This is a genomic window from Streptomyces sp. NPDC050549 (genome assembly GCF_040655035.1).
GTDB lineage: Bacteria > Actinomycetota > Actinomycetes > Streptomycetales > Streptomycetaceae > Streptomyces.
In genome coordinates this window covers 285,532-337,746 of the sequence record NZ_JBFAJD010000005.1, presented here as the reverse complement: position 1 = coordinate 337,746, position 52,215 = coordinate 285,532, and the positions used below count along the sequence as shown (strand labels likewise).

General features: G+C 69.9%; 48 protein-coding genes and 1 pseudogene (1 of these 49 only partly in view). 37 read left to right on the top strand and 12 right to left on the bottom strand.

The window, feature by feature from the left end; all coding sequences use genetic code 11:
* Positions 1-84: pseudogene (locus tag AB0I51_RS11245) on the top strand (transposase); the annotation flags it as partial.
* Between the two features lie 186 nt (positions 85-270).
* Complete coding sequence (locus AB0I51_RS11240) at positions 271-1,062, top strand: enhanced serine sensitivity protein SseB C-terminal domain-containing protein (protein ID WP_019068616.1); 792 nt, start codon at positions 271-273, stop codon at positions 1,060-1,062.
* A 98-nt stretch (positions 1,063-1,160) separates the two neighbouring features.
* Here the strand turns inward: AB0I51_RS11240 and AB0I51_RS11235 are convergent, their stop codons facing one another.
* On the bottom strand, positions 1,161-1,346 hold the full coding sequence (locus tag AB0I51_RS11235) for a hypothetical protein (protein ID WP_362973644.1): 186 nt from the start codon (positions 1,344-1,346) through the stop codon (positions 1,161-1,163).
* A 1,681-nt stretch (positions 1,347-3,027) separates the two neighbouring features.
* On the opposite strand from AB0I51_RS11235, the gene AB0I51_RS11230 reads away from it, so the two are divergent.
* The 5 genes from AB0I51_RS11230 (at position 3,028) to AB0I51_RS11210 (ending at position 9,415) form a co-directional block, all read left to right on the top strand.
* Entirely contained in the window at positions 3,028-4,035 is a 1,008-nt protein-coding gene (locus AB0I51_RS11230; RefSeq protein ID WP_362973642.1) for an ABC transporter permease, read from the top strand.
* A 69-nt stretch (positions 4,036-4,104) separates the two neighbouring features.
* Positions 4,105-5,901: an ABC transporter substrate-binding protein gene (locus AB0I51_RS11225; RefSeq protein WP_362973640.1), complete on the top strand. Its 1,797-nt coding sequence runs from the start codon at positions 4,105-4,107 to the stop codon at positions 5,899-5,901.
* Positions 5,902-6,012: 111 nt separating this feature from the next.
* Positions 6,013-7,011, top strand: a complete 999-nt coding sequence (locus AB0I51_RS11220) for an ABC transporter permease (RefSeq protein ID WP_362973638.1) — start codon at positions 6,013-6,015, stop codon at positions 7,009-7,011.
* The gene (locus tag AB0I51_RS11215; RefSeq protein WP_362973636.1) at positions 7,008-8,105 is read left to right on the top strand and encodes an ABC transporter ATP-binding protein; all 1,098 of its coding nucleotides are present in this window, start codon (positions 7,008-7,010) and stop codon (positions 8,103-8,105) included. Before AB0I51_RS11220 ends, AB0I51_RS11215 begins: the two co-directional genes overlap by 4 nt.
* Positions 8,102-9,415: a dipeptide ABC transporter ATP-binding protein gene (locus AB0I51_RS11210; protein WP_362973634.1), complete on the top strand. Its 1,314-nt coding sequence runs from the start codon at positions 8,102-8,104 to the stop codon at positions 9,413-9,415. Before AB0I51_RS11215 ends, AB0I51_RS11210 begins: the two co-directional genes overlap by 4 nt.
* A 91-nt stretch (positions 9,416-9,506) precedes the next feature.
* On the opposite strand, the gene AB0I51_RS11205 is transcribed toward AB0I51_RS11210, so the two are convergent.
* Entirely contained in the window at positions 9,507-10,028 is a 522-nt protein-coding gene (locus AB0I51_RS11205) for a hypothetical protein (RefSeq protein ID WP_362973632.1), read from the bottom strand.
* A 279-nt stretch (positions 10,029-10,307) separates the two neighbouring features.
* On the opposite strand from AB0I51_RS11205, the gene AB0I51_RS11200 reads away from it, so the two are divergent.
* The gene (locus tag AB0I51_RS11200; protein WP_362973630.1) at positions 10,308-11,699 is read left to right on the top strand and encodes a M1 family metallopeptidase; all 1,392 of its coding nucleotides are present in this window, start codon (positions 10,308-10,310) and stop codon (positions 11,697-11,699) included.
* Positions 11,700-11,722: 23 nt separating this feature from the next.
* On the top strand, positions 11,723-12,391 hold the full coding sequence (locus AB0I51_RS11195) for a trimeric intracellular cation channel family protein (RefSeq protein WP_362973628.1): 669 nt from the start codon (positions 11,723-11,725) through the stop codon (positions 12,389-12,391).
* Here the strand turns inward: AB0I51_RS11195 and AB0I51_RS11190 are convergent.
* Entirely contained in the window at positions 12,288-13,523 is a 1,236-nt protein-coding gene (locus tag AB0I51_RS11190; RefSeq protein ID WP_362973626.1) for an alpha/beta hydrolase-fold protein, read from the bottom strand. The two genes, AB0I51_RS11195 and AB0I51_RS11190, sit on opposite strands and share 104 nt — an antisense overlap.
* A gap of 152 nt (positions 13,524-13,675) precedes the next feature.
* Here AB0I51_RS11190 and AB0I51_RS11185 point away from each other — a divergent pair, with 152 nt between their 5' ends.
* Positions 13,676-14,539 (top strand): thioesterase family protein, encoded by an 864-nt coding sequence (locus AB0I51_RS11185; protein ID WP_362973624.1) that lies wholly within the window; start codon positions 13,676-13,678, stop codon positions 14,537-14,539.
* A gap of 27 nt (positions 14,540-14,566) precedes the next feature.
* Here AB0I51_RS11185 and AB0I51_RS11180 read toward each other — a convergent pair whose 3' ends face one another.
* Complete coding sequence (locus AB0I51_RS11180; protein WP_362973622.1) at positions 14,567-15,154, bottom strand: TIGR03086 family metal-binding protein; 588 nt, start codon at positions 15,152-15,154, stop codon at positions 14,567-14,569.
* Between the two features lie 78 nt (positions 15,155-15,232).
* On the opposite strand from AB0I51_RS11180, the gene AB0I51_RS11175 reads away from it, so the two are divergent.
* Together AB0I51_RS11175 and AB0I51_RS11170 are read left to right on the top strand one after the other, a co-directional pair.
* On the top strand, positions 15,233-16,210 hold the full coding sequence (locus tag AB0I51_RS11175; RefSeq protein ID WP_362973620.1) for a YafY family protein: 978 nt from the start codon (positions 15,233-15,235) through the stop codon (positions 16,208-16,210).
* Positions 16,211-16,350: 140 nt separating this feature from the next.
* The gene (locus tag AB0I51_RS11170) at positions 16,351-16,701 is read left to right on the top strand and encodes a hypothetical protein (RefSeq protein WP_362973618.1); all 351 of its coding nucleotides are present in this window, start codon (positions 16,351-16,353) and stop codon (positions 16,699-16,701) included.
* A gap of 79 nt (positions 16,702-16,780) precedes the next feature.
* Here the strand turns inward: AB0I51_RS11170 and AB0I51_RS11165 are convergent, their stop codons facing one another.
* Positions 16,781-17,407, bottom strand: coding sequence for a TetR family transcriptional regulator (locus tag AB0I51_RS11165; protein WP_362973616.1), 627 nt, complete (start codon positions 17,405-17,407; stop codon positions 16,781-16,783).
* A gap of 142 nt (positions 17,408-17,549) precedes the next feature.
* On the opposite strand from AB0I51_RS11165, the gene AB0I51_RS11160 reads away from it, so the two are divergent.
* Genes AB0I51_RS11160 through AB0I51_RS11150 form a run of 3 tightly spaced genes read left to right on the top strand, consistent with a single transcriptional unit; the run spans position 17,550 to position 19,259 of the window.
* Positions 17,550-17,717, top strand: coding sequence for a hypothetical protein (locus tag AB0I51_RS11160; protein WP_359609402.1), 168 nt, complete (start codon positions 17,550-17,552; stop codon positions 17,715-17,717).
* A gap of 44 nt (positions 17,718-17,761) precedes the next feature.
* Positions 17,762-18,043, top strand: a complete 282-nt coding sequence (locus AB0I51_RS11155) for a DUF4190 domain-containing protein (protein WP_362973614.1) — start codon at positions 17,762-17,764, stop codon at positions 18,041-18,043.
* Between the two features lie 52 nt (positions 18,044-18,095).
* Positions 18,096-19,259 (top strand): cysteine desulfurase family protein, encoded by a 1,164-nt coding sequence (locus AB0I51_RS11150; RefSeq protein ID WP_362973612.1) that lies wholly within the window; start codon positions 18,096-18,098, stop codon positions 19,257-19,259.
* Positions 19,260-19,406: 147 nt separating this feature from the next.
* Here AB0I51_RS11150 and AB0I51_RS11145 read toward each other — a convergent pair whose 3' ends face one another.
* Together AB0I51_RS11145 and AB0I51_RS11140 are read right to left on the bottom strand one after the other, a co-directional pair.
* Positions 19,407-20,972 carry a multicopper oxidase domain-containing protein gene (locus AB0I51_RS11145; RefSeq protein ID WP_362973610.1) on the bottom strand — a complete coding sequence of 522 codons (1,566 nt, stop codon included), beginning with the start codon at positions 20,970-20,972 and terminating at the stop codon, positions 19,407-19,409.
* Positions 20,973-21,186: 214 nt separating this feature from the next.
* Entirely contained in the window at positions 21,187-21,858 is a 672-nt protein-coding gene (locus AB0I51_RS11140; protein ID WP_362973608.1) for an N-acetylmuramoyl-L-alanine amidase, read from the bottom strand.
* Positions 21,859-21,918: 60 nt separating this feature from the next.
* Between AB0I51_RS11140 and mnmA the strand changes: the two genes are divergently transcribed.
* Complete coding sequence (gene mnmA / locus AB0I51_RS11135) at positions 21,919-23,049, top strand: tRNA 2-thiouridine(34) synthase MnmA (protein ID WP_362973606.1); 1,131 nt, start codon at positions 21,919-21,921, stop codon at positions 23,047-23,049.
* A 9-nt stretch (positions 23,050-23,058) separates the two neighbouring features.
* On the opposite strand, the gene AB0I51_RS11130 is transcribed toward mnmA, so the two are convergent.
* Together AB0I51_RS11130 and AB0I51_RS11125 are read right to left on the bottom strand one after the other, a co-directional pair.
* Positions 23,059-23,838: an alpha/beta hydrolase gene (locus AB0I51_RS11130; RefSeq protein WP_362973604.1), complete on the bottom strand. Its 780-nt coding sequence runs from the start codon at positions 23,836-23,838 to the stop codon at positions 23,059-23,061.
* A 51-nt stretch (positions 23,839-23,889) separates the two neighbouring features.
* Entirely contained in the window at positions 23,890-24,213 is a 324-nt protein-coding gene (locus AB0I51_RS11125; RefSeq protein ID WP_362973602.1) for a DUF427 domain-containing protein, read from the bottom strand.
* A 51-nt stretch (positions 24,214-24,264) separates the two neighbouring features.
* Here AB0I51_RS11125 and AB0I51_RS11120 point away from each other — a divergent pair, with 51 nt between their 5' ends.
* The 6 genes from AB0I51_RS11120 (at position 24,265) to AB0I51_RS11095 (ending at position 31,701) form a co-directional block, all read left to right on the top strand.
* Positions 24,265-24,804, top strand: coding sequence for a TIGR00730 family Rossman fold protein (locus tag AB0I51_RS11120; protein ID WP_362973600.1), 540 nt, complete (start codon positions 24,265-24,267; stop codon positions 24,802-24,804).
* 7 nt (positions 24,805-24,811) lie between these two features.
* A complete protein-coding gene (locus tag AB0I51_RS11115; protein WP_362973598.1) occupies positions 24,812-25,510 on the top strand; it encodes an SDR family oxidoreductase in 699 nt (232 codons plus the stop codon).
* A gap of 133 nt (positions 25,511-25,643) precedes the next feature.
* Complete coding sequence (locus AB0I51_RS11110; protein ID WP_362973596.1) at positions 25,644-25,907, top strand: hypothetical protein; 264 nt, start codon at positions 25,644-25,646, stop codon at positions 25,905-25,907.
* 46 nt (positions 25,908-25,953) lie between these two features.
* Positions 25,954-26,961: a methionine synthase gene (locus AB0I51_RS11105; RefSeq protein WP_362973594.1), complete on the top strand. Its 1,008-nt coding sequence runs from the start codon at positions 25,954-25,956 to the stop codon at positions 26,959-26,961.
* A 15-nt stretch (positions 26,962-26,976) separates the two neighbouring features.
* Positions 26,977-29,169: an NAD-dependent DNA ligase LigA gene (gene ligA, locus AB0I51_RS11100; RefSeq protein WP_362973592.1), complete on the top strand. Its 2,193-nt coding sequence runs from the start codon at positions 26,977-26,979 to the stop codon at positions 29,167-29,169.
* A gap of 270 nt (positions 29,170-29,439) precedes the next feature.
* A complete protein-coding gene (locus tag AB0I51_RS11095; RefSeq protein ID WP_362973590.1) occupies positions 29,440-31,701 on the top strand; it encodes a bifunctional diguanylate cyclase/phosphodiesterase in 2,262 nt (753 codons plus the stop codon).
* A gap of 119 nt (positions 31,702-31,820) precedes the next feature.
* Here AB0I51_RS11095 and AB0I51_RS11090 read toward each other — a convergent pair whose 3' ends face one another.
* Positions 31,821-32,405 carry a TetR/AcrR family transcriptional regulator gene (locus AB0I51_RS11090; protein ID WP_362973588.1) on the bottom strand — a complete coding sequence of 195 codons (585 nt, stop codon included), beginning with the start codon at positions 32,403-32,405 and terminating at the stop codon, positions 31,821-31,823.
* A gap of 96 nt (positions 32,406-32,501) precedes the next feature.
* Here AB0I51_RS11090 and AB0I51_RS11085 point away from each other — a divergent pair, with 96 nt between their 5' ends.
* The 12 genes from AB0I51_RS11085 (at position 32,502) to AB0I51_RS11030 (ending at position 44,571) form a co-directional block, all read left to right on the top strand.
* Positions 32,502-32,873, top strand: a complete 372-nt coding sequence (locus tag AB0I51_RS11085) for a DUF4267 domain-containing protein (protein ID WP_362973586.1) — start codon at positions 32,502-32,504, stop codon at positions 32,871-32,873.
* Between the two features lie 107 nt (positions 32,874-32,980).
* The gene (gene gatC, locus AB0I51_RS11080; protein ID WP_007384860.1) at positions 32,981-33,277 is read left to right on the top strand and encodes an Asp-tRNA(Asn)/Glu-tRNA(Gln) amidotransferase subunit GatC; all 297 of its coding nucleotides are present in this window, start codon (positions 32,981-32,983) and stop codon (positions 33,275-33,277) included.
* 5 nt (positions 33,278-33,282) lie between these two features.
* The gene (gene gatA, locus AB0I51_RS11075; protein WP_362973584.1) at positions 33,283-34,785 is read left to right on the top strand and encodes an Asp-tRNA(Asn)/Glu-tRNA(Gln) amidotransferase subunit GatA; all 1,503 of its coding nucleotides are present in this window, start codon (positions 33,283-33,285) and stop codon (positions 34,783-34,785) included.
* Positions 34,782-35,024: a hypothetical protein gene (locus AB0I51_RS11070; RefSeq protein ID WP_019058562.1), complete on the top strand. Its 243-nt coding sequence runs from the start codon at positions 34,782-34,784 to the stop codon at positions 35,022-35,024. The genes gatA and AB0I51_RS11070 overlap by 4 nt, the downstream gene beginning before the upstream one ends.
* Positions 35,025-35,039: 15 nt before the next feature.
* Entirely contained in the window at positions 35,040-36,554 is a 1,515-nt protein-coding gene (gene gatB / locus AB0I51_RS11065) for an Asp-tRNA(Asn)/Glu-tRNA(Gln) amidotransferase subunit GatB (RefSeq protein ID WP_362973582.1), read from the top strand.
* A gap of 179 nt (positions 36,555-36,733) precedes the next feature.
* On the top strand, positions 36,734-37,027 hold the full coding sequence (locus AB0I51_RS11060; protein WP_362973581.1) for a hypothetical protein: 294 nt from the start codon (positions 36,734-36,736) through the stop codon (positions 37,025-37,027).
* 206 nt (positions 37,028-37,233) lie between these two features.
* Complete coding sequence (locus tag AB0I51_RS11055; RefSeq protein ID WP_362973580.1) at positions 37,234-39,477, top strand: MMPL family transporter; 2,244 nt, start codon at positions 37,234-37,236, stop codon at positions 39,475-39,477.
* Positions 39,455-40,030 carry a GNAT family protein gene (locus AB0I51_RS11050; RefSeq protein WP_362973578.1) on the top strand — a complete coding sequence of 192 codons (576 nt, stop codon included), beginning with the start codon at positions 39,455-39,457 and terminating at the stop codon, positions 40,028-40,030. The genes AB0I51_RS11055 and AB0I51_RS11050 overlap by 23 nt, the downstream gene beginning before the upstream one ends.
* Before the next feature lie 35 nt (positions 40,031-40,065).
* Positions 40,066-40,701, top strand: coding sequence for a hypothetical protein (locus tag AB0I51_RS11045; protein ID WP_362973576.1), 636 nt, complete (start codon positions 40,066-40,068; stop codon positions 40,699-40,701).
* A gap of 198 nt (positions 40,702-40,899) precedes the next feature.
* Positions 40,900-41,085, top strand: a complete 186-nt coding sequence (locus AB0I51_RS11040) for a hypothetical protein (protein ID WP_359609375.1) — start codon at positions 40,900-40,902, stop codon at positions 41,083-41,085.
* A 113-nt stretch (positions 41,086-41,198) separates the two neighbouring features.
* The gene (locus AB0I51_RS11035) at positions 41,199-44,288 is read left to right on the top strand and encodes an AAA family ATPase (protein WP_362973675.1); all 3,090 of its coding nucleotides are present in this window, start codon (positions 41,199-41,201) and stop codon (positions 44,286-44,288) included.
* A 37-nt stretch (positions 44,289-44,325) separates the two neighbouring features.
* Positions 44,326-44,571 (top strand): DUF6191 domain-containing protein, encoded by a 246-nt coding sequence (locus AB0I51_RS11030; RefSeq protein WP_362973574.1) that lies wholly within the window; start codon positions 44,326-44,328, stop codon positions 44,569-44,571.
* Here the strand turns inward: AB0I51_RS11030 and AB0I51_RS11025 are convergent.
* Together AB0I51_RS11025 and AB0I51_RS11020 are read right to left on the bottom strand one after the other, a co-directional pair.
* On the bottom strand, positions 44,528-45,676 hold the full coding sequence (locus AB0I51_RS11025) for a PQQ-dependent sugar dehydrogenase (RefSeq protein WP_362973673.1): 1,149 nt from the start codon (positions 45,674-45,676) through the stop codon (positions 44,528-44,530). The genes AB0I51_RS11030 and AB0I51_RS11025 overlap by 44 nt on opposite strands.
* Before the next feature lie 126 nt (positions 45,677-45,802).
* Positions 45,803-46,801 (bottom strand): aldo/keto reductase, encoded by a 999-nt coding sequence (locus AB0I51_RS11020; RefSeq protein ID WP_362973671.1) that lies wholly within the window; start codon positions 46,799-46,801, stop codon positions 45,803-45,805.
* Between the two features lie 76 nt (positions 46,802-46,877).
* Between AB0I51_RS11020 and AB0I51_RS11015 the strand changes: the two genes are divergently transcribed.
* From AB0I51_RS11015 to AB0I51_RS11005, 3 genes are all read left to right on the top strand, one after another.
* Complete coding sequence (locus tag AB0I51_RS11015) at positions 46,878-47,837, top strand: 2-hydroxyacid dehydrogenase (protein ID WP_362973572.1); 960 nt, start codon at positions 46,878-46,880, stop codon at positions 47,835-47,837.
* A 443-nt stretch (positions 47,838-48,280) separates the two neighbouring features.
* Positions 48,281-51,256 carry an EAL domain-containing protein gene (locus AB0I51_RS11010; RefSeq protein WP_362973570.1) on the top strand — a complete coding sequence of 992 codons (2,976 nt, stop codon included), beginning with the start codon at positions 48,281-48,283 and terminating at the stop codon, positions 51,254-51,256.
* A 237-nt stretch (positions 51,257-51,493) separates the two neighbouring features.
* Positions 51,494-52,215, top strand: partial view of an acetolactate synthase large subunit gene (locus AB0I51_RS11005; protein WP_362973568.1) — the 5' portion only. It continues 1,132 nt past the right edge of the window; only the first 722 of its 1,854 coding nucleotides appear in the window; its start codon is at positions 51,494-51,496; the stop codon falls past the right edge of the window.

Genomic DNA, 52,215 nt, shown 5'->3' with positions numbered 1-52,215 from the left:
ATCCGCCGCTACATCATCTGGCGAAACCGCCATGCCGACGACCGGCGCCTACGCGCGGTCGTCGACAGGGCCAACGTTGCTTGATGCGGCACTAGAAACTCCGCCAGGGGCAGCCAACCCAGGGGCGCGGGGCTGTGTCGATCTGCGGCTCCGCCGCGGGGCGCGCCCAGCCACACACGTCCTGCACTCGCCGACAGACAATGAGCCCCCACCCATTGGGCGCTTAAGCTGTTTCCGAACGCAGGCCAACCACCAGAAGGGGCGGTACACGTGAGCGCCAGCGGCACCGCGACCGGCCAGGTCGAGCACATGCTGCGCCAGGTGACGCCCGGGCGCTACGACGCCTACGAGGCGCTCCTGCGCGCCCTCGCGACCCCCCACTCCGGCCAGATCTGGATGCTCCTGTGGCACGGCCAGTCCGGCTCCCCGGACGCCCAGTACGGAAACATGCACGTCGAGGGCTACGGCTACGCCCCCTGCGTCACCTCCGCCCAGGAGCTCTCGGCCAGCGGCTGGAACCGCTCCTACGAGGTGGTCGACGGCCTGGACGTGGCCCGCACCCTCTACCCCGACCACTTCGGTCTCTGGCTCAACCCGCACGCCCCTGGCGGCGGCGTCGGCATCCCCTGGCTGGACCTGCGCAGGATCGCCACCGGCCTGGAGCGCCAGCCCGCAGGGCCCCTGCGCCTGACGGAACCGGCGATCGAGGTCCCGCAGTTCTACGGCCTGCTCACGCAGAACGCCCACCGTACCCCGGCGGTCCGCACCCTCCGCCGCGCCTGGGTGCAGCCCGCGCTCGGTGCGCCGTATCTCGCGATCGGCCTGGATGTGTACGACACCAGTCCGCCCGCCGTGGACTCGGTGCGCGCGATGATGCAGCAGTCCATCGGCGCGGTCCCGGACGGGCTGCCGGTGTCGACCGTCGCGATGTCGGACGACTACGACCCGGTGGCACTGTGGCTGCGGGCGAACGCCCGCCCGTTCTACGACCGTGAGGCCCACGCGGCGCCGGCGCAGGTGTCGACGCCGGGTGGATACGGCTATCCGCCTCCGCGGTACTGATTCATCGGCCGACGCTTCCGTTGTGACCGTGAAAACGATGGGGCCCGCTCTTTGGAGCAGAGCGGGCCCCATCGTTTTTCTGCCGTGCGCTCAGACCGTCAAGAATTTCTTACTTCGGTTTCGGTGTGCAGGCCTCGTTCTTTCTCTGGCACGAGGCGAAAATCGGGTATGCGGTGACGGCGTGCACGGTGTTCGACTTCACCTTCACCACGCTGCAGTTCGACTTCTCCAGCCACCGGCAGGGAGAAGGAGACGCTGTTGCCCTTCTTGGTCGACTCGGTCACGTTGTACGCGTAGCTGCCGTCATTCGAGGCTCACGCCCACCGAGAAGGTGTGGGAGGTCTGGCGTACCGTGCTGAAGGCCAGGGTGTAGTTGAGCGTGGCCTTGGACGAACTGCTGTTGTGCGCGCCGACGTGGTTGCCGAGGGTCGAGTAGTACGGCTTGGGCGGGGGCCATGGCGACCGCGCCCATCATGACGGCAGCCAGAGCCATTGCCGAATGGGTGGTTCTTTTCATGCAATTCCTGGGCAGCGAGCAGATTACTCTCCGCCGATGGGGAGGAAGGTATCGGGCGAAAACAAAAGGTGCCAAGCGGATTTGAATCCTTCCCCGCGCTCACTCTCAAGCGACGCTCAAGTTCTGCTTTCCCTTGACATGGCATGGTTCGGGGATAGTGCCGAATGTCCGTCCTGCGTGTCACGCTATTTGGCTCTCGCTCCTGGGTGGTGCCCCCCTATGGCTTTGGCCAAGGGGTAGTCGGGGTTCGTGGTCGGTGGGAGGTGTCGTCGCGGCCCGTCGCGAAGAGCGCGTCGGCTCGGAGTCGGGCGAGACGGAGCCGGACCCGGAGCGGCGGGCGGCCGGCGCGAGGCCGGCGTGGGCGGCGGACGGGAAGGCGTCGGCGTCGCCGGTGAGGACGCGGGCTCCGGTCCTGACGCCGGTGCGGGGCATGCGCATCAGGATCTGAGAAAGGGGAGGCGGCAGATCCTTGATCCGGTGGGTCGGTGGTGCGCTCGTTGGGCATCGCCTGGAGCGAGTCGGCGAGGCTCGGGACGGGCGGCGCGTCGGCGTCTGTGACCGGAACGACGACGGCCTGCTCGTCCGGTGCGGTGAAGGCGTCACCGATCGGACGCTCGGCAGTGCGGGGTGCCTTCGGACGGATCGCGGTGACCGGTCATGGGTGTCCGGTCCTACGAATCGGTGCCGGTGAGCCGAACCGGTCGAGTGGACGGGCCGCGTGGTCGGCAGGAGAGGTGATTCGCCTCGGCGGTGAGGTGGTCGTCGTGGCCGCCTGACATGTGGGGCTGGGCGGTCCGCCGCATCGTCGGTCCCGGCGGGTGGGCGGCGAGGCGTCCTGGGTGAGGTGCGACGGTCGGCGGCCGGGCCCCGGTTGATGCCCCGGCCGGCCGACGGCGATGGCGGTGTCGTGCTCGGCCTGCGGCTCGGCGAAGACCTCGTGGGGCTTTGGTTCCCTGTGGGGCGGTCTGCGGTCGAAGGAGCCCGCCGGTGTCGGTCACGCCGTGGTTCGCCGTCGGCGGCTCCTGACTCGACCCGCGCCGGATCGAGACCGGGCGAACGCCCGCAGGGGCGGGCGGGTACGGCTGCTCACCCGTCCGTGGTGGATACTGACCGGGCGAGTCCTCTTCCCCGCTTCTCCGCAGGATTTACGTCGATGACACATTTCTTCGCGCGTAGATCGCGGTTCAGTGCCCCAAAATGGCGCCGAATCGGTGTTCTGTACCAACTGCCAGGCGTTCGGGGGGCGTTACCCGTTGTCCGTATAACGGAACCCTCCAGCCCGCATCACGTTTACGCATCCATTCACCGTCAAGTCTGGCAGCAGATCACCAAAGCGTTGAAGACTCCCGCACCAGGGGCCGTTCGCCCCGATGTACGACGGACTGATCATGGCCGCCACAGCGGCAAGTGTGGGCCGGCTACCGCCGGTTGAGAGGGGTCCCTGCCAGATGACGGCACCATTGCACGAGCCGACCGCGGAAGCGGCCCCGAGCGCGGTCGAGGAAGCGGCGATCGCCAACGCCGGTGACAAGGCCGTGCAGGGACGTTCCCTGGGCCGGATCGCCTGGGAGCGCCTCAAGCGCGACAAACTCGCCCTCACGGGCGGCATTGTCGTGCTTGTCCTCATTCTGGTTGCGGTTTTCGCCCCGATGATCGCCAGCCTGATCGGGCAGGATCCGGACACCTTCCACGAGAGCCTGATCGACCCGCTGTTCGGCACCCCCAAGGGGTCGCTGGGCGGCATCAGCGGCGACCACCTGCTGGGCGTCGAGCCCGTCAACGGCCGCGACATCTTCGCGCGGATCCTCTACGGTTCCAGGATCTCGCTCCTCGTCGGCTTCCTGTCCGCGATCGTCGCCGTCGTCCTCGGCACCGTCCTCGGTATCCTGGCCGGTTTCTTCGGCGGCTGGGTCGACTCGGTGATCAGCCGCGTCATGGACGGTCTGCTGGCCTTCCCACAGCTGCTCTTCATCATCGCGCTGGTCTCCGTGATGCCGAACGAGATGCTGGGCCTGAGCGGTTCCAGCGTCCGTGTGTTCGTGATGATCCTGGTGATCGGCTTCTTCGGCTGGCCGTACATCGGACGCGTGGTGCGCGGACAGACCCTCTCGATGCGTGAGCGCGAGTACGTCGAGGCCGCCCGCTCGCTGGGCGCCGGACGCTTCTACATCCTGTTCAAGGAACTGCTGCCCAACCTGGTCGCTCCGATCATCGTGTACACGACGATGATGATCCCCACCAACATCCTCACCGAGGCGGCGCTCAGCTTCCTGGGCGTGGGCGTCAAGCCGCCCACGTCCTCCTGGGGACAGATGCTCTCCACCGCGATCGATTACTACGACTCGGACCCCATGTACATGGTCATTCCCGGCGTGGCGATCTTCATCACCGTTCTGGCATTCAACCTCTTCGGCGACGGCGTGCGGGACGCGCTGGACCCGAAGGCTTCCCGCTGAACCGCCTTACCCCAAGCTTCCCGTGCCATCTACACGGGGTCTCTCATCAAATCCGGAGGATCCGAGATCGTGACTACCCAACGCACCTCAGGGCGGCGTAAGCAGGCGTTTGCCGCTGCTGCCGCGGTCGCCGGCATGCTGGCCTTGGCAGCGTGCGGCGGCGGCAACAGCAGCGACGGCGGCGGTTCGAAGACCGGCGCCGCCGGCTTCGACGCGGCGAACAACAAGGTCGCCCAGGCCTCGCTGGTCAAGAAGGGCGGCGAGCTGAAGTTCGTCTCCGCCCAGGACGCCGACTTCTGGGACACCACGCGCGGTTACTACGGCTTCATGTGGGACTTCTCGCGGTACTACAGCCGTCAGCTGCTCACCTTCAAGACCGAGCCGGGTGCCGCGGGCGCCGAGCTCACGCCCGACCTGGCCACCGACATGGGTCAGGTCTCGGCCGACGGCAAGACCTACACCTTCCACCTGCGTGACGGGATCACGTGGGAGGACGGCAAGGCCATAACCGCCCAGGACATCAAGTACGGCATCGAGCGGGTCTGGGCGCAGGACGTGCTGTCCGGCGGTCCGATCTACCTCCAGCAGATGCTCGACCCCAAGAACACCTACAAGGGTCCGTACAAGGACACCTCGGCGGACAAGCTCGGCCTGAAGGCGATCTCCACGCCCGACGCCAAGACGATCGTCTTCCACCTGCCCACGGCGAACTCGGACTTCAAGCAGGTCCTCGCCATGGTCACGGCGTCCCCGGTCCGCCAGGACAAGGACACCAAGGCGAAGTACACGCTGCACCCCTTCTCCTCCGGCCCGTACAAGTTCCAGTCGTACAGCCCGGGCAAGAAGCTGGTCCTGGTGCGCAACACCAACTGGAAGGCGTCGTCCGACCCGGTGCGCAAGGCGTACCCGGACAAGATCTCGCTGACCATCTCCTCGAACCAGTCCGACATGGACCAGCGTCTGATCAACGGCGACTACGACATCGACGCCGGCCAGACGGGTCTGGGTCCGCAGGGCCGCACCATCGCCCTGAAGCAGCACAAGGCCAACCTGGACAACCCGATCTCCGGCTTCATCCGCTACGCGGCCTTCCCGCAGAGCGTCAAGCCGTTCGACAACATCGAGTGCCGCAAGGCCGTCATCTACGCGGCCGACCACGTGTCGCTGCAGACCGCGCGCGGTGGCCCGATCGCCGGTGGTGACATCGGAACCAACATGCTCCCGCCCGCCATCGCCGGTGGCGAGGGCCAGAAGTACGACCCGTACGGGATCTCCGGTGCCAACAAGACCGGCAACGACGACCTGGCCAAGAAGGCGCTGAAGGCCTGCGGCCAGCCGAACGGCTTCAAGACCACCATCGCCGTCCGCAACAACAAGCAGCAGGAGGTGGCCACGGCCACGTCCCTGCAGGCGGCCCTGAAGAAGGTCGGCATCCAGGCCGACATCTACCAGTACGACGGTTCGCAGAGCTCCGGCATCATCGGCTCCCCCTCGAACGTCGCGAAGAAGAAGCTCGGCATCATCATCATGGGCTGGGGTGCGGACTTCCCGACCGTCCAGGGCTACGGTGCCCCGCTGTGGGACAGCAGCTACATCCTGCAGAGCGGTAACAACAACTTCGCCCTGATCAAGGACAAGACGATCGACGGGCTGTTCGACCAGTACAACACCGCGCTGGACGAGTCGAAGAAGACGCAGATCGCCACGGAGATCAACCACAAGGTCACCGAGGGCGCGTACTACCTGCCCTTCACCTTCGAGCGACTCCTGAACTGGCGCTCCTCGCGTATCGCCAACGTGTACACGACGAACGCGTACAGCGGCTACTACGACTTCGTCAACATCGGTCTGAAGTCCACGAAGTAATCCCGGCACACCCGCCGTACGGCACGAAAGGCAGGTGAAGGCCGGCGCGGCGGGACCGCGGGCCACCGGAAGACCTCCGGTGGCCCGCGGTCCCGCGGCGGGCCGTTAGCTGTGCTCGCTTACCTCATCAGGCGGCTGTTCGCCGCCGCAGTGATGCTGGTGGTCATCATTCTGGTGGTCTTCAGCATCTTCTTCCTCGTCCCCAAGTGGGCGGGCGTGGACATCGCCACGAGTTTCGTGGGCAAGCAGGCCGACCCGCACGCCGTCGCGGCGGTGCGGGAGAAGCTGGGTCTGAGCGACCCGATCTTCGTGCAGGTCTGGCACTTCTTCAAGGGGATCTTCGTCGGCCGCACCTACTCGGCCGGCGGCGACGTCACCCACTGTGCCGCGCCCTGCTTCGGCTACTCCTTCCGTAGCGAGCAGTCCGTATGGCCGGTGCTGACCGACCGCTTCCCGGTGACCCTGGGTCTCGCGCTCGGTGCCGCCGTGCTGTGGCTGGTCTTCGGTGTCGCCGCGGGTGTGCTCTCCGCGCTCAAGCGGGGCAGCGTCTGGGACCGGACCGCCATGGTGGTCGCACTCGGTGGTGTGTCCCTCCCCATCTACTTCACGGGCCTGCTCTCGCTGGCGGTCTTCAGTTACGGGCTGAACTGGATCAACGGCCAGTACGTGCCACTGGACCAGAGCTTCTCCGGCTGGCTGGGCGGCATGATCCTGCCCTGGATCACCCTCGCCTTCCTCTACGCCGCCATGTACGCCCGCATCACCCGCGCCACCATGCTGGAGATCCTCGGTGAGGACTACATCCGCACGGCACGCGCCAAGGGCCTCAAGGAACAGGTCGTCATCGGCAAGCACGCCATGCGCTCCACGATGACGCCGATCCTGACCATGCTCGGCATGGACCTCGGTGCCCTCATCGGCGGCGCGATCCTGACCGAGACGACGTTCAGCCTGCCCGGCCTCGGCCAGGCCGTGCTCACCGCCATCAAGAACCAGGACCTGCCCATTATTCTGGGCGTCACCCTGATCACTTCTCTCGCGGTGCTGCTTGCCAACCTCGTGGTGGACATCCTGTACGCCGTGATCGACCCCCGAGTGAGGCTCTCATGACGGAACTGAGCAAGACCGGAGCGGCCTTGGGCGAGCCCACGAGCGCATCGCCCGCTCCGACGGCCTTCCTCGAAGTACGCGACCTCAAGGTGCACTTCCCCACCGACGACGGCCTGGTCAAGTCCGTCGACGGGCTCTCCTTCCAGCTGGAGAAGGGCAAGACCCTCGGCATCGTGGGCGAGTCGGGCTCCGGCAAGTCGGTGACCTCGCTCGGCATCATGGGCCTGCACACCGCCGGCCAGTACGGCAAGCGCAAGGCGCAGATCTCCGGCGAGATCTGGCTGGACGGCACCGAGCTGCTGTCCGCCGACCCCGACCACGTGCGCAAGCTGCGGGGCCGGCAGATGTCGATGATCTTCCAGGACCCGCTCTCCGCGCTGCACCCGTACTACACGATCGGCGCGCAGATCGTGGAGGCGTACCGGATCCACCACGACGTCGACAAGAAGACCGCCAAGCGCCGCGCGGTCGAGATGCTCGACCGGGTTGGCATCCCGCAGCCGGACAAGCGGGTGGACAGCTACCCGCACGAGTTCTCCGGCGGTATGCGCCAGCGCGCGATGATCGCGATGTCGCTGGTCAACAACCCCGAGCTGCTGATCGCGGACGAGCCGACGACCGCCCTGGACGTGACCGTCCAGGCGCAGATCCTCGACCTCATCCGGGACCTGCAGAAGGAGTTCGGCTCCGCGGTCATCGTCATCACCCACGACCTGGGCGTCGTCGCCGAACTGGCCGACGACATCCTGGTGATGTACGGCGGCCGCTGCGTCGAGCGGGGACCGGCCGAGGACGTGTTCTACGAGCCCCGACACCCCTACACCTGGGGCCTGCTCGGCTCGATGCCGCGGCTCGACCGTGAGCAGCAGGACCGCCTGATCCCGGTCAAGGGCTCCCCGCCCTCGCTGATCAACATCCCGTCCGGCTGCGCCTTCAACCCGCGCTGCCCGTACGCGGACCTCCCGAAGGACAACGTCACCCGCACCGTCCGCCCCGAGCTGGCCGAGGTCGGCACCCGGCACTGGGCCGCCTGCCACCTGGGCAAGGAACAGCGGGAGCGTATCTGGACCGAAGAGATTGCGCCGAAGCTGTGAGTGACGACGAGAAAGCGGTGACGATTCCCGCGCAGGCCGACGAGCCGCAGTTGCAGGGCGGGACCCTCACCAAGAAGCCCGCCTCCGGCGAGGTCCTGCTGAAGGTGACCGGGCTGCAGAAGCACTTCCCGATCAAGAAGGGTCTGCTGCAGCGGCAGGTCGGCGCCGTGCACGCGGTCGACGGCCTCGACTTCGAGGTCAGGTCCGGCGAGACGCTGGGCGTCGTCGGCGAGTCGGGCTGCGGCAAGTCGACGATGGGCCGGCTGATCACCCGGCTGCTGGAGCCGACCGGCGGAAAGATCGAGTTCGAGGGCAGGGACATCACGCACCTCGGGGTGGGCGGCATGCGCCCGCTGCGCCGCAATGTGCAGATGATCTTCCAGGACCCGTACTCGTCGCTGAACCCGCGTCACACCATCGGCACGATCGTCGGCGCTCCCTTCAAGCTCCAGGGTGTCGAGCCCGAGGGCGGGATCAAGAAGGAAGTGCAGCGGCTGCTGGAGGTGGTCGGACTCAACCCCGAGCACTACAACCGCTATCCGCACGAGTTCTCCGGCGGTCAGCGCCAGCGCATCGGCATCGCCCGCGCGCTCGCCCTGAACCCGAAGCTGGTCGTGGCGGACGAGCCGGTCTCCGCGCTCGACGTGTCGATCCAGGCGCAGGTGGTGAACCTGCTGGACGACCTTCAGCAGGAGCTCGGCCTCACGTACGTGATCATCGCGCACGACCTCTCGGTGGTCCGGCACGTCTCGGACCGGATCGCGGTCATGTACCTCGGCAAGATCGTCGAGCTGGCCGACCGTGAGCTGCTGTACAAGGCGCCGATGCACCCGTACACCAAGGCGCTGATGTCGGCGGTGCCGATCCCGGACCCGCGGCGGAAGAACGCGAAGAGCGACCGCATCCTGCTCCAGGGCGATGTGCCCTCGCCGATCTCGCCGCCGAGCGGCTGCCGGTTCCACACCCGGTGCTGGAAGGCGACGCAGATCTGTACGACGACCGAGCCGCCGCTCCTTCAGCTGAAGCCCGGCCAGCAGGTGGCCTGCCACCACCCGGAGAACTTCGCGGACCAGGCTCCGCAGGACACGGTCCTGCTGACGGTCGCGAAGGAGGCCGAGAAGCTGCTCGGCGAGACGGCGCTGCAGGAGTCGGCGGAGACGTCGGCGGCGGTGGCGGCGACGCTTTCGGAAGTGGCCGCCGAGTCTGTCGCGGGCGCCGCGGAGCCGGTGTCGGACGCTGCTGAACCGGTCGCGGAATCCGCCGAGCCCGCTGCGGAATCCGCCGATCCGGAGACCGACGGAGCGAAGTAAAGGGAATTCGAGCACGGGGAATGCCCCGGCGACCGAAAAGGTCGCCGGGGCATTTCCATGTTCTGGCGGGGTTTTACCGCGTTCCGCTAATTCACGACTTGGTTTCCCAGTAGTACCAGCCGACGGAGTTCACCGGAAGCTTCGCGGTCCCCGTGGCCAGCACCGTGGTGCTGCAGTTCGGGTTCGTCTTGTTCGACTCCCAGCCGACCTTGAAGCCGTAGGAGCCGTACTGCATGTTGCCGAACTTGTGGGCGCTGATGTTGTGCGTGTACGTGTGCCCGGTGGTGACCGCCACGGACTTGGTCACGGACCCGCCCACGGTCGCCTTGGCCGAGGCGAACAGGTAACTCGCGCTCACCTCGAGGGAGGTGGAGAGGCTGTAGGAGATGGTGGAGGCCTTGGTGACGTGGACCGACATGGTTCCGCCCGGCCCGTCGTGGTAGTACTGGCCCTTCGCCGGCAGCCGGTAGTGCGAGTGGGAGGTGATGAGGACCCCGTAGGTGATGGGGCAGGACCTCTTCGGCGTGACGGTCGCGGAGGCCGGCGCAGCGCCGGCGATGACCGGCAGGGTGCCGGCCAGAACAAGTGTGGCGAGCTTTGTTCCGGTGCGCATGAATTCCCCCTGTGAGTTTTTCCGAAAACCTCAAGCGCGGCTGAGCCTAGGGAAGTTGACGGAGGCAGGTCAATCGATAAAGGGAGCGTTGAGGAAGAATTGAGGTTGCCGTTTTGTGCAGTGAAATCTCTGGCAAAGATGTCGAAAAAAGCCGTCGGCCGTGATGGTCAACCACCCTGTCGCGCATGACGAGTTGGTAAAGCCATGTACATGACGTATAGGGCTGGGGCAGAGTCGAGCGTGTCCGACTGATCGGAAACGCACCCGAAGGGACGGCTCATGGCACTCTCCCGTTCGGCACGTTTAGGAGCCCTCGCGACCGCGGCGGCCTCTCTTCTCGTCATCTCCGCCTCCTCCGCCCCCACCCCGGGCGCCGACGGCATCGGTGACAGCTACTTCCCGCAACTCGGCAACGGCGGCTTCGACGCCCGGCACTACGCCCTCGACGTGGCCTACAACCCCGACACCGACCGCCTCGACGGCCGTACGACCCTCACCGCCCGTGCCACCCAGAACCTCTCCTCCTTGGACCTGGACCTGCAGAAGTTGGAGGTCACCAAGGTCGAAGTGAACGGCAGACGGGCCGAGTTCACCCGCACCGGCGACGAACTGCGCATCACGCCGAGGGACTTCCTCCGCAAGGGCAAGGACTTCACGGTCGCCGTCACCTACGGCGGTGTGCCCGAACCCCTCAACGGTCCCATCGTGTTCGGCTCCGACTACGGCTGGATGAAGACCGCCGACGGAGTCTTCGTCGCCTGCGAACCCAACGCCGCCTCGACCTGGTTCCCGTCCAGCGACCACCCGTCCGACAAGGCCACCTACGACGTCCGTATCAAGGCCCCCAAGGGCCTCACCGGAGTCTCCAACGGCCGCCTCGTCTCGACGTACGACAAGGGCGGCTCGACGTACACCCACTGGCGCGAGAGCAAGCCGATGGCGACCTACCTCGCCACCGCCACCATCGGGAAGTTCGACGTGAAGACGGGGACGACCCCCGGCGGCACCCCGATCTACGTCGCCATCGACCCGGTCCTCGCCAACAGCAACAGCGTCGACGTGTACGCCGTGACGGCCGCCGCGACCGACTACTGGTCGCAGGTCTTCGGGCCGTACCCCTTCGAGGAGACGGGCGCGATCGTCGACGACATGCCGGAGGCGGGGTTCTCGCTGGAGGTGCAGTCCAAGCCCGCCTACTCGGCCGTGCGCAGCGAGTCGACGATCGTGCACGAGCTGGCCCACCAGTGGTTCGGCGACTCCGTGTCGGTCGCGCACTGGAAGGACATCTGGCTCAACGAGGGCTTCGCGACCTACGCCCAGTGGCTGTGGGCCGAGCACCGGGGCACCCGCACCGCCCACGACTCGTTCCTGGCCGGCTACAACTCCCGCCCCGCGGACAGCGCCTTCTGGCAGACCGTCGTGGCGGACCCGCAGCGCGACACGATGTTTGCCTCCGCCGTCTACCAGCGCGGCGCGATGACCCTCCAGATGCTCCGCGAACGCATCGGCGACACCGCGTTCTTCAAGCTCCTCCCGACCTGGGCGAAGCTGCACCGCTACGGCAACGCGAGCACCGGGCAGTTCATCGCGCTCGCCGAGAAGATCTCCGGGCAGAACCTCGACGACCTGTTCCAGACCTGGCTCCACACGACGGGCAAGCCCGCGCTGTGACGACCCACGAGTAACAATGTGGGGTGCTTCAGCAACTGTTCAGCCCCTCCGTCCAGCACACGCTCGACCTCGTCGGCATCTTCGTGTTCGCCATCTCAGGCGCGCTGCTGGCCGTCCGCAAGAACTTCGACGTGTTCGGCATCGCCGTGCTCGCCGAGGTCACCGCGCTGGGCGGAGGGCTGTTCCGGGACCTCATGATCGGGGCGGTGCCCCCGGCCGCCTTCACGGACCTGGGGTACTTCATCACCCCGCTCTTCGCCGCGCTCCTCGTCTTCTTCCTCCATCCGCACGTGGAGCGCATCCAGGCCGGCGTCAACGTCTTCGACGCGGCAGGACTCGGCCTGTTCTGCGTCTCGGGCACGGTGAAGGCGTACGACTACGGGCTCAGCCTCACCTCCTCCGCCGCCCTCGGTCTCGCCACCGCCGTCGGCGGCGGTGTGCTGCGCGACGTCCTCGCCAACGAGACCCCGTCCCTGCTCCGCTGGGACCGCGACCTGTACGCGGTCCCGGCGATCGTCGGCGCCACCATCTCCGTGCTCTGCATCCACTACGACGCGCTGAGCCCGCTCACCAGTGGGCTCGCGATCGTCACCGCTTTCGTGTTGCGCCTGCTCGCGATGCGGTTCCACTGGCGAGCTCCGCGTGCGTGGAACCGCCGGTCGAATGCCCGAGAGGATCCGACCCCTTCGTGATCCTGGGGTGGTTCTGGCCCAGCTCCAGGGTCAGCCAGCGGAACACCGTCTTCACCTGGGGCCGCCACAGCGCCATGGTGTGCCCGCCGTCGCTGCGCGGCAGGAACACCACGTGCACGCTCGTCGGCGCCTTCGCGATCTGTTCGAGGGCCACGCCCGCCTGGTAGCCGTCGCCGGACTCGCCGGACAGGTACAGCGCGATCGGCGGCGGCGTGGCCGCCTTCCTGAGCAGCAGGTAGGGGTTGTTCGCCTCCCGCAGGGCCACGCTCTGCGCGGCCAGCGAGTTGCGTTCGCCGATCGGGTCGTTGTAGCCGGACATGCTCACCGCGGCCTGATAGCGGTCGGGGTGGGCGACGGCGAGCTTGACCGCGCAGTGCGCGCCGGCCGAGTAACCGGCGACCCCCCAGCCCTTGGGCGCGGGCTGGGCGCGGAAGTTGTCCGTGACCATCTTCGGCACGTCGACGCTGAGCCAGGTGTCGGCGTTGACCGTGCCTGGGATGTTGGCGCACCCGGTGTCCACACCGGCCAGCAGGTTGTAGCGCGGCGCGACCAGGATGAAGGGCGCGATCCGTCCGCTCTTCATCAGCGGCTCCAGCTGCTGGGTCACGTGCATCGACCCGAACCAGGCCTTGGCGGAGCCGGGCCAGCCCGGCAGCAGTTCCACGACGGGGAACTTCTTGTGGCGGTAGGCCGCTTCTTTGTACTGGGGCGGGGTCCAGACGTAGACCTCGGCGTTCACGCCCGACACCCGGCCCTTGAGCTGGGTGACCTCCACCTGGCCGGCGGAACGCATGCCGGGACCGTTGGCGGGGGAGAAGGCCTGTTTGACCTTGGGCAACCGGTTCAGCGAGATGTTGCCGGTGCCGTTCTTGCCGAGGTCGGCGGCCTGCTGGACGTGGTTGCCGGTGCCGAGGAGGTCGGCCCAGTTGTCGTAGAGGTTGTTCTGGTTGTTGACCATGACGAAGACCAGGGTGACGGCCGTGGCCTGCGCGAACAGCAGCATCAGGGCCCGGCCCGCCACGCGTACGGCCCTGGGGCCGCGGATCCGCGACCACAGCACGAGCGGCAGTATGAGGGCGACGATCGTCAGCGCGACGGCGGTGTAGAGGAACGGAGTCCCGGTGAGGCTCATGTCCCCAAAGAGGGGGATCGCGGGCCGTGGGTCACGGACGAGTGCGGACACTTACCAAGAAATTGCCGGGCACTCACCCGAGTGGCCGGTGTTTTCATATGCCCGCAACAACAAAGCTACCGCTTAGTAATCGACTGTTGTACGGTTCATCCATGCGAGAAGCAGCATCCGCACCGACGGCCACGCGGGCCACGATCGGTGACAGCGAATTCGACCGCGACACGGCGGTCACCCGTCGCGCCCCGGGCGTCTACGACATCGACCTCTCGGCCGGCTGGACCATCATCAACGCCGTCAACGGCGGCTATCTCCTCGCCGTCCTCGGCCGCGCCCTCGCGGACGCCCTGCCGCACAGCGACCCGTTCACCATCTCCGCGCACTACCTGACCGCGTCCCAGCCGGGCCCGGCGGTCGTCCGCACGGACGTGGTCCGCACCGGCCGCACCCTCTCCACCGGCCAGGCCTCCCTCTTCCAGTACGACGACCAGGGCCGCGAGGTGGAACGCATCCGCGTCCTCGCCTCCTACGGCGACCTGGACGCGCTCCCCGGCGACGTCCGCACCACGGCGAAGCCGCCCGCGTTCCCGCCCATGGACCAGTGCTTCGGCCCCGAGGACGGACCGGCCCCCGTCGACGGCAGCTCGGCCATCACCGACCGCCTGATGCTCAAGCTGGACCCGTCCACCCTCGGCTGGGCCCTGGGCGCCCCCTCCGGCAAGGGTGAGATGCGCTCCTGGTTCGGCCTCGCCGACGGCCGCGACGCGGACCCCCTCTCCCTCCTCCTCGCGGTGGACGCGCTGCCCCCGACCGCCTTCGAGATCGGCCTCAAGGGCTGGGTCCCCACGGTCGAGCTCACCGTCCACGTCCGCTCCCGCCCGGCCCCGGGCCCCCTCCGCGTCTCGATCACCACCCGCAACCTGGCCGGCGGCTTCCTGGAGGAGGACGCCGAGGTCTGGGACAGCGCTGACCGACTGGTCGCCCAGTCGCGGCAGTTGGCGCGGGCGAGGCTGAGCTGAGCCGAGGGGCTCGCGTCCGCGCCGGACTCAGCCGACCGGCTTTCGGCCCAGCCAGGCCGCCAACTGCCCGTAGGCGTCCGCCTCTTCGGGTACCGGCTGTGCCGACTCGAAGGGGGTGTCCGCGTCCCGCTGCTCGTCCGGCAGGACCCGGCGGGCGACGGCCAGTGCGAACTCGGCCAGTTCCGGGTCGAGTCGGAGAGGATGGCCCAGGGCCTCGGAGAGGTCCCAGGTGTGGGTGACGTTCTCCATGAGGTAGCCGGAGAGGGCCGCGCGGCCCGGTGCCTCGCCCCACGGGACGCGCACCGGCGCGTCCAGCCGGGCGTCGTCCGCCCAGGCGTTGAGGACGCGGACGCGGGCCTCGTCGTACGCGGCCGGCCAGCCCTCGTCGGCAACTCCGTCCACGAAGGGGTGCACGGCCATGCCGTCGCCGCCCTCGCCGACCGTCGCGATCCGCAGTGTGCCGCCGACGAGATGACTCAGCAGGGTCCGTACGTCGAACTCCGCGCACGGGGTCGGACCTGCCAGCTGCTCCGGTCGTACCGTCCTGATCAGCGCGGCGGCCTGTTCGGTGGCGCGGGTGTAGAAGGGGCGCGGGTCTGTGGTGTTCGTGTTCATGGCGCCGATGCTGGACCCATAACCTGACAGATTCCGTCAACATTTGCGCGGGCTTTCCGGGCAGCGGATCCTGGGGGAGTGAAGGCCGACCGACTCCTCTCGATCCTGTTGCTCCTGCAGACCCGGGGCCGGGTCCCCGCGCACGAACTCGCCGACCGGCTGGAGGTGTCGGTGCGCACCATCTACCGGGACGTCGAGGCGCTGTCCGCCTCCGGGGTGCCGGTGTACGCGGAGCGCGGCCGGCACGGCGGCATCGAGCTGCTCGCCGGGTTCCGTACGGATGTCACGGGACTGACCGCCGACGAGTCACGCGCCCTGTTCATCCTGGCCGCGCAGGGTGCCCACGCGGCGCTCGGCCTCGACGCCGCGCTCGGTTCCGCGCTGCGCAAGGTGATGGCCGCGCTGCCGGCGCCGTACCGCCCGGCCGCAGAGGTGACCTCCCGGCGCATCCTTGTCGACGCCACCCGCTGGAAGGGCGGGCCCCAACCCGCCGTGGATCTGGACGTGTTGCAGGACGCGGTCTTCGCCGACCGGCGGCTGCGGCTGCGCTACCGGCACAGCGGCGCGAAGGAACCGAGCAACTACACCGTCGACCCCTACGGCCTGGTCTCCAAGGCGGGCGTCTGGTACCTGGTCGCCGACCGCCGTGCGCGACCCCGCCTCTTCCGCGCCGACCGCGTGCACTCGGCCACCCTGCTGCCCGACCCGGTGAAGCGCCGCCCGGGCGTCGAACTCGCCGACGCCTGGAAGGAGTTGCGCCGCCAGGTGGAGGAACGCCCCGGCGGACTCGACGTCACCGTCCGGGTCCGCCGCTCCCGCCTCGACATGTTCCTGCGCCTCAACGCCTCCTCGCTGGCCGAACTCCCCGACGACGAGGGGGAGAACGAGTGGGTGACGGTCCGGCTGTCCTACGGGTTCGTCCGCGAGGCGCGCCAACTGCTCCAGTTCGCCGACGCGTTGGAGGTCGTATCGCCCCCCGAGGCACGCGCGGAAGTGGCCGCGGCGGCTGCTTCTGTCACGGAGCTGTACCAGCGAGTAGGCGAGGGCCGATCGTGAAGTCGCAGGTCGGGGCGTCTACTTGAGCTGCCCTTTACCTCGCGCACAGGGTGAGGACAGGGTGCCGACAAGGAAGCCCTAAGCGGCGTTGATTGAGTTCCCGCGACAAGGCATCCTCATCGTTTTTGGAGCTGTTTCTCATGAAGCGTGCGCGTCTCATCCCCGCAGTGGCCCTGCTGGCGCTCTCGCCCCTGGCCCTGGCGGCCTGCGGCTCGAGCGACTCCTCGTCGTCCTCCGGCAGCGGCAACTCCGGCTCCACACAGTCCTGTTCGGCACCGACCGGCAACGCCACGGCGCGGCCCAGCGGCGCTCCCTCCGGCGCGCCCACGGGCGCCGCGGCCTCCGGCCGGCCGACGGGCATGCCGACCGGCAACGCCTCCGGGATGCCGTCCGGCGGTCCCGGTGGCGGCGGCCAGGGCGGTGGCCCCGGCGGCGGGTGCGGTGGCGGCCCGGGCGGTGGCCAGATGAGCGGGGCCCCGCAGCAGGGCTGACCGCGGTCCGCACGACAGGGGCGGCGCACCCGTGCACCGGGAGCGCCGCCCCTGTCGTATGTCCGCGGCCGGTACCGGCTCAGCCGAGCCAGTGCCGGCGGCCGACGCTGATCAACCGCATCTGGCGGGTGGCGAGTCGGGCCACGCGCTCGCGCTCCTCGTCCGAGGTCTCCCGAGCCTCCATGAAGAGCGAGGCCGTGATGAGCATCTGGTCGACGTAGAGGTGGGCCAGCATCAGCAGGTCGGAGTCGTTCCAGCCGCTGGACTCCGGGTCCTTGGCGAGTTCGGCCTTCACCTCCTCGGCGAACCGGGCGAGTTGCTCCCGGATGGCCTCGCGCACCGGCTGGACCCCGCCGTGGCGTTCGCGCGCGAGGAAGCGGACGTGGGCCGGGTAGGTGTCCACATGGTCGGCGATCAATTGGACGGCGCGCACGATGCGTTGGTCGCTGTCCTCCGCCGTCGCCACCGTCTGCCGGATCATCGGATGCAGACTGCCGAGCGCCTCCTCGACGAGTGCCACCCCGAGGTCGGCCGTGGAACGGAAGTGCCGGTAGAAGGCGGTCGGGGCGACGCCCACGGCGCGGGTGACCTCGCGCAGGCCCAGGCTGCTCAGGCTCTGCTCCTCCAGCAGCCCCAACGCGGCGTCCAGCAACGCCTGTCGGGTCTTCTGCTTCTGAACCTGCCGGATGCCGAGGGTGTGACTCATGTCATCCAGTTAACAACTGTTCTCCGGAATTGAAAAGCCGTCGGAGACGCTAGACTCAAAGTCAGTGAACAACTGTTACTACAACCGTTCACCGAAACGTAACGAGAGTCTTCGCAAGTCGTCTCGGAGGGGGATTCATCCCATGCTGGTCCTCGTCGCAGCGCTCCTGCTGTTCGGCGTCGTGATGGGCACCGTGGCCCACGCGTCGTTCGCCTTCACCGCCGTCGCCGCCACCGTCATCGCCGTATGGCTGGGCATCTTCGCGCTCCGCGAGCGGCACGGCCGCCGGAGCCGTACGTCCGCCAACTGACCGCCCGACCATCCGCCCACCCGATCCTCGGGAGCCGAACCACCATGCAACTCACCGCACCGGCAACCAGCAGCTCCGACTTCAAGGCCACCGGCCGCCGCGACGCCGACGGCATGGCCGTCGCGTCCTTCATCCTCGGCCTCGTCGGCCTGCTCGTCCTCAACGTCTTCCTCGGACCGATCGCCATCGCCCTGGCCGGCGCGGCCCTGTGGCGCGGCACCGCCCGCCGCGGCCGGGCCCTCCTCGGCCTCGGACTCGGCATCGCCGATCTGCTGGTCCTCGTCGCCTTCATGCAGCTCGACAGCACGGTCTCCTGGAACTTCTAGCCCTGCCCGCCCCTTCGGGGTGCCCGCCGGGGACCGTAGAATCGGCGGCACCATGGCATACCTCGACCACGCCGCGACCACCCCGATGCTTCCCGAGGCAGTCGAGGCGATGACGGCCCACCTGAGCATCACGGGCAACGCCTCCTCCCTCCACGCTTCCGGCCGCCGGGCCCGCCGTACGGTCGAAGAGTCTCGGGAGACCCTCGCCGAAGCGCTCGGCGCCCGCCCCAGCGAGGTGGTCATCACCTCCGGCGGCACCGAGGCCGACAACCTCGCGGTGAAGGGCCTGTACTGGTCCCGCCGCGACGCCGACCCGGCCCGCACCCGGGTACTGGCCAGCCCCGTCGAGCACCACGCCGTCCTGGACGCCGTCCACTGGCTGGGCGAGCACGAGGGCGCCACCGTCGAGTACCTCCCGGTCGACTCCTACGGCCGTGTCCACCCCGAGGTGCTGCGCGAGGCCATCGCCCGCAACCCCGACGACGTCGCCCTGGCCACCGTGATGTGGGCCAACAACGAGATCGGTACGGTCCTGCCGGTCCGCGAACTCGCGGACGTGGCCCAGGAGTTCGGCGTACCGCTGCACGCCGACGCGGTGCAGGCCTTCGGTCAGGTCCCGGTCGACTTCGCCGCCTCCGGCCTCGCCGCGATGACGGTCTCCGGCCACAAGATCGGCGGCCCCTACGGCATCGGCGCGCTACTGCTGGGCCGCGAGTACACCCCCGTACCGGTGCTGCACGGCGGCGGCCAGGAACGCCATGTCCGCTCCGGCACCCTCGACGTCCCCGCGATCGCCTCCTTCGCGGTCGCCGGCCGCCTCGCCGCCGAACAGCGCGAGTGGTTCGCCCGCGAGATCGGCGCCCTCCGCGACAACCTCGTCACTTCCGTCCGTACGGCGGTCCCGGACGCGATCCTCGGCGGGGACCCGGTGAACCGGCTGCCGGCCAACGCCCACTTCACGTTCCCCGGCTGCGAGGGCGACTCGCTGCTGTTGCTGCTGGACGCCCAGGGCATCGAGTGCTCCACCGGCTCGGCCTGCACGGCGGGCGTCGCCCAGCCCAGCCATGTCCTGCTCGCCACCGGCACCGACCCGGACCTGGCCCGCGGCACCCTGCGCTTCTCCCTCGGCCACACCTCCACGGAGGCCGACGTGGAGGCCGTCGCGAAGGCGATCGCTCCGGCGGTGGAACGGGCCCGGGCCGCCGGGCTGACCTGACCTGGACCGATCTGACCGGACACGCGGAGAACCGGGGAGAGTCCGCCGACTCTCCCCGGTCCGAAGTGCCTGGCGTCCACGGGGGAGGCTGACGCCGGGCACCGGGGGATCGTGCTCCCCGGAACCAATCTCCCTGACGGCCGCCGTCTAACTGTCCGTCACCATGAGGCCGGCCATCATGCCTTCGTCCTCGTGTTGGAGGAGATGGCAGTGGAGCATGTACATGTACGTGTCGTCGCTGAAGTCGGTGAACTCCATGGCGATCTGGATCGAGCCACCACCGACCACTTCGTATGTGTCGTACCAGCCCAGTTCGACACCGGTCGGGGTGTCACCGTTGATGGCTATGAGCTGATACGGAACATCGTGCAGATGGAACGAGTGTTCCAACTGAGTGCTGTTCTTGATCGTCCAGATCTCCTTGGACCCCAGCGTGGTGCTGATCATCGCCATGGACGACATGCTGGTGCCGGCCGAGCCGTTGATCAGCATCGTCGTGCCGCTCTGGCCGAGCGTGATGGTGCGGGCGGTGAAGTCGCTGGTGTCGTACCGCTCGATGGTGTTGAGCGTGGACGGCAGGTCGTCCGGGGTGTCGGAGCCGCTGGCGGTGATCGCGAGGACGTCGTAGGTGCCGCTGCCGCCGCGGACCCAGCCGGTGGTGACGACGGCCTGGAGCGTGGCGTCCGCGGACAGGTCCATCACGAACTCGGCGCGGGCGCCCGCCACCAGCCGGATGGACGTCACGTCGGCCGCCTCGGCGAGGTAGCCCTGATCGGTGGCGATCTGGGTCAGCGTGCCGCCGTCGCTGCGCTGGATGGTGATGATGTCCGACGGTGAGGCGTTGAGCGCCCGGAACCGGGTGCGGGTCTTGGTGGCGGTGAAGCCGAGCGTCGTGGAGTCGACGTTCGTGCCGTTCAGCAGGACCGGGTAGCTGAGTCCGCTGCTCAGGTAGCCGGTCAGGTCGTACTTGATGTCGCCGGCGCTGTCGACGGCCAGGCACTGGAAGATCAGCGGGATGTCGTCGACGCCGTAGTCGCTGGGCAGGTCGGACGAGGTGGTCGAGTCGTCCTCGACGATGATCATGCCGGCCAGCCCGTGCACCGCCTGCTCGGCCGTGGTGCCCAGCGCGTGCGGGTGGTACCAGAGGGTCTTCGCGTCGTCCTTGACCGTGAAGGTGGGGGACCAGGTCGTGCCGTCGGAGAAGGCGACCTGGGGACCGCCGTCCATCTTGGCCGGGACGTGTGCGCCGTGGAAGTGGACGGTGGTGTCCGCGCCGAGGCTGTTGGTGATGTTCAGCAGGACCGTGTCGCCGTTGGTCCACTTCATGGTGGGGCCGAGGAACGACTGGTTGTAGCCCATGGTCGAGCTGGTGACACCGCTGAGCACCTCGCTGGTGCCGGTCTTGGCCTCCAGCGTGAAGGTGGTGGTGCTGTCGGAGGTGGTGCCCTCCAGCAGGTCGGGGATGGTGAGGGTGCTGTCCGCCGCGGACGCCTTGTTCTTCGCCGCGTCGTTCAGCAGGGAGAAGGCACCACCCGCGGCGGCCACCGCCGCGATGCCGGCCCCGGCCATCCCGCCGAGGAACTTGCGCCGGTGCAGACCCTTGCCCCGGGCCGCACTGCCCTTGCTGTGTTCGCGCTTCTCGGCCGTGGACTTGCGGTGATTGCCCTTGTCGTCCCTGTTCGCTTCGGACGAGGGCTCGCTGGTGTGTGTCATGGCGCCAGAGATTTGACCTAAGGGCTGTGTAAAAACTGGGGGGTAGTTAGCAGTGGGCAGAGCAATCTGTGAAAGGTGGGCGCGCTTGCTCCCTTCGCAACTCCCCTGAAGCAGAAGGCGAGTTGGTGTACCCCAGGTCACATCCCGAGCAGGGGACGCATCGGACACGGCCGTAACTGAAACGACTCATAGCCAAAGCCGCATGTGACCCGAGTCACACCTGTGTCCGGTGTGCCCGCCTTACGAGCGCCATGTACCGGTCCCAGTCCCAGTACCGCCCGGGGTCCGTGTGATCGGTCCCCGGCACCTCCACGTGCCCGATGACGTGTTCCCGGTCGACCGGGATTCCGTAACGCCCGCATATCCCTGCCGTCAGCCGCGCGGAGGCCGCGTACATTGCGTCGGTGAACGACGAGGCCTGCTCCACGAAGCCCTCGTGCTCGATGCCGACACTGTGTTCGTTGTACTCCCGGTTGCCCGCGTGGAAGGCCACGTCCAGCTCGCGGATCATCTGCGTGATGTGCCCGTCCTTGCGCACGACGTAGTGCGCCGCCGCCCCGTGCGCGGGGTCCTGGAAGACCTTCACCGCGCTGCGGAAGCCGCCCTGGGTGACATGGACGACCACCCGGTCTATCGCGTAGTCGTCCGGCCGGTCCGCCCGCCGGTAGTTCGCCGAGGACGCCGACACCCACTGCGCGCCCCGGAAGTCCACCGCGCCCGCCACCCGCGGCTTCTCCACTCCGGGCAGCCGCCACCACAGCCGCGCCAGCTCGTCCCGCGCCAGCGCCACCGTCCCCACGGCGGCCGCGGCACCGCCGATCAGCAGCGCCCGCCGGCCCGTGGACCCTCGCGGCGTCTCCTTGTCCCCGCCCTGTGTCTCCCCCATGCGATCTTCAACGGATACTCGCGGGTCCCGGTTCCCGGCGACCCGTACCCTGGAAGGGTTATGACTGAGACCTCGCAGCGCCCCCGCCCCCTTCGCGTACTCGCCGCCATGTCCGGCGGCGTGGACTCCGCCGTCGCCGCCGCCCGCGCCGCCGAAGCCGGCCACGACGTGACCGGCGTCCACCTCGCGCTCTCCGCGAACCCGCAATCGTTCCGCACGGGCGCGCGTGGCTGTTGCACCATCGAGGACTCACGGGACGCCCGCCGCGCCGCCGACGTCATCGGCATCCCGTTCTATGTCTGGGACCTCGCCGACCGCTTCCGCGAGGACGTCGTCGAGGACTTCGTCGCCGAGTACGAGGCCGGCCGCACCCCGAACCCCTGCCTGCGCTGCAACGAGAAGATCAAGTTCGCCGCGCTCCTCGACAAGGCGCTCGCCCTCGGCTTCGACGCCGTCTGCACCGGCCACTACGCCCAGGTGATAGTGGGCGAGGACGGCACCCGCGAACTGCACCGCGCCTCCGACATGGCCAAGGACCAGTCCTACGTCCTCGGCGTCCTGGACGAGCGGCAGCTCGCGCACGCCCTGTTCCCGCTCGGCGACACCGTCACGACGAAGGACGAGATCCGCGCGGAGGCCGAGCGCCGCGGCCTCGCCGTCGCCAAGAAGCCCGACTCGCACGACATCTGCTTCATCGCCGACGGCGACACCCAGGGTTTCCTCGCAGGCCGCCTGGGCAAGGCCGAGGGCGACATCGTCGACGAGTCCGGCACGGTGGTCGGCTCGCACGAGGGCGCGTACGGCTTCACCATCGGCCAGCGCAAGGGCCTGCGCATCGGCACCCCGGCCGCCGACGGCAAGCCGCGCTACGTCCTGGACATCTCCCCGGTCGACAACACGGTGACGGTCGGCCCGGCCGCCTCCCTCGACGTCAGCGGCCTCACGGCCGTCAAGCCGCGCTGGTGCGGCACGGCGCCCTCCGGCCCCGGCACCTACACCGCCCAGCTCCGCGCCCACGGCGGCGAGACCGAGGTCACCGCCGAACTCGTCGACGGCACCCTGGAGGTGACGTTCACCGAGCCGGTACGCGGTGTGGCCCCCGGGCAGGCGATCGTGCTGTACGACGACACGCGCGTGGTGGGATCGGCGACGATCGCGACGACCACGCGCGCGGCGACGGCGATGGCGTGACCCTCCAGGTCACCGCGTGAAGAACTCCGTGAGCAGCGGCGCCAGGGCGGTCGGGTCCGCCATGTGGGTCTGACCGTCCAGGGTGCGATACGTCCCGTCCGGCGCCCCGTCCGCCGCCGCCCGCGCGGCCTGCCGCATCCACTCGGGGCTCGCGCCGCCCGCGATCGTCAGCACCGGGACGGACAGCGACGCCAGCCGCTCCGCCGGGACCAGACCGTCGCCCATGGCCGCGTCGTCGTAGGCGAGGGTCGGGGCGATGGCCTCCATGCCGGGCCACATGGGGGAGCGGCGGGCGCCCGCGATCATCTCCGGGGGAGCGCCGGTGAGGGCCATGAACAGCTCGACGGCGTCGCCGTGGCGGCCCTCCGCGAGCAGTTCCGTCAGCCGCCCGGTGTACTCGGCGCGCTCCTTGGCACCGGCCGGGTCGAGGGCGAACGGCGGCTCGTAGAGGGCGACTTGGGTGACGGGCAGGCCGCTCGCCGCCGCGTGCAGGACGAGCGCGCCGCCCGACGAGTGGCCGTAGAGGGCCGCGCTGCCGCCCACGGCGTCGATCAGTGCCGCGAGGTCCTCGACCTCCCGGGCCACGGCGAAGGGCGCCGTGTCGCCGCTGGAGCCCCGGCCCCGGCGGTCGTACGGGACCGCCCCGAACCGGTGCGCGAGCTGTGCGGCGAGCGGCAGCAGGCCGTCGCCCGTCGTCATCGCGCCACCGACCAGCACGACGGGCGGACCCGCACCGATGCGTTCGTACGCGATGGCGGTGCCGTCGCGCGAAACAGTCTTCTTGTCCATGCCCTGGAGACTGCCGCAGGGCCGCGGACTAATCGGTCACAACACTTCTGCTCACAACAGCTCTACTGCGTAGAAGCAGAGGTGGTCCTTGATCTGCGCCACGTCGGGCTTGGGGTCGGGGTACGCCCACACCAGGTCGGTCGCGTCCGGCAGGGACCAGTAGGACGCGTCGCCCTTGAAGGGGCAGTGGGTGTGGGTCCCGGAGGGGGTCAGGAGGTCGAGGCGTACGTCCTCCGGAGGGAGGTAGTAGCGCACGGGACAGCCGGTCTCCTTCAGGACGAGGGGCCGGTCGCTCTCCGCCAGCACCTGGTCGCCGTGGACGACGCGTACCCGCCGGTCGCCCTGCTCGATCGTGATCGTGTGTCCGTCAGCCATACCGGAAAAGCACTCGCGGGCCCCCGGTTCTTCCCGCGTACGGTGACGGATATGAAGATCTGTGTCTTTCTCTCCGCCGCCGACCTGGACGAGCGCTACACGCGCCCCGCACGGGAGTTCGCGGAACTGCTCGGCAAGGGCGGTCACACGCTTGTGTGGGGCGGTTCCGACGTCGGGCTCATGAAGGTGGTCGCCGACGGTGTGCAGGAGGCCGGCGGGCGCATGGTGGGCGTCTCGGTGACCTTCCTGGCCGCGAAGACCCGCGCGGGTGCCGACGAGATGGTGATCGCGGCGGACCTCGCCGAACGCAAGAAGCTGCTCCTGGAGAAGGCCGGCGCAGTGGTGATCATGGTGGGCGGCACCGGGACGCTGGACGAGGCCACCGAGATCCTGGAGCTGAAGAAGCACGGTCACACCGACAAGCCGGTGGTGCTGCTCAACACGGCGGGCTTCTACGACGGCCTGAAGACCCAGTTCCAGCGCATGGAGGACGAAGGGTTCCTGCCTGTCCCGCTCACCGACCTGGTGTTCTTCGCGGAGGAGCCGGTGGGGGCGCTGGCCTACCTGGAGGAGTCTTTCGGTACCCGCTGATGCGAGCATGACGGGCATGGCTACACATGTGATCACCGGGGCCGGTTCCGGCATCGGCGCGGCCGTCGCGCGCCGCCTGCACGCGCGCGGGGACGACCTCGTGCTCCACGCGCGCGACGCGGGCCGCGCGAAGGAACTGGCGGCGGAGTACCCCGGGGCGAGCACCCTGGTGGGCGACCTCGCGGACCCGGACCGGCTCAGCTGGGCGTTCTCCCACCAGAGCCTTCCCGACCGGGTGGACACGCTCCTGCACATCGCCGGGGTGGTCGACCTCGGCCCGGTGGGCGACCTGACCCCGAAGACCTGGCACCACCAGCTCAACGTCAACCTCGTCGCTCCCGCCGAACTGACCCGCCACTTCCTGCCCCAACTCCGCGCGGCCCGCGGCCACGTGCTCTTCGTCAACTCCGGCGCGGGCCTGCGGGCGAGCGCCGACTGGTCCGCGTACGCCGCCTCCAAACACGGCCTGAAGGCCCTGGCGGACTCCCTGCGCCACGAGGAACACCCCAACGGCGTCCGCGTCACCTCCGTCTACCCCGGCCGCACCGCCAGCCCCATGCAGGCCAAGGTCCACCAGCAGGAGGGCAAGGAGTACGACCCCGCCCAGTGGATCGACCCCGAGTCGGTCGCGACGACGATCCTCATGGCCATCGACCTGCCTGCGGACGCGGAGGTCAACGACCTGACGGTGCGGCCGGGACGGTGAACGGGCCGGAGCGGCGGGGCGGGGCGAGCGGCGCGGAGATCCTGCGCCGGCTCGAAGAGGTCTGGGGCGCACGGAGGCCGCGGTCGTCCTCGAAGGCGGAGACAACGGCGGACCGCTCGCCGAACGCGGGCTCATGGGTGAGGTGTTCGACGCCGAGGAGCTTACGGAGCTGCGCGCTCTCGTCACCACCGGGACCTTCGCGGACGACATCTGCCGCTGCCACGGCAGCGTGACCATCGCCCTGCTCGACGCCGAGGGCGAGTTCATCGGGAGCGGCAGCGTGCACGGCAGGACGGACGTCTCCTGGGAGTGCGATCGGTTCCGGAACAACCTGGAGGTGGCGGATCCGGAACGGCTGGTCGCGTTTCTGACACGGCTCGGGGTCTGGCGGGCGTAGCCCCCAGGGGCGTCACCCCTGCCCGAGGGTTCCGTAGGCTGCCCGGGTGAGCAACAACAGCCAGTTCAGCTTCGGTCCCGCCACCGGCATCGGATCCCTCCCCGGCACCGACGCCCGGGAGGCCGCGAAGACCGCGACGGGGGCCTTCGAGGACTTCCCGTTCCTGCCCGAGCTGCCCGCGCGGGGACCCGGTGCGGACATGATCGGGCGGACCGCCGGGCTGCTCGTCGAGGTGTACGCGCGCGTGGAGCCCAGCGGTTGGCGGATCGGGGACCGGCCGGGGCGGGACACCAAGCGGGCGTGGGCGTGGCTGGGGGAGGACCTCGACGCGTTCGAGGAGTTCACGCAGGGGTACGAGGGGCCGATCAAGATGCAGGCCGTGGGGCCCTGGACCCTCGCCGCCGGCCTGGAGTTGAGGAACGGCGAGGCCGTGCTCTCCGACCCCGGCGCCTGCCGCGACCTCGCGGGCTCGCTCGCCGAGGGCCTGCGCAACCACCTCGCCGACGTCCAGCGCCGTGTCCCGGGCGCCCAGATCGTGCTGCAGCTCGACGAGCCGTCCCTGATCGGCGTACTGCGCGGACACGTCAGGTCCGCCAGCGGCTACCGCACCTATCGCGCCGTCGACCGCCAACTCGTCGAGAGCACGCTCCGCGAGGTGGTCGGGGTGCACGCGAACGGCCCGGTCGTCGTCCACTCCTGCGCACCGGACGTCCCCTTCGCCCTGCTGCGCCGCGCGGGTGCGGCCGGGGTCTCCTTCGACTTCTCCCTCCTCACCGAGCGTGACGACGACGTGATCGGTGAGGCGGTCGAGGCCGGCACCCGGCTGTTCGCCGGTGTCGTGCCGGGCACGGACACCGCATTGTCAGACCCTGCCGGTAGCGTCATGGGTGTCAGGACGCTGTGGCGCAGGCTGGGGCTGCGACCGGGACTGCTCGCGGAGGCGGTCACCATCACCCCGGCGTGCGGACTCGCGGGGGCTACCCCCGAGTACGCGCGCCATGCGCTCGCCCATTGCGTCCGGGCGGCGAGATCCCTCGCGGACAACCCTGAGTGACGGAAGGACAACACGGTGGCCGGCGACAGGCAAGCGGAGACGGCGGTGCCCGCAGAGGCACGGGAGAAGCACGCGCAGCTCGCTGAGCAGATCGAGGAGCACCGCTTCCGCTACTACGTGAACGACGCTCCGGTCGTCAGCGACGCGGAGTTCGACAAACTCCTGCGGTCCCTTGAGGCGTTGGAGGAGGAGTACCCGGAGCTGCGGACGCCGGACTCGCCGACGCAGAAGGTCGCGGGGGCGTACGAGACGGAGTTCACGTCCGTAGTCCACCCCTCGCGCATGCTCTCCCTGGACAACGCCTTCGAGGACCTCGAACTGGCGGCCTGGGCCGAGCGCGTCCACAAGGACGTCGGTGCCTCCGACCACCACTTCCTGTGCGAGCTGAAGGTCGACGGTCTCGCCGTCAACCTGACGTATGAGCAGGGCCGCCTCACGCGCGCGGCGACCCGTGGTGACGGCCGTACGGGCGAGGACATCACGCCCAACGTCCGGACGATCGCGGAGATCCCGGACCGGCTGACCGGCGACCGCGTGCCCGGCCTCGTGGAGATCCGCGGCGAGGTCTACTTCCCGATGGAGAAGTTCGAGGAGCTCAACGCCCGCCTGGTCGAGGCGGGAGACAAGCCCTTCGCCAACCCCCGTAACGCGGCGGCGGGTTCACTGCGCCAGAAGGACCCGCGCGTCACCGCGAGCCGCCCCCTGCACATGGTGGTGCACGGCATCGGCGCCCTGGAGGGCTTCGACCCCCTCACCCGTCTCTCCGAGGCGTACGACCTCCTCAAGACCTGGGGCCTGCCGACCTCTGCGCACAACAAGGTGGTCGACGACCTCGACGGCGTACGGGAGTTCATCCGGTACTACGGCGAGAACCGCCACTCCGTCGCACACGAGATCGACGGCGTGGTCGTCAAGTTGGACGAGATCCCGCTCCAGGGGCGGCTCGGCTCCACCTCCCGCGCCCCGCGCTGGGCGATCGCGTGGAAGTACGCGCCCGAGGAGGTCAACACCAAACTCGTCAACATCCGTGTGGGCGTGGGCCGTACGGGCCGGGTCACGCCGTACGCCCAGGTCGAGCCGGTGACGGTGGCCGGTTCGGAGGTCGAGTTCGCGACGCTGCACAACCAGGAGGTCGTCAAGGCCAAGGGCGTCCTCATCGGCGACACGGTGGTGCTGCGCAAGGCCGGTGACGTGATCCCGGAGATCCTCGGCCCGGTCGCCGATCTGCGCGACGGCAGCGAGCGGGAGTTCGTGATGCCCGCCGAGTGCCCCGAGTGCGGGACACCGCTGCGGCCGATGAAGGAGGGCGACATCGACCTCCGCTGCCCCAACGCCCGTACGTGCCCTGCCCAGTTGAGGGAGCGCCTCTTCTACCTCGCGGGCCGCAAGGCGCTGGACATCGACCACTTCGGCTATGTGTCGGCCGCCGCCCTCACCAAGCCGCTGGAGCCGGCGGAGCCGCCGCTGAAGGACGAGGGCGACCTGTTCGGCCTCACCATCGAGCAGTTGCTGCCCATCAAGGCGTACGTCCTCGACCAGGACAGCGGGCTGCCGAAGCGAGACCCGAAGACCGGCGAGGAGAAGATCGCGACGGTCTTCGCCAACCAGCAGGGCGAGCCCAAGAAGAACGCGCTCGCGATGCTGGAGACCATCGCGGCGGCCAAGGAGAGCCCGCTCGCCCGCATCCTCACCGGCCTGTCGATCCGTCATGTCGGGCCGGTCGCGGCCGAGGCGCTGGCCCGCGAGTTCCGCTCGATCGAGCGTATCGAGCAGGCCGACGAGGTGGAGTTGGCGAACACCGACGGCGTCGGCCCGATCATCGCCGCCTCGCTCAAGGAGTGGTTCGCCGAGGACTGGCACCAGGAGATCCTCCGCAAGTGGCGGGCCGCCGGGGTCCGGATGGAGGAGGAGGGGTCCGGCGAGGACGAGGGCCCGCGTCCGCTCGAAGGGCTGACCGTCGTCGTGACCGGCACACTCGAACACTTCACGCGGGACGGGGCCAAGGACGCCCTGCAGAGCCGGGGAGCGAAAGTGACCGGTTCTGTTTCGAAGAAGACGTCTTTCGTCGTTGTGGGTGACAATCCTGGTTCCAAGTACGACAAGGCGATGCAGGTCAAGGTGCCGGTTCTGAACGAGGACGGCTTCACCGTTCTGCTGGAACAGGGCCCCGAGGCAGCCGCCGAAGTCGCGCTTCCGGTCGAGGAGTAGCGAGGAGCAGCGGTTGAAGGCCACCCGATCGGCGCATACCAGATGCATACGGGTGGCCGGGTCGCATTCGGGCAACCGTCTACGACCGCTGCCCGTGGAAGCCTTCTGCGGCCTACTGTTGAGGTGTGCACCTGCCGTGCCCAGCTGCGGTTGGGGCAACCCCCTGCTCTTGGTGAGCAGGGGGAAGGGTTTTCCAAACGCGGTGCCGTTGACGGAAGTCGGGCATCGGACCGCGTGGCGTGGGCACCGCCGGCTGTGAGAGGGACGGGAATGGAACCGACCGAGAGCGCCGCCCCGGACTCACTCATGCGCCGGCTCACCGGCGCCTGGCGGGGGAGTCGTTGGGGAGCGCGCCCCGTGGAGCGTCCGGGCAGCACCCAGCCACGCGCCACCGGACAGTACTCCACACCGGACGCGCGCCACGACGCACCGCTCTCCGCCAACCACGCCTCCGCACTGCCGGACGGCGAAACCGGACGGCATCTGAACTGGCCCGCGCTGCCCACGGCGGCGGTGGCCGCGGCCGGCTTCGTCCTGGGTGCCGGCTTCTTCCGGGCGTTCACCGGCGGCCACGCGCTCTTCCCGTCCGGCACCGTCGGCTGGTCGCTGGCCGTCCTCACCGGCATCATCGTCGGCCACCTGGTCGCCCTCGGCCGTGCCCGCTGGTGGGGCGGCACCGGCTCGGGCGCCGCCCTCACCCTCGGCGTCCTGCTGCTCTACGGCTGGGTCGCCGCCGGCATGGTCAGCCTCACCGTCGTCGTCCTGGTCGGCATAGCCAGGCGCAACCGCTGGCGCCAGGGCGTGCTGCACGGCGCGGTGGACATCCTCGGCATAGCCGCCGGAGCACTCGTGCTGGGCGCGTTCGGCCGGGTGCCCTCGGTCGAGAAGCCGTGGAACCCCGACACCTGGACGGTCTACACCGCCCCCGAAGTGGTCCTGGTCGCCCTCGCCTATCTCGCCGTCACCCGCACCCTGCTCTGGTACCTGCACGCCCCGCGCCACGGCGGACTGCCCACCGTCGCCCGCACCGCCCTGCTCAGACAGGGACTGGTCGCGGTCGCCCTGCTCGGCATCGCCCCGCTGATCTGTGTGGTCGCCGTGGCCCAACCGGTCCTGCTGCCCCTCTTCTCGATCCCGCTCATAGCCCTCGACTCCACCCTCTGGATGGCCCGCGCCAGGGCCGAGGAGCAGCTGCGCGATCCACTGACCGGCCTGCCCAACCGGCAGTGGCTCCTGGAGCGCATCTGGACCGCCCTGGACGACGCCGAACGCATCGGCGCCAAGGCCGCGCTCATGCTGATCGACCTCGACCGCTTTCGATCGGTCAACGACACTCTCGGTCATCTGGCCGGTGACCGGCTGCTGTTGCAGATAGCCGACCGGCTGCGGGTGGCGCTGCCGCGCGGGGCGGAGGCCGCGCGGCTCGGCGGCGACGAGTTCGCCGTACTGCTGCCCGTCGCCGACTCCACCACGTCCGCGACCCGGGTCGCCCGCAACCTCGTCGCCGCGCTCAGCTCCCCGCTCGACCTCGACGGGCTCACCCTCGTCCTGGAGGCCAGTGCGGGCGTCGCCGTCTTCCCCGACCACGCCCTCGACGCCGAGGGGCTGCTGCGCCGGGCCGACGTCGCGATGTACCAGGCGAAGCGGGACCGTACGGGCGTGGAGGTCTACGAGTCCAAGCGGGACTCCAACACCCCCGACCGCCTCGGCCTCCTCGGTGATCTGCGCCGCGCCCTCGACGCGCACGAGGTGCAGGTCCACTACCAGCCCAAGGTCCGCTTCGACGGACAGGTCGCCGGCCTTGAGGCACTGGTGCGGTGGGTCCATCCCGAGCGCGGGAAGGTGCCGCCGGACGAGTTCATAGCGATCGCCGAGTCGTCCGGCCTGATGCCCCATCTCACCGAGTACGTGCTCGACACGGCCCTCGCCCAGGTCGCCAGATGGCGGGCCCAGGGCCTGTTCGTACCGGTCGCGGTGAACGTCTCCCCGCGCGATGTGCACACCCCCGGATTCGCGGGCTCGGTCGCCGCGCGTCTCGCGCGCCACGGCGTCCCGGCGGGATCCCTCCAGCTGGAGATAACCGAACACGTCCTCCTGGAGGACCCCCAGCGCGCCGCCGACACGCTCAACGGCCTCACCGGCCACGGCGTCAAGATGTCCCTCGACGACTTCGGCACGGGCTACTCGTCCCTCGTGCATCTACGGCGGCTGCCGGTCAGCGAGTTGAAGATCGACCGGTCGTTCGTGGCCCGGCTCGCGGTGGACAACGAGGACGCGGAGATTGTGCGCTGCACCGTTGATCTGGCGCATTCCCTGGGGTTGCTCGTCGTCGCGGAGGGGGTTGAGGACGACGAGACGTGGGAGCGGTTGCGGGATCTCGGGTGTGATGCGGTGCAGGGGTGGCTTGTCGCTGCGGCGATGCCTCCCGAGGACATGACGGCTTGGTTGCGGGCGAGGGGGTCGCGGGGTTGGCAGCGGCCGCGGGCCGCTCTTCCGGCTGCCGCCGCGGATGATCAGGGGCGGATCGGCTGACCTTCTGAGCCCTTTGAAGTGGGGGCTTCTGTTTGATCGCGGCTGCTGGACCGCTGTGGCTGGGCGCGCCCACGCGGCGGAGCCTCAAATCGATACGGCCCCGCGCCGCTTGGGTGCCCTCAGCTCGTCCCTGATGTGAAGTGGCCGGCCAGCAGCGCCGGGCGCTGCTCGTGTGCCGCTTCCGGTAGGCGGCCGCTGCGCATCAGTGTCACCAAGCCGTGCAGGCCCGCCCAGTACGTCTCCGTGAGGAGGCCGGGGTCGTCGCCCTCCGCCGCGATTGGCTCGACCGCTTGGAACAGTTCGCCGAAGGCCGCTTGCAGGGGCGCCGGTGCCTCCGGGGTCGCGAACGGCAGGTTCACCATGTGGGTGAACATCGCGTCGTAGAGCGCGGGGCGGCGGCGTCCGAACGACGTGTACGTCTCGCCCACCGCGGTCAGCGCCCCCAGCGTGTCCTTCGCCGCCAGGCGCGCCGTGCGCATCTCGGCGGTGATCTCCGCGCAGCCCTCCACCGCGACCGCCGCCATGATGGCGCCCTTGTCCTTGAAGTGGCTGTAGAGCACCGGCTGGCTGTACTCGATCTCGGCCGCCAGGCGCCGGGTCGTCACCGCGTCCCAGCCCTCCGTCTCGGCCGGTTCCCGTGCGGCCGAGACGATCAGCTGCTCCCGCTCCGCCCGTTCGCGCTCCCGGCGCGGCTGGATCGTCATGCCCGGAATTCTAGCATCGCTAGCCTTACTGTCGTCGATCTGCTAGCTTCGCTCTAGTCGCTAGCGATGCTAGAAGATGACAAGAGGAGAAGTGGCATGACCATCACCGCGTACACCCTGGCGATCGTGCTGGACCTGTTCTGTCTGTTCCTCGGCTACCGGTTCCTGTTCCAGCCCGGTCCCGCAGCCACCGGCTACGGCGTGCCGGCCGACCCGGCCGGCGACGCCCGCGCCTACCTCACGATCAAGGGCTCCAGGGACGGCACGCTCGGTCTGATCGGCCTGGCTCTGCTGGCCTTCGCCGGAGCCCATGCCGAGGCCTGGTTCATGCTCTGCGTGGCTGTCATACCGCTCGGCGACACCCTGATCGTGCTGCGCAACGGCGGCGCGAAGGCCGTGGCGTTCGGAATCCACTTCGCTACGGCTGTCGTCGTGCTCGTCAGCTCCGTACTGCTGTTTCTCGTCTGACGTGTCGCCCCCCGGCGGAGGCCGGGCGGAAACCGTTTAACGGCTGAGGGCCCTGGCCCCATAGGATTGGCCCCAAACCACACACTCTCACCCCAGAGGAACGCTGCATGCCTGGCATCACGCGCGAGGAGGTCGCCCACCTCGCCCGGCTGGCGCGTCTGGAGCTGAAGCCCGAAGAGCTCGAACACTTCGCGGGACAGCTGGACGACATCATCGGCGCGGTCGCCCGCGTCAGCGAGGTCGCCGACCAAGACGTACCGCCGACCTCCCACCCGCTGCCGCTGACGAACGTCATGCGCGCGGACGAGGTCCGTCCCTCGCTCACCCCCGAGCAGGCGCTCTCCGGCGCCCCGGCCCAGGAGCAGCAGCGTTTCAAGGTGCCGCAGATCCTGGGGGAGGACTAACCACCATGACGGACCACAGCAGCATCATCCGGCTCACCGCCGCCGAGACCGCCGCGAACATCGCGTCCGGTGTGCTCACGGCCGTGGAGGTCACCGAGGCCCACCTCGCCCGGATCGAGGAGGTCGACGCGAAGGTGCACGCCTTCCTGCACGTCGACCGCGAGGGTGCCCTCGCGCAGGCCCGGGCCGTGGACGAGAAGCGGGCCAGGGGCGAGGAGTTGGGTCCCCTCGCCGGTGTTCCGCTCGCGCTCAAGGACATCTTCACCACCGAGGGCATTCCGACGACCGTCGGTTCGAAGATCCTCGAAGGCTGGCTCCCGCCCTACGACGCGACGGTCACCAAGCGGCTGAAGGCCGCCGACGTGGTCATCCTCGGCAAGACCAACATGGACGAGTTCGCCATGGGGTCCTCCACCGAGAACAGCGCCTACGGGCCCACCGGCAACCCCTGGGACCTCACCAAGATCCCCGGCGGCTCCGGCGGCGGTTCCTCCGCCGCGCTCGCCTCCTTCCAGGCGCCGCTCGCGATCGGCACCGACACCGGCGGCTCCATCCGCCAGCCGGCCGCCGTCACCGGCACGGTCGGCGTCAAGCCGACGTACGGCGCTGTCTCCCGCTACGGCATGGTCGCCTTCTCGTCCTCCCTGGACCAGGGCGGGCCCTGCGCCCGTACGGTCCTGGACGCGGCGCTGCTGCACGAGGTCATCGCGGGGCACGACCCGCTCGACTCGACCTCGATCGACGCCCCGGTTCCGCCGGTCGTCGAGGCCGCCCGCAACGGCAGCGTGCAGGGCATGCGCGTCGGTGTCGTCAAGCAGTTCCGCGGCGAGGGCTACCAGGCCGGTGTCATCCAGCGCTTCGACGAGGCCGTCGCCGTACTGAAGGAACTCGGCGCCGAGATCGTCGAGTTGGACTGCCCGTCCTTCGACCTCGCCCTGTCGGCGTACTACTTGATCGCGCCCTCCGAGTGTTCGTCGAACCTCGCCCGCTTCGACGGCCTGCGCTACGGCCTCCGTACGGGCGACGACGGCACCCACTCGGCCGAGGAGGTCACCTCCCTCACCCGTGAGGCGGGCTTCGGCCCCGAGGTGAAGCGCCGCATCATGCTCGGCACGTACGCGCTGAGCTCCGGCTACTACGACGCGTACTACGGCAGCGCCCAGAAGGTCCGTACGCTCATCACCCGCGACTTCGAGAAGGCGTTCGAGAGCGTCGACGTGATCGTGTCGCCGACGACGCCGACCACCGCCTTCCCGATCGGCGAGCGTGCCGACGACCCGATGGCGATGTACCTCGCGGACCTGTGCACCATCCCGACCAACCTGGCGGGCAACTCGGCCATGTCGCTGCCCTGCGGTCTCGCACCGGAGGACGGCCTCCCGGTCGGGCTGCAGATCATCGCCCCGGCGCTCAAGGACGACCGGCTTTACAAGGTCGGCGCCGCCGTCGAGGCCGCCTTCGTGGAAAAGTGGGGCCACCCGCTGCTTGAGGAGGCACCGTCGCTGTGAGCAATGCACTGTCGAAGGCCAAGGGCTTCAAGAAGTCCAAGTCCGGCACGTACGTGTCGATGGCCACCACCGCGTTCGGCGCGCTGGGTGTCGCCAAGCAGATCAAGAAGGCGCGCACCGAGCACGACACGCTCCGTCTGATCGACGCCACGGTGTCCGCCGTCGCGCTCGTCACCGGCTTCGCCATCCTGTACCGCGAGCTGAAGCGGCTGGGCGACGACGACGTCCTGCTGGGCTGAGAGGGAAAGTTCACCGTGACCACCACGACCGACCTGGAGTCGTACGAGGACGCGCTGGCGTCGTACGACCCCGTCATGGGCCTTGAGGTCCATGTCGAACTCGGCACCAAGACCAAGATGTTCTGCGGCTGTTCGACCGAACTGGGTGCCGAGCCCAACTCGCAGACCTGCCCGACCTGCCTCGGCATGCCCGGCGCGCTCCCGGTCGTCAACGCGATCGGCGTCGAGTCCGCCATCAGGATCGGCCTCGCGCTGAACTGCGAGATCGCCGAATGGTGCCGCTTCGCCCGGAAGAACTACTTCTATCCGGACATGCCGAAGAACTTCCAGACCTCCCAGTACGACGAGCCGATCGCCTTCAACGGCTATCTGGACGTACAGCTGGAGGACGGCGAGACCTTCCGGGTGCAGATCGAGCGCGCCCACATGGAGGAGGACACCGGCAAGTCGCTGCACGTCGGCGGCGCGACGGGCCGTATCCACGGCGCCTCGCACTCGCTGCTCGACTACAACCGCGCCGGCATCCCGCTCATCGAGATCGTCACCAAGCCGATCGAGGGTGCGGGGGAGCGCGCTCCCGAGGTCGCCAAGGCCTACGTGGCCGAACTGCGCGAGCTGATCCGGGCCCTCGGTGTCTCCGAGGCGCGCATGGAGCAGGGGCAGATGCGCTGCGACGTGAACCTGTCGCTGCGCCCGCACGGCCGCGAGAAGTTCGGCACCCGCAGCGAGACGAAGAACGTCAACTCGCTGCGCTCCGTGGAGCGTGCCGCCCGCTACGAGATCCAGCGCCACGCCGCGGTGCTGAACTCCGGCGGCACGATCATCCAGGAGACCCGCCACTTCCACGAGGACACCGGGTCGACGACCTCGGGCCGCGTGAAGGAGGAGGCGGAGGACTACCGGTACTTCCCGGAGCCGGACCTGGTGCCGGTGGCCCCCTCGCGCGAGTGGGTCGAGGAGATCCGCGCCGGGCTGCCCGAGCAGCCGCTGGCCCGCCGCAACCGGCTGACCGAGGAGTGGGGGATCACCGCGTTCGACATGCAGTCGATCCTCAACGCCGGTGCCATCGACCCGATCGTCGCGACGATCGACGCCGGTGCCGACGCGGCCTCCGCCCGAAAGTGGTGGATGGGTGAACTGGCGCGCAGCGCCAACGAGTCGGGCAAGGCGCTCGACGAACTCCCCATCACGCCGGAGCAGGTCGCCCGGGTCACCGCGCTGGTGACCGCAGGTGAGCTGAACGACAAGCTGGCCCGCCAGGTCATCGAGGGCGTTCTCGCCGGAGAGGGCACCCCGGACGAGGTCGTCGAGAAGCGCGGTCTGAAGGTCGTCTCCGACGACGGCGCCCTCACCACCGCCGTCCAGGAGGCCATCGCCGGCAACCCGGGCATCGCCGACAAGATCCGTGGCGGCAAGGTGGCCGCGGCCGGTGCCCTGGTCGGCGCGGTCATGAAGGCCACCCGTGGCCAGGCGGACGCGGCCCGCGTCAAGGAACTGATCCTTGAGCAACTGGGCGTCAGCGAGGGCTGAGACGCCGTAGGAAATCAACATCCCCGGGGGACGCATAGGCTGAGATGCGTCCCCCGGGGACGTTCGGTGAACGGGCCCCTCCGGTTCTGCGTAGCTCCTGTGGAGAGCAACGAGATTGTGGAGGACGTCGGTTGGCCGTGCATGAGGTCTCTCAGGAGGACGCGCTACGCTCGCCCGCCATGAATGGACGCGGAGATTCCGAGACACCGGACTTCGATGATCCTGCACTGGACGCGCGGCGGGCACGCTGGACCGCGGCCCTGACCGGCGCCGTGCTGGCCCTGGCCGGCGTGGCCGCGGCAGCGCTCCGGGCCACCGGTTCCGAACCGGTGCTCGTCCCGGCCGCCTATGCCGTGGGTGCCGCGCTGTGCGCGCTCGCGTCGGTGCTCGGCTCCCGTGGCCGTACCAGACGGGCGTTGTGGCTGCTGGTCGTCGGCGCGATGGTGATGGCGCTGGGGGACCAGTTCGACTGAGGCGCGGGCCGGGGTGACAGAGTCGCCGTTACTGTCCTGTGATCTGGCTCCCACTCCTGTGAATATGCGCACGAACGTGATGAACGATCCTTCTCGGCTGCAAGAGTAGGCCGCGTATTGCTCATGCGTTCTTTGCGGGCTGTTCATCCTTCGGACGACGTTTCCCGGTCAAAGATCCACACATCACCATCCCCGGGAGCACGTTCGTGGCAGCCCTTGCCCGCTGGTGTGTTCGGCACCGCCTCGTCGCCGTCCTGTTGTGGCTCCTCGCGTTCGGCGGGGTCACCGCTGCCGCCGCCGTCGCCGGCTCGGCGTACTCGAACGACTACGAGGCCCCCGGCACCGAGTCGGGCCGCGCCGCCCAACTCCTCAAGGCGAGCTTCCCGGGCCTCGGCGGCGACAGCGACACCGTGGTCTGGCACACCTCGCCCGGCTCCGTCCGCGCCGCCGACGTCGAACAGACCATGACCGGCGCCCTGGACCGGATCGCGAGCCTCCCCGGAGTCGCCTCCGTGGCCGGCCCTTACGACGGTCAGGGCACCGGCCGGATCAGCGCCGACGGGCGGACCGCCTACGCCACCGTCACCTTCGCGCACCGGGCCGAGGACATCGACAGGTCCGAGGCGCAAGCGGTCGTCCGCGCCGCGAAGGCCGCCGCGACCGACGGGCTCCAGGTCGAGCTGGGCGGCAGCGCCGTCGGGCTCACCGAGTCGTCGAGCGGGCACACCGCCGAGATCGTCGGGGTGGCCGTCGCCGCCCTCGTGCTGTTCCTCGCCTTCGGCTCGCTCGCCGCCTCGCTGCTGCCCATCGGCACCGCCCTGGTGGGCGTCGGCACCGCCTACGCGGCGATCGTGCTGCTCGGGCACGCCATGACCGTCGCAGACTTCGCCCCCATGCTCGGCATGCTGGTCGGGCTCGGCGTCGGCATCGACTACGCCCTGTTCATCGTGACCCGGCACCGGCGCGGGCTGAAACGCGGGCTGTCCGTCGCCGAGGCCGTCACCAACGCCGTCGCCACCACCGGACGCGCGGTCGTCTTCGCGGGCGCCACGGTGTGCATCGCCCTCCTGGGGATGCTGATCCTGCGGCTCGGCTTCCTCACCGGGGTCGCCGTCGCCGCCTCGCTGACCGTGGCGCTCACCGTCGCGGCCTCCGTGACCCTTCTCCCGGCCCTGCTGTCCTTCATCGGCCCCCGGGCCCTCAGCCGCCGCGAACGGCGCCGGCTGGCCGAGCACGGGCCCCGGCCGGAGCTGCCCACCGGCCTCGCCGCCCGCTGGTCCGCGTTCGTCGAGCGCCACCCCAAACTCCTCGGCGGCCTCGCCCTGGCCGTCATCACCGTCCTCGCCCTGCCCACGCTCTCGCTCCACCTGGGCACCTCCGACCAGGGCAACGACCCGAAGTCGTCGACCACCCGTCAGGCCTACGACCTCCTCGCGGACGGCTTCGGGCCCGGCGTCAACGGCCCTCTCACCCTCGTCACGAAGATCGACGGCGCCGAGGACAAGCTCGCCCTCGACAACCTCGACGCCACCCTCCGCACCACCGAGGGCGTCGGCTCCGTGACCCCGGTGACCTACGACGCCGGCGGCGCCACCGGGTACTTCACCGTCGTACCGGACTCGGCACCGCAGTCCCAGAGGACCAGCGACCTCGTCGACCGGCTGCGCACCGAGGTGCTGCCCCGGGCCGAGACGGACACCTCGCTCGACATCCACGTGGGTGGCGTGACGGCCAGCTACGACGACTTCGCCGACGTGATCATCGGCAAACTCCCGCTGTTCATAGGGGTCGTCATCTCGCTCGGCTGTGTGCTGCTCCTGCTCGCCTTCCGGTCCGTCGGCATCCCGCTGAAGGCCGCCGCGATGAACGTCGCCGCCGTGGCCGCCGCCTTCGGGGTCGTCGTCGCGATCTTCCAGTGGGGCTGGGGGAGCGAGTTCCTCGGCCTCGGCCGGGCCGGACCGATCGAACCCTTCCTGCCCGTGATCATGGTGTCGGTCCTCTTCGGGCTCTCCATGGACTACCAGGTCTTCCTGGTCAGCCGGATGTACGAAGAATGGCTGGAAACCGGCGACAACCGCCGGGCCGTCCGCGTCGGCCTCGCCGAGACCAGCCGGGTCATCAACTCGGCCGCCGTCATCATGATCTCGGTCTTCCTCGCCTTCGTGCTCAGCGGCGACCGCGTGATCGCCATGTTCGGCATCGCGCTCGCCTCCGCCGTCGCCCTGGACGCCTTCGTGCTCCGTACGCTGCTGGTGCCCGCCCTCATGCACCTGCTCGGCGGCGCCAACTGGTGGCTGCCCCGCAGCCTGGACCGCGTCCTGCCCCGCATCAGCATCGAGCCCCCGGAGTGCCGCGCCGCCCATGAGAGGCTGGCCGCTGCGACGGACGCCGAGGTGGCGGACGTACTGGCGAAGGAGCGGGAGCAGGATGTACGCGATATCCCTGGGTGACGACGGGGCCGAACTGCGTCCCCTGGAGCCGTGGCACGCCGAGGAGTTCCTCGCCCACCTGGACCGCGGCCGGGAGTTCATCGGCCAGTACATCTCCTTCGGCTCCAAGGAGACGGACGTCGAGTCCGCTCGGGCCATGCTCCAGCGCTACGCCGACCTGCGCGCCGCCGACAGCGCGTCCCTGCACGGCATCTGGCTGGACGGCAAGCTCGTCGGCGGCGTCCTCTTCCTCAACTTCCACGCCGACCAGGGCAACTGCGAGGTCGGCTGCTGGCTGGAACCCGCCGCCGCCGGGCGCGGGCTGATCACCCGGGCGATCCGGATTCTCATCGATTTCGCGATCGAACAGCGCGGTGTCCACCGGGTCGAATGGCATGCCGCGGCGGGCAATGAGAAGAGCCTGAATGTTGCGCGCCGCATGGGCATGACCAGGGACGCGGTCCTGCGCGCATCACACCCCCACGGGGGCGTGCGGCACGACGTCGAGGTGTGGTCCGTGCTCGCACCCGAGTGGCGCGAGGCACGCGCGCGTGTCCCGCAGGCCGATCTTTAAGGAACTTCTCATACTTCACCCCTACCGTGCGCACCATGGGTACCAAGACTGTTGACGAGGCCGCGAACGAGGCCCCCGAGGTGAAGAGCGACGCGGAAACCGTCGACGTCACCAAGACCGATGTGACGAAGACCGATGTCACCAAGACCGACGAGGAAGTGACCGAGCAGGAAGCCGCGGACACCGAGGCCGCAGCCGCCGGGGACGAGGACGACCTCACCGAGGAGGAGTACGCGGCCGAGCTCGCGAAGCTCGGACTGGAGGAGCCGGAGGGCCCCTCCGGCGTCGGCCAGGGTGCCGCCGCAGTGGTCTCCGCCGCGCTCGGCTTCATCTCCCTCTCCGGCGGCTGGGTCGGCTCCGTCGCCGCCGCCCGCGAGACCCTCGTCGGCCAGCTCCACACCGCCTCCACGGCGAGCGTGGCCACGCAGATCAAGGAGGTCTACGGCGACGCCTGGCACACCACCGCGCTGTGGGCCGGCATCTTCGCCCTGCTGGGCCTGCTCGTCGGCGTCGGCGCCCTCGTCCGGCCCGCCTTCGGCGCCCCCGGCAAGCCGCAGGCCACCTGGATCAAGTCGGTCTCCTGGGCGGGCGTCGCGCTCGGCGTCGTAGGCCTGCTCCTCGCCGTCCTCAAGTACACCGACGTCCTGCTCAGCCTGCCGTCCGCGACCTGAGTCACCGCAGTTCACCAGGGGTCTTAGGTCCTCCGTAAGCACCTTACGGAGGACCTAAGACCCCTTACTCATGTCTAAGGCCCGCCCGGCCGCGCAAGATGCGGAACTCTCCCGATGCGGCGGACCCCCCTTGGAGACGAAGGTTGAGGCATCGCAAGAAGCGAAGCCGGAAGAACCGCCTCCACCAAGGGACTTGAGATGTACGAGTACGAGATGCACCAGCTCCGTTCCGCCGAACTCCGTCGGCAGGCCGCAGGCGAGCGGCTGGCCCGTGAGGCCGTCCGCGGCCGGCGCGCCGCCCGCCGCGAGCAGGCCCGGCAGGCCGCCGAGAGGGAGGTGCATACCGAACGCCCGCGCAGGCACCTGTTCGCCCGTGCGTCGTGACCGGACGGGCACGGGAGGGCGGCCGTACGGCGCCCGCCCGGCAGGCCGGCGGGGCGCTCCTCCCCGCGACCGCCCTCCCGAAAACGAGTGCCGCGTTGTCAGACCCGCGTGACATGCTCGCAGGCGTGGAGACCAGGTCCGTCAGTCCGGTCTTCGTCGGCCGCGCCGACGAACTGGACACGCTGAACGACGCGCTCGCCCGCGCTGCCGCGGGCGAGCCGCAGGCGTTGCTGCTCGGCGGTGAGGCCGGCGTCGGCAAGACCCGGCTCGTCGAGGAGTTCGCCACGGCCGCCTGCCGCCGGGGTGCCGTCGTCGCGCTCGGCGGCTGCGTGGAGATCGGCGCGGACGGACTGCCCTTCGCCCCGTTCTCCACCGCCCTGCGCGCCCTGCGTCGCGAACTGCCCGCCGAACTCTCCTCGGCCGCCGCCGGCCAGGAGGAGGAACTCGCCCGGCTGCTCCCCGAGTTGGCGGAGCCCCCCACCGCGCACCGGGCCCGCCGCGGCGACGAGGAGGGCATGGCCCGCCTCTTCGAACTCACCGCGCGCCTCCTGGAACGCGTCGCCGCCGAGCGCACGGTCGTCGTCGCCCTGGAGGACCTGCACTGGGCCGACGCCTCCACCCGTCACCTCCTGGCCTACCTCTTCCGCACCCTGCGCACCGGCCGCCTCCTCGTCCTCGCCACCTACCGCGCGGACGACATCCACCGCCGCCACCCGCTGCGCCCCCTGCTCGCCGAACTCGACCGGCTCCGCACGGTCCGCCGTATCGAGCTCGGCCGCTTCAACCGGCAGGAAGTGGCCCGCCAGATCGCCGGCATCCGCGCCGCCGAACCCGACCCCGCCCAGGTCGACGAGATCTTCCGGCGCTCCGACGGCAACGCGTTCTTCGTCGAGGAACTCGCCGTCGCCGACCACGACGGCTGCCGCACCGGCCTCACCGACTCCCTGCGCGACCTGCTGCTCGTCCGGGTCGAGTCACTGCCCGAGAGCGCCCAGCGGGTCGCCCGGATCGTCGCCGAGGGCGGCTCCACCGTCGAGTACCGACTGCTCGCCGCCGTGGCCCGGCTCGCCGAGGACGACCTCATCGAGGCACTGCGGGCGGCCGTCGGCGCCAACATCCTCCAGGCCGCGCCCGGCGGCGACGGCTACCGCTTCCGCCACTCCCTGGTCCGCGAGGCGGTCGGCGACGACCTGCTGCCCGGCGAGCGCTCCCGCCTCAACCGCCGCTACGCCGAAGCCCTGGAGGCCGACCCGACACTCGTCCCCGCCGACCAGCGCGTGATGCGGCTGGCGAGCTACTGGTACCACGCCCACGATCCCGCCAAGGCCCTCCCCGCCGTCCTGGACGCCTCCGTCGCGGCCCGCGGCCGGCACGCCCACTCCGAGCAACTGCGGCTCCTGGAGCGGGCGATGGAGCTGTGGGACACCGTCCCCGACGCCGTACGCACCGGCCTGCGGCCCGTCGACTACGCCGAGGTGTATCCCGCCTGCGGCTGCGACCCCGAGACCACACCCCTGCGCTACCTCGACCTGATGGCGGAGGCCGCCGTCGCCGGGCGGCTCAGCGGGGAGCGCGAGCGCGCCCTGAAGATCACCAAGCGGGCGCTGCACCTCCTGGAGGAGGAAGGCGACCCGCTGCGGGCCGCCTGGTTCTGGGTGCAGCGGTCCGTCCTGATCCGGCACCAGGGCCGCGGCGACGGCTGGTCGGAACTCGCCTCCGCGCAGGAGCTGGTGCGCGGCCTGCCGCCCTCCGAGGTGCACGCCGAGGTACTGGCCAAGGTCGCCGGCTGGTCGATGGTGCACGTTCCGGGACCGGACGCCTACGTGGCCGCCGAGCGCGCGGTCGAGTACGCGCGCATGGTGGGCGCCCGCGAGATCGAGATGGACGCCCGCCTCACCCTGGCCGGCCTCATGGTCGCCTCCGGCGATGTCGAGGCAGGCCTCGCCGAACTCGTCGAGGTCAACGAGCGGACGGTCGCCGAGGGCATCTCCACCGTCGCGGGCCGCAGTTATGTGAACCTTCCGTCCTCCCTCGAAACGGTCGGCCGCTCCCGTGAGGCCGTGCCGATCCTGGAGACCGGGCTCGCCTTCGCCAAGAAGTTCGGCCAGTTCGACAAGGAGGCCTGGATCTGGGGAAACCTCGCCGAATCCCTCTTCACCCTGGGCCGCTGGGACGAGGCCGCCGAGGCCGCGACCAAGGCCGAGCGCGTGGGCCAGAGTTCCAAGCCCCGCGGCTTCCACGCCCGCCTCCTGGCCGAACTAGCGCTCGCCCGGGGCGAAGTGGCCGAGGCCCGCCGCCAACTGGCCGCCGCCCGCGAGCACTACGGCACCCACGACGTCGCACCCCAGCACCACCAGCCCCTGGAGCGGATCGACATCCAGGTTGCCGCCGCCGAAGGCCGCCTCCTCGACGCCCGCGCCACCCTCGAACAGGTCCTGGACTCCGGCTTCCGGCCCGGCACCCACTTCGAGACCTGGCCCCTGCTGGTGGCCGCCGCCGTCGCCGAGGCCCAGGCCGTCGGCCTGCCCGCCGCCGACCCGGGCCGCCCCAAGATCCTCGAACGCATCCGGGAGGCCGCCAAACGGGTCGCCACCAATGCGCCCGTCTGGCAGGCCCATGAACGCTGGCTGCGCGCCGAACTGCTGCGCGCCGAGGGCCGTTGCACCCCGGACGACTGGTCCGAGGCGGTCGCCGCCTTCGAACGCCTCGACCGCCCCTACGACCTCGCCCGCGTCCGCCACCGCCTGGCCGAAGCGCTCCTGTCCGACACCGGCGGGGGCGACACCGGCTCCGCCGGCGGCAGCGGTGACGACCGGCGCGACCGCGCCACCGAACTCCTCCGGCTCTCCGGCGCCGTCGCCGAGCACCTGGGCGCCCGCCCGCTCGCCGACTCCGTCGCCCTGCTCGCCCAGCGGGCCCGGCTGACGCTCGCCAGGGTCCCGGCGCCGAGAGCCGTCCCCGCCGACCCCGTCGAGGCGCTCGGCCTCACCAGCCGGGAGCGCGACGTCCTGCGGCTGGTCTCCGCAGGCCGCACCAACCGGCAGATCGCCGAGGAGCTCTTCATCTCCCCGAAGACCGCGAGCGTGCACGTCTCGAACATCCTCGGCAAGCTCGGCGTCTCCGGCCGGGGCGAGGCGGCGGCCGTGGCCCACCGGCTGGGGCTGTTCCCGCCCGACCCGCTCACCGTGCGTTCGGCCGGATGAGTCGTACGCTGTAGGAGACCGGGCCAGGGGAGGCGCCGTGTTCAACATGTTCGAGGAACTGTTCTCACCGGGCCGCAAGCACACCGAGGACGAGCGCAACCGGCTGGAGATGACCAGGGTCGACGTCGCCGACGGAGACCCCGGACGCGGGCCGATAGACCTGGAGTCCGGCAAGGTCGTCGTACGCCTGCCGGAAGCCGAACCTGAAGCCGGCCCCGACCCCTCCGCCGACGCGTCCGCTACGACACCTGAAGCTCCAGAATCCGGTCGTCCGCAGACTTAGGCGTGCCCCGGCCGTCCGTGTTGCTGGTCACCAGCCACAGCTTGTCGCCGCCGGCCGACACCACCGTGCGCAGGCGGCCGTACTCGCGGGTGAGGAAGGCCTGCGGAGCCGCCGAGGCCTTCGTCCCGTCCAGCGGGATGCGCCACAGGCGCTGGCCCTTCAGGCCCGCCATCCATATGGAGCCCTCGGCATAGGCGATACCGCTGGGGGAGGCGTCGTCGGTGTGCCACTGGGTGATCGGGTTGTGGTACTCGGGGTCGCTGCCCTTGCCCTCCGCGTTCGGCCAGCCGTAGTCGTCGCCCGGAGTGATCGCGTTCAGCTCGTCCCAGGTGTCCTGGCCGAACTCCGAGGCGAACAGCCGCTGCTTGGAGTCCCAGGCCAGACCCTGCACATTGCGGTGGCCGTAGGTGTACACCGGCGAGTTCGGGAACGGGTTGCCCGGCGCCGGGTCGCCCTCCGGGGTCAGCCGCAGGATCTTGCCGCCCAGGGACTTCTTGTCCTGCGCCAGGCCCCGCTGACCGCTCTCGCCCGTGCCCGCGTACAGCATGCCGTCCGGGCCGAAGGCGATCCGGCCGCCGTTGTGGATATAGCCCTTGGGGATGCCCTTGAAGATCGTGTCGGGGGCGCCCAGCTGCTCACCGGCCGGCTTCTTCGGGTCGTACAGCATGCGGACGATGCGGTTGTCCGAGGCCGAGGTGAAGTAGGCGTAGATCATGTGGTCCGAGGCGTAGTCCGGGGAGAGCGCTATGCCGAGGAGTCCGCCCTCGCCCGCGGGGGAGAACCCGGAGACCGTGCCCAGCTCGGTCTTCCGGCCCGTCCTCTCGGTGATCCGGGTGATCGTGCCGTTGTCGCGGGAGGAGACGAGGAGGTCCCCGTCGGGCAGCGGGGCCAGGCCCCAGGGGGTGTTCAGACCCTCGGTGACCGTGCGCAGCACCTTCACGGTGCCCTTGGCGGGCGGGATCCGCGCGGCGGGCTGCCCGGAGGACGACGCCCCCGTGGTCGTACCGGCGCTGCCGGACGGCGTGGTCGTGCCGTAGCGCGGGTCATTGCCGCCGGAGCAGCCGGCCGTCAGCAGGAGTGCGGTCACGGCCAGAGCGGCCGACACGACTCGACGTTGCACGATCAGGTCCCTTCGACGGGCGGGTTCTACTTGTCATACACCGCTCACGCCGGACGGGTTCCCGATCGTCGGCCACCGACGCACTGTCGAGCCCTGTCCCGCGTACGACCGTCAGTCCCAGGAGCCCAGTGCCGCCGGGAGTTCCGCCACCTCCGTGAGGTCCTCCGGTGTGAGGTGGAGTTCCGTCGCCCCCGCGTTCTCCGTCACCCAGCGCTGCTGCTTGGTGCCCGGTACCGGCACCACGTGCGAGCCCTGCGCCAGCACCCACGCCAGGGCCACCTGTGCCGGGGTGACCTCCGGGCCGTGGCGGCGGGCCACCCGGCGCAGGCCGGCCACGATCGGCTGGTTCGCGGCGGTCATCTCGGCGGTGAAGCGGGGGTGGCGGGCGCGCACGTCGTCCGGTTCGAAGCCCTCGCCCGGGGTCAGGGTGCCGGTGAGGAAGCCGTTGCCGAGCGGCATCGCGGCCAGCAAGCCGACCCCGCGCGCAGCGCACCACGGCAGCAGCGCGTCCAGCGCCTCCGTCGACCACACCGACAGCTCGGCCTGCACCGCAGTGACCGGGAACACCTGCTGTACGCGCTGGAGTTGGCGGATCGTTCCGTCATGCAGTCGTGCCCCGGGCCGGCGTGCGGAGCGGGCGCCGACCGCGCACAGCCCCAACGCCCTTACTTTTCCGGCCTGTACGAGATCCGCCATCGCGCCCCAGGTCTCCTCGACCGGGACCTCGGGGTCGGCGCGGTGCAGTTGGTAGAGGTCGATCACCTCGGTCTGGAGGCGGCGCAGCGAGGCGTCGCAGGCGCGTTTCACATAGCCGGGGCGGCCGTTGGCCACGATGTGCTGTTCACCGACCAGCAGGCCGACCTTGGTCGACACGAACGCGTCCCGGCGCCGTTCCTTCAACACCCGCCCCAACAGCAGTTCGTTGGTGAACGGGCCGTACATGTCGGCCGTGTCCAGCAGCGTCATGCCCAGATCGAGCGCCCGGTGCACGGCCCTGACCGACTCCTCGCCCCGCTGCCGCGACCCGCTGTACGCCCAGTTCATCGGCATGCAGCCGAGCCCGACGGCCCCCATCGAGAGCGCCCCCGCGCCGATCGTCCTGCGCTCCACCTGCTCGTGACCCTCCTTCTCCTGGCCCACAAACCTAACCTCTGCGCGCGCGTGGCCTTGCCATAGCCTCCTGACCATGACTGTCGACGTATGGCTGCCCATCCCGCCGGAGGAGATCGAAGGGCTCCCCGAGGGGCCCAACTACCTGTTCTGGGACGGGGGTGAGGAGGGCGATCAGGAGTTCCCCGGTGATCCGGCGGACTGTGTCGTATACGTAGTGCCGTACATGAAGCGTCACCCCGTGAAGACCCGGCCGCTGGAGCACATGCGGAATCTCCAGGTCATCCAGACGCTGACGGCCGGCGTCGACGACATGACCGCGAGCCTCTCCTCCATCGTCCCGGGGGTGCGGCTGTGCAACGCCCGCGGAGTGCACGAGGCGAGCACCGCCGAACTCGCGCTGACCCTGACGCTCGCCTCGTTGCGCGGCATCCCGCAGTTCGTGCGGGCGCAGCAACAGGAGCGCTGGCAGGGCGACTTCCACCCGGCGCTCGCAGACAGGTCCGTCCTCATCGTCGGCTACGGCGCCATCGGAGCCGCGATCGAGGACCGGCTCACTCCCTTCGAGCTCGCGCGGGTGGCGCGCGTGGCGCGCTCCGGGCGCACCACGGAGCGCGGACCGGTGCATCCGTTCACCGAACTGCCCGCCCTGCTCCCGGAGGCGGACGTCGTCATCCTGTCCACGCCGCTCACCGAGACCACCCGTCACCTGGTCGACGCCGAGTTCCTGGCCCGGATGAAGGACGGGGCGCTGCTGGTCAACGTGGCCCGCGGTCCCGTAGTGGACACCAAGGCGCTGCTCGCGGAGCTGGAAAGCGGCCGTATCACCGCCGCGTTGGACGTCACCGACCCCGAACCGCTGCCCCAGGGGCACCCGTTGTGGCAGGCGCCCGGCGTGCTGATCAGTCCGCACGTCGGCGGGCCCACGTCGGCGTTCCTGCCGCGTGCGAAGCGTCTGGTTGTGGACCAGTTGGGACGGTTCGTGAACCGGGAGCCGCTGCGCAACGTGATCCTTACGACAGGACCGACGGAGTAGTCGCAGCAGGCGTGCAGTCCGCTTCCGGTACCCTCCGCAACTTTCCGGAAGCGGGGCGTGCACGCATCTCCGCTGGTCGTCACGGAGCGTAGAGGAACTATGTCCCTGAGTGACGAGACTGGTGTATCGTCCCGGCAGGGGCTGCGCCGCGCACCGTTCGGCGCCGGGGACGGACATTTCAGACTGTGAGGGGGGCGACGGGCGATGCACGGCCTATGGACGAGCGATCCGACGCGGCGGGGCCGCCGACGGCGACCCTGGCGCACCGCCGCGCGCAGACGCGGCCACCACGGCTATCACAGCGGTCACGGCAGCCACAGCGGTCACGGTGGCCGGCACAGCCACCCCAGCCACCACCGCAGGCACAACAGCCGTCGCAGGCACGCCCATTCAGCGCACCGGGGCCCGCGGGACCGGGGAGCGACACGGACCGGGAGGGCCCGGTGAGTTCGCCACCGTCTGCGACGACCACCCTCAACGGGGCGCTCCGGGACCGGACTTCGCCGGGAGCGCGGCAGCCACGACCGCCGGCCTCCGGCGGCTGGGGCCTGGTCCAGCAACTCGTCCTGGCCCTGGTGTGCGCGGGATACGCCGTCGGTTCCGCGCTCGACTGGGGTTCCGCCCAAGTCGCCCTGATCATGGGCGACTTCGGGCTCAGTGCGGCAGCCGGTACCGCCGCCGTCTCCTGCTTCCTCTACGCGCGAAGCCGCCGTATCCGCTTTCGACCCGCCTGGCTGCTGTTCTCGCTCTCCTCGGCGATGGCGGCACTGGGCAACGGAGTCTGGGGGTGGTACGAGGTCGTTCTGGAGCGCCCCGTGCCCAGCCCCAGCTTTGCCGATCTGTTCTTCCTGTGCTTCGCGCCGCCCGCCATCGTCGGCCTCCTGGTGCTGGCCAAACGGCCTGTCACCAAGGCGGGTTGGGTCTGTCTGGCGCTGGACGCCTGGCTGATCGGCGGCTCGTTGCTCACCCTGTCCTGGAGCCTCGCGCTGGCCCAGGCGGCCAAGTTCGACGGGCCGAGCGTGGCCCACACCGCGCTCTCCCTGGCGTACCCGCTGCTCGACATCGCGCTGGTCAGCATGGTGCTCGCGCTGCACTTCCGGCGCTCCTCGGTCAACCGCACCGCCGTGAACACCGCGATCGGCGCCCTGGCCCTGACCGTGATGTGCGACGCCCTGTTCACCTCGCCGCTGCTCCACAACAACTACCACTCCGGCCAGTTGCTCGACGCGGGCTGGTTCGCCGGCTCGCTGCTCCTCGCCTACGCCCCCTGGGCCGCGCCCCGGCACGCCCAGCCCGAGGACGACGGGCACACGCGCGTGGTGCACGAACACCGGCCCGGACAGCGCACCGGCGTCCAGCACCCGGCAGCCGCGCCGGGCGCCGACCAGGGGCGCTATCCGGCCACCCGGCCCATCGCCGGTTCACTGGCCGCGCTCACCCCGTATCTCGCCGCCGCCGTCTGCACGTTGGGGATCCTCTACAACGTCCTCGACGGCCGCAGCCCCGACCGCGTGGTGCTCATCACCGCGGGCTGCGTGGTGCTCGCCCTCGTGGTCCGCCAGGGCATCATGCTGCTCGACAACATCACTCTCACCCAGGAACTGGCCCAGAAGGAGAACCACTTCCGCTCCCTGGTCCAGGGCTCCAGCGACGTCATCATGATCGCCGCCCCGAACGGCATCCTCCGCTACGTCTCCCCGGCCGCCGCCGGCGTCTACGGCAAGGCCGCGGAGGAACTCGTCGGGAACGAACTCGCCTCGCTCATCCACCCCGAGGACCTGGGCTGTGTGGTGCACGAGGTGCGCCGCTTCCTCGCCGCCAGCCCCTACGAGGAGTCCAACACCCGTATCGAGTGCCGCTTCCGGTCCGGCGACGGCGGCTGGCTCAACGTCGAGTCGACAGTCAACCGCCATCACGGCGGCCTGATCTTCAACAGCCGGGACGTGACCGAAAGAGTGCGCCTCCAGGCGCAGTTGCAGCACAACGCCGAGCACGACCCGCTCACCGACCTGCCCAACCGCGCCCTGTTCACCAAGCGCGTCCAGCAGGCCCTGTCCGGCCGCCGTTCCACCGACCGCGGCACCGCTGTCCTCTTCATCGACCTCGACGGCTTCAAGGCCGTCAACGACACCATCGGCCACCAGGCCGGGGACGAACTCCTCATCCAGGCCGCCCGCCGGCTCGACGGCGCGGTCCGGCACGGGGACACCGCCTCCCGGCTCGGCGGCGACGAGTTCGCGGCCCTGATCGTCGGCGACGGCACCCGCGACCGGGCCGCCCGTGAACGGCACATCATGGAACTCGCCGACCGCCTGAGAATCACCCTGTCCCAGCCGTACCTCATCGACGGCAACGATGTCCGTGTCGCCGCCTCCATCGGCGTCGCCTTCGCCGAACCGGGCCTGGGCGCGGGGGAGTTGCTGCGCAACGCCGACCTCGCGATGTACCGCGCCAAGGGCGCGGGCAAGGGCCGGGTCGAGCTGTACGCCCCACAGATGCAGCAGGACGTCGTACGGAAGGCGGAGCTGGCCACCCGGCTGCGGGCCGCGCTGCACGACGGCGAGTTCGCGCTGCTGCACCAGCCCGTGGTGTCGCTCACGGACGGCCGGATCACGTCGGTCTCCACCCAGGCGCGCTGGCGGTCGTCGCAGGGCGTGCTGTTCACGCCGGCCGAGTTCCTGCGGGTGGCCGAGGACAGCGACAGGACCGCCGAGCTGGGGCGCTGGATGCTGGAGGAGGCCGTGGAGCAGGCCGCCGAGCGCCTCGCGGCCGGGCCCGCCGTGTCCGTGGCCGTGCGGATGAGCGCCCGGCGGCTGCTGGACAAGTCGATGCCGCTCGGCTCGATCGAGGCCCTGCTGACCCGGCACGGACTGCCCTCGGGCTCCCTGGTCATCGAGCTGTCCGACACCGACCCGAGGGTCTCCCTGGACGAGCTGGAGCGCCGGCTGACCGCCCTGCGGCGGCTGGGCGTCCGGATCGCCCTCGACGGCTTCGGCAGCGGCTACGCCACCATCACGATGCTGCGGCGGCTCCCCGTCGACGTGCTGAAACTGGACCGCAGTCTGGTCGAGGGCGTCGTCGAGTCCGCGCGGCTGCACAAGATCACCAGCGGGCTGCTGCGGATCGCCGGGGACCTCGGGCTGCAGTCCGTGGCCGACGGGGTCGACCTGCCGGAACAGGTGGTCGCCCTGCGCGCGATGGGCTGTACGCACGGGCAGGGCATGGCCTTCTCCGGACCGCTGGACGAGTACCGGCTGCGCCGGGCCCTGTCCTGCGGCCGCTATCCGGTGCCGCACGGGCCCGCCGAGCCCGCGTTCGCGGGTGGCGGCTCGGGGGTGTACACCAGTGGTGTGCCCGTGGTTTTCGGTGGCGGAACAGGCGTCCGCTCACATAATGAGACTCCCGTCCCACCCACTTGACAGTCGGTGCGTGCCGGGGGGAGGGTCAGTCCCATGCGCACCCGAATTCTCGTACTTGGAAAGCGCGTCGGCTGAAGCTGGTGACGTCCGGACGGACCCGGAACTCCCAGCGACCGCACCCGGCGCGCTCCCCTCGCTTGCCTCACGGCACGAGGGGTTTTTTGTTGCACAGGATCCAGTCGTGCAGCAGCAGAACCCCGCACAAACCTCGCAAAAACCCTCAGCATCGAGAAGAGAATGACGATGACCGAGCAGGCCACCGGGGCCCATCCGCAGCCGCGGCCCCGATCCGGAGGACAGCCGTCCGCCCCCGAGCACGTCACGGGTGCGCAGTCCCTCATCCGCTCTCTTGAGGAGGTCGGGGCCGACACGGTATTCGGCATTCCCGGCGGTGCGATCCTTCCGGCGTACGACCCGCTGATGGACTCGACGCGGGTGCGTCACGTCCTGGTCCGGCACGAGCAGGGCGCGGGCCACGCGGCCACCGGCTACGCGCAGGCCACCGGCAAGGTCGGCGTCTGCATGGCGACCTCGGGCCCCGGCGCCACCAACCTGGTGACCCCGATCGCCGACGCGCACATGGACTCGGTGCCGCTCGTGGCGATCACCGGGCAGGTCGCGTCCAAGGCGATCGGTACGGACGCCTTCCAGGAGGCGGACATCGTCGGCATCACGATGCCGGTCACCAAGCACAACTTCCTGGTCACCAAGGCCGAGGACATCCCGCGCGTCATCGCGCAGGCCTTCCACATCGCCTCCACCGGCCGCCCCGGCCCGGTGCTGGTCGACATCGCGAAGGACGCCCTCCAGGCGAAGACCACCTTCTCCTGGCCGCCGGTCATGGACCTCCCCGGCTACCGCCCGGTGACCAAGCCGCACGCCAAGCAGATCCGCGAGGCCGCCAAGCTGATCACCGCCGCGAAGCGGCCCGTCCTCTACGTCGGCGGCGGCGTCATCAA

Excerpts from the sequence above, each read along its gene's own strand:
- AB0I51_RS11230 (WP_362973642.1), top strand. The coding sequence starts at position 3,028 with ATGACGGCACCATTGCACGAGCCGACCGCGGAAGCGGCCCCGAGCGCG.
- AB0I51_RS11215 (WP_362973636.1), top strand. The coding sequence starts at position 7,008 with ATGACGGAACTGAGCAAGACCGGAGCGGCCTTGGGCGAGCCCACGAGC.
- AB0I51_RS11205 (WP_362973632.1), bottom strand. The coding sequence starts at position 10,028 with ATGCGCACCGGAACAAAGCTCGCCACACTTGTTCTGGCCGGCACCCTG.
- AB0I51_RS11200 (WP_362973630.1), top strand. The coding sequence starts at position 10,308 with ATGGCACTCTCCCGTTCGGCACGTTTAGGAGCCCTCGCGACCGCGGCG.
- AB0I51_RS11190 (WP_362973626.1), bottom strand. The coding sequence starts at position 13,523 with ATGAGCCTCACCGGGACTCCGTTCCTCTACACCGCCGTCGCGCTGACG.
- AB0I51_RS11185 (WP_362973624.1), top strand. The coding sequence starts at position 13,676 with ATGCGAGAAGCAGCATCCGCACCGACGGCCACGCGGGCCACGATCGGT.
- AB0I51_RS11180 (WP_362973622.1), bottom strand. The coding sequence starts at position 15,154 with ATGAACACGAACACCACAGACCCGCGCCCCTTCTACACCCGCGCCACC.
- AB0I51_RS11170 (WP_362973618.1), top strand. The coding sequence starts at position 16,351 with ATGAAGCGTGCGCGTCTCATCCCCGCAGTGGCCCTGCTGGCGCTCTCG.
- AB0I51_RS11165 (WP_362973616.1), bottom strand. The coding sequence starts at position 17,407 with ATGAGTCACACCCTCGGCATCCGGCAGGTTCAGAAGCAGAAGACCCGA.
- AB0I51_RS11160 (WP_359609402.1), top strand. The coding sequence starts at position 17,550 with ATGCTGGTCCTCGTCGCAGCGCTCCTGCTGTTCGGCGTCGTGATGGGC.
- AB0I51_RS11155 (WP_362973614.1), top strand. The coding sequence starts at position 17,762 with ATGCAACTCACCGCACCGGCAACCAGCAGCTCCGACTTCAAGGCCACC.
- AB0I51_RS11150 (WP_362973612.1), top strand. The coding sequence starts at position 18,096 with ATGGCATACCTCGACCACGCCGCGACCACCCCGATGCTTCCCGAGGCA.
- AB0I51_RS11145 (WP_362973610.1), bottom strand. The coding sequence starts at position 20,972 with ATGACACACACCAGCGAGCCCTCGTCCGAAGCGAACAGGGACGACAAG.
- AB0I51_RS11140 (WP_362973608.1), bottom strand. The coding sequence starts at position 21,858 with ATGGGGGAGACACAGGGCGGGGACAAGGAGACGCCGCGAGGGTCCACG.
- mnmA (WP_362973606.1), top strand. The coding sequence starts at position 21,919 with ATGACTGAGACCTCGCAGCGCCCCCGCCCCCTTCGCGTACTCGCCGCC.
- AB0I51_RS11130 (WP_362973604.1), bottom strand. The coding sequence starts at position 23,838 with ATGGACAAGAAGACTGTTTCGCGCGACGGCACCGCCATCGCGTACGAA.
- AB0I51_RS11125 (WP_362973602.1), bottom strand. The coding sequence starts at position 24,213 with ATGGCTGACGGACACACGATCACGATCGAGCAGGGCGACCGGCGGGTA.
- AB0I51_RS11120 (WP_362973600.1), top strand. The coding sequence starts at position 24,265 with ATGAAGATCTGTGTCTTTCTCTCCGCCGCCGACCTGGACGAGCGCTAC.
- AB0I51_RS11115 (WP_362973598.1), top strand. The coding sequence starts at position 24,812 with ATGACGGGCATGGCTACACATGTGATCACCGGGGCCGGTTCCGGCATC.
- AB0I51_RS11110 (WP_362973596.1), top strand. The coding sequence starts at position 25,644 with ATGGGTGAGGTGTTCGACGCCGAGGAGCTTACGGAGCTGCGCGCTCTC.
- AB0I51_RS11095 (WP_362973590.1), top strand. The coding sequence starts at position 29,440 with ATGGAACCGACCGAGAGCGCCGCCCCGGACTCACTCATGCGCCGGCTC.
- AB0I51_RS11090 (WP_362973588.1), bottom strand. The coding sequence starts at position 32,405 with ATGACGATCCAGCCGCGCCGGGAGCGCGAACGGGCGGAGCGGGAGCAG.
- AB0I51_RS11085 (WP_362973586.1), top strand. The coding sequence starts at position 32,502 with ATGACCATCACCGCGTACACCCTGGCGATCGTGCTGGACCTGTTCTGT.
- gatC (WP_007384860.1), top strand. The coding sequence starts at position 32,981 with ATGCCTGGCATCACGCGCGAGGAGGTCGCCCACCTCGCCCGGCTGGCG.
- gatA (WP_362973584.1), top strand. The coding sequence starts at position 33,283 with ATGACGGACCACAGCAGCATCATCCGGCTCACCGCCGCCGAGACCGCC.
- AB0I51_RS11060 (WP_362973581.1), top strand. The coding sequence starts at position 36,734 with ATGAATGGACGCGGAGATTCCGAGACACCGGACTTCGATGATCCTGCA.
- AB0I51_RS11050 (WP_362973578.1), top strand. The coding sequence starts at position 39,455 with ATGTACGCGATATCCCTGGGTGACGACGGGGCCGAACTGCGTCCCCTG.
- AB0I51_RS11045 (WP_362973576.1), top strand. The coding sequence starts at position 40,066 with ATGGGTACCAAGACTGTTGACGAGGCCGCGAACGAGGCCCCCGAGGTG.
- AB0I51_RS11040 (WP_359609375.1), top strand. The coding sequence starts at position 40,900 with ATGTACGAGTACGAGATGCACCAGCTCCGTTCCGCCGAACTCCGTCGG.
- AB0I51_RS11035 (WP_362973675.1), top strand. The coding sequence starts at position 41,199 with ATGCTCGCAGGCGTGGAGACCAGGTCCGTCAGTCCGGTCTTCGTCGGC.
- AB0I51_RS11015 (WP_362973572.1), top strand. The coding sequence starts at position 46,878 with ATGACTGTCGACGTATGGCTGCCCATCCCGCCGGAGGAGATCGAAGGG.